At 68.9% G+C, this 57,174-nt stretch carries 54 protein-coding genes and 1 tRNA gene (1 of these 55 only partly in view); 11 read left to right on the forward strand and 44 right to left on the reverse strand.

Features of this window, described 5'->3' with window-relative positions:
• Positions 1-99 precede the first annotated feature (99 nt).
• Positions 100-2,787 (reverse strand): DNA polymerase I, encoded by a 2,688-nt coding sequence (gene polA, locus H5T77_RS01565; protein WP_292644276.1) that lies wholly within the window; start codon positions 2,785-2,787, stop codon positions 100-102.
• Between the two features lie 162 nt (positions 2,788-2,949).
• Between polA and H5T77_RS01570 the strand changes: the two genes are divergently transcribed.
• Positions 2,950-3,405 carry a hotdog fold thioesterase gene (locus H5T77_RS01570; protein WP_292644278.1) on the forward strand — a complete coding sequence of 152 codons (456 nt, stop codon included), beginning with the start codon at positions 2,950-2,952 and terminating at the stop codon, positions 3,403-3,405.
• A 67-nt stretch (positions 3,406-3,472) separates the two neighbouring features.
• Here H5T77_RS01570 and H5T77_RS01575 read toward each other — a convergent pair whose 3' ends face one another.
• Positions 3,473-4,717, reverse strand: a complete 1,245-nt coding sequence (locus H5T77_RS01575) for an ABC transporter substrate-binding protein (RefSeq protein ID WP_292644280.1) — start codon at positions 4,715-4,717, stop codon at positions 3,473-3,475.
• 321 nt (positions 4,718-5,038) lie between these two features.
• Between H5T77_RS01575 and H5T77_RS01580 the strand changes: the two genes are divergently transcribed.
• On the forward strand, positions 5,039-5,617 hold the full coding sequence (locus H5T77_RS01580) for a GNAT family N-acetyltransferase (RefSeq protein WP_292644282.1): 579 nt from the start codon (positions 5,039-5,041) through the stop codon (positions 5,615-5,617).
• 141 nt (positions 5,618-5,758) lie between these two features.
• Here the strand turns inward: H5T77_RS01580 and H5T77_RS01585 are convergent, their stop codons facing one another.
• The 5 genes from H5T77_RS01585 to H5T77_RS01605 all read right to left on the reverse strand — a co-directional run bounded on the left by H5T77_RS01585 (position 5,759) and on the right by H5T77_RS01605 (position 10,608).
• Positions 5,759-6,538, reverse strand: a complete 780-nt coding sequence (locus H5T77_RS01585) for an ABC transporter ATP-binding protein (protein ID WP_292644284.1) — start codon at positions 6,536-6,538, stop codon at positions 5,759-5,761.
• Positions 6,535-7,464: an ABC transporter ATP-binding protein gene (locus H5T77_RS01590; RefSeq protein ID WP_292644286.1), complete on the reverse strand. Its 930-nt coding sequence runs from the start codon at positions 7,462-7,464 to the stop codon at positions 6,535-6,537. The genes H5T77_RS01585 and H5T77_RS01590 overlap by 4 nt, the downstream gene beginning before the upstream one ends.
• Position 7,465: 1 nt before the next feature.
• Positions 7,466-8,458 (reverse strand): branched-chain amino acid ABC transporter permease, encoded by a 993-nt coding sequence (locus H5T77_RS01595; protein WP_292644288.1) that lies wholly within the window; start codon positions 8,456-8,458, stop codon positions 7,466-7,468.
• A 9-nt stretch (positions 8,459-8,467) separates the two neighbouring features.
• Positions 8,468-9,811: a branched-chain amino acid ABC transporter permease gene (locus H5T77_RS01600; protein WP_292644291.1), complete on the reverse strand. Its 1,344-nt coding sequence runs from the start codon at positions 9,809-9,811 to the stop codon at positions 8,468-8,470.
• A 167-nt stretch (positions 9,812-9,978) separates the two neighbouring features.
• Positions 9,979-10,608, reverse strand: a complete 630-nt coding sequence (locus H5T77_RS01605; protein WP_292644293.1) for an ANTAR domain-containing response regulator — start codon at positions 10,606-10,608, stop codon at positions 9,979-9,981.
• Positions 10,609-10,700: 92 nt separating this feature from the next.
• On the opposite strand from H5T77_RS01605, the gene H5T77_RS01610 reads away from it, so the two are divergent.
• Positions 10,701-10,776: transfer RNA gene (locus H5T77_RS01610), tRNA-Leu, on the forward strand.
• Between the two features lie 52 nt (positions 10,777-10,828).
• Positions 10,829-11,572: a helix-turn-helix domain-containing protein gene (locus H5T77_RS01615; RefSeq protein ID WP_292644295.1), complete on the forward strand. Its 744-nt coding sequence runs from the start codon at positions 10,829-10,831 to the stop codon at positions 11,570-11,572.
• Here the strand turns inward: H5T77_RS01615 and pyk are convergent.
• The 9 genes from pyk to trpC form a co-directional block, all read right to left on the reverse strand.
• Positions 11,569-13,038 carry a pyruvate kinase gene (gene pyk / locus H5T77_RS01620; RefSeq protein WP_292644297.1) on the reverse strand — a complete coding sequence of 490 codons (1,470 nt, stop codon included), beginning with the start codon at positions 13,036-13,038 and terminating at the stop codon, positions 11,569-11,571. The genes H5T77_RS01615 and pyk overlap by 4 nt on opposite strands.
• Before the next feature lie 93 nt (positions 13,039-13,131).
• The gene (locus tag H5T77_RS01625; RefSeq protein WP_292644299.1) at positions 13,132-13,587 is read right to left on the reverse strand and encodes a winged helix-turn-helix transcriptional regulator; all 456 of its coding nucleotides are present in this window, start codon (positions 13,585-13,587) and stop codon (positions 13,132-13,134) included.
• A gap of 138 nt (positions 13,588-13,725) precedes the next feature.
• Positions 13,726-15,192: a glutamate synthase subunit beta gene (locus H5T77_RS01630; protein ID WP_292644301.1), complete on the reverse strand. Its 1,467-nt coding sequence runs from the start codon at positions 15,190-15,192 to the stop codon at positions 13,726-13,728.
• Between the two features lie 68 nt (positions 15,193-15,260).
• The gene (gltB, locus tag H5T77_RS01635) at positions 15,261-19,739 is read right to left on the reverse strand and encodes a glutamate synthase large subunit (protein ID WP_472850325.1); all 4,479 of its coding nucleotides are present in this window, start codon (positions 19,737-19,739) and stop codon (positions 15,261-15,263) included.
• 355 nt (positions 19,740-20,094) lie between these two features.
• Positions 20,095-21,069 (reverse strand): prolipoprotein diacylglyceryl transferase, encoded by a 975-nt coding sequence (gene lgt, locus H5T77_RS01640; RefSeq protein ID WP_292644305.1) that lies wholly within the window; start codon positions 21,067-21,069, stop codon positions 20,095-20,097.
• An 8-nt stretch (positions 21,070-21,077) separates the two neighbouring features.
• Positions 21,078-21,695 carry an SCO family protein gene (locus tag H5T77_RS01645; RefSeq protein ID WP_292644307.1) on the reverse strand — a complete coding sequence of 206 codons (618 nt, stop codon included), beginning with the start codon at positions 21,693-21,695 and terminating at the stop codon, positions 21,078-21,080.
• Positions 21,692-22,501: a tryptophan synthase subunit alpha gene (trpA, locus tag H5T77_RS01650; RefSeq protein ID WP_292644308.1), complete on the reverse strand. Its 810-nt coding sequence runs from the start codon at positions 22,499-22,501 to the stop codon at positions 21,692-21,694. Before trpA ends, H5T77_RS01645 begins: the two co-directional genes overlap by 4 nt.
• Positions 22,498-23,757, reverse strand: coding sequence for a tryptophan synthase subunit beta (gene trpB / locus H5T77_RS01655; RefSeq protein ID WP_292644310.1), 1,260 nt, complete (start codon positions 23,755-23,757; stop codon positions 22,498-22,500). The genes trpA and trpB overlap by 4 nt, the downstream gene beginning before the upstream one ends.
• Positions 23,758-23,776: 19 nt before the next feature.
• Positions 23,777-24,559, reverse strand: a complete 783-nt coding sequence (gene trpC / locus H5T77_RS01660) for an indole-3-glycerol phosphate synthase TrpC (RefSeq protein ID WP_292644311.1) — start codon at positions 24,557-24,559, stop codon at positions 23,777-23,779.
• Positions 24,560-24,706: 147 nt separating this feature from the next.
• Between trpC and H5T77_RS01665 the strand changes: the two genes are divergently transcribed.
• Entirely contained in the window at positions 24,707-25,036 is a 330-nt protein-coding gene (locus tag H5T77_RS01665; protein WP_292644312.1) for a DUF4190 domain-containing protein, read from the forward strand.
• Positions 25,037-25,097: 61 nt separating this feature from the next.
• On the opposite strand, the gene H5T77_RS01670 is transcribed toward H5T77_RS01665, so the two are convergent.
• From H5T77_RS01670 to H5T77_RS01690, 5 genes are all read right to left on the reverse strand, one after another.
• Positions 25,098-25,298 carry an HGxxPAAW family protein gene (locus tag H5T77_RS01670; protein WP_292644314.1) on the reverse strand — a complete coding sequence of 67 codons (201 nt, stop codon included), beginning with the start codon at positions 25,296-25,298 and terminating at the stop codon, positions 25,098-25,100.
• 74 nt (positions 25,299-25,372) lie between these two features.
• Positions 25,373-25,921, reverse strand: coding sequence for a Trp biosynthesis-associated membrane protein (locus H5T77_RS01675; protein WP_292644316.1), 549 nt, complete (start codon positions 25,919-25,921; stop codon positions 25,373-25,375).
• Positions 25,918-26,286, reverse strand: a complete 369-nt coding sequence (gene hisI, locus H5T77_RS01680; RefSeq protein ID WP_292644318.1) for a phosphoribosyl-AMP cyclohydrolase — start codon at positions 26,284-26,286, stop codon at positions 25,918-25,920. Before hisI ends, H5T77_RS01675 begins: the two co-directional genes overlap by 4 nt.
• Before the next feature lie 125 nt (positions 26,287-26,411).
• Entirely contained in the window at positions 26,412-28,229 is a 1,818-nt protein-coding gene (locus H5T77_RS01685; RefSeq protein ID WP_292644320.1) for an ABC transporter ATP-binding protein, read from the reverse strand.
• A gap of 164 nt (positions 28,230-28,393) precedes the next feature.
• Positions 28,394-30,202: an ABC transporter ATP-binding protein gene (locus H5T77_RS01690; RefSeq protein ID WP_292644322.1), complete on the reverse strand. Its 1,809-nt coding sequence runs from the start codon at positions 30,200-30,202 to the stop codon at positions 28,394-28,396.
• Positions 30,203-30,288: 86 nt separating this feature from the next.
• On the opposite strand from H5T77_RS01690, the gene H5T77_RS01695 reads away from it, so the two are divergent.
• Together H5T77_RS01695 and H5T77_RS01700 are read left to right on the forward strand one after the other, a co-directional pair.
• On the forward strand, positions 30,289-30,912 hold the full coding sequence (locus tag H5T77_RS01695; protein WP_292644324.1) for a TIGR03085 family metal-binding protein: 624 nt from the start codon (positions 30,289-30,291) through the stop codon (positions 30,910-30,912).
• A gap of 115 nt (positions 30,913-31,027) precedes the next feature.
• Entirely contained in the window at positions 31,028-32,479 is a 1,452-nt protein-coding gene (locus H5T77_RS01700) for a YncE family protein (protein WP_292644326.1), read from the forward strand.
• Between the two features lie 103 nt (positions 32,480-32,582).
• Here the strand turns inward: H5T77_RS01700 and hisF are convergent, their stop codons facing one another.
• The 10 genes from hisF to hisD all read right to left on the reverse strand — a co-directional run bounded on the left by hisF (position 32,583) and on the right by hisD (position 40,200).
• On the reverse strand, positions 32,583-33,344 hold the full coding sequence (gene hisF, locus H5T77_RS01705; protein ID WP_292644328.1) for an imidazole glycerol phosphate synthase subunit HisF: 762 nt from the start codon (positions 33,342-33,344) through the stop codon (positions 32,583-32,585).
• The gene (priA, locus tag H5T77_RS01710; protein ID WP_292644330.1) at positions 33,341-34,090 is read right to left on the reverse strand and encodes a bifunctional 1-(5-phosphoribosyl)-5-((5-phosphoribosylamino)methylideneamino)imidazole-4-carboxamide isomerase/phosphoribosylanthranilate isomerase PriA; all 750 of its coding nucleotides are present in this window, start codon (positions 34,088-34,090) and stop codon (positions 33,341-33,343) included. The genes hisF and priA overlap by 4 nt, the downstream gene beginning before the upstream one ends.
• A gap of 68 nt (positions 34,091-34,158) precedes the next feature.
• Positions 34,159-34,878, reverse strand: a complete 720-nt coding sequence (locus tag H5T77_RS01715; RefSeq protein ID WP_292644332.1) for a VOC family protein — start codon at positions 34,876-34,878, stop codon at positions 34,159-34,161.
• Positions 34,879-34,961: 83 nt separating this feature from the next.
• A complete protein-coding gene (locus H5T77_RS01720; protein WP_292644334.1) occupies positions 34,962-35,645 on the reverse strand; it encodes a cysteine hydrolase family protein in 684 nt (227 codons plus the stop codon).
• Positions 35,646-36,146: a DinB family protein gene (locus H5T77_RS01725; RefSeq protein WP_292644336.1), complete on the reverse strand. Its 501-nt coding sequence runs from the start codon at positions 36,144-36,146 to the stop codon at positions 35,646-35,648.
• A gap of 28 nt (positions 36,147-36,174) precedes the next feature.
• Positions 36,175-36,507: a hypothetical protein gene (locus tag H5T77_RS01730; protein WP_292644338.1), complete on the reverse strand. Its 333-nt coding sequence runs from the start codon at positions 36,505-36,507 to the stop codon at positions 36,175-36,177.
• Positions 36,508-37,161: an imidazole glycerol phosphate synthase subunit HisH gene (hisH, locus tag H5T77_RS01735; protein ID WP_292644340.1), complete on the reverse strand. Its 654-nt coding sequence runs from the start codon at positions 37,159-37,161 to the stop codon at positions 36,508-36,510. It abuts the gene before it with no gap.
• On the reverse strand, positions 37,158-37,775 hold the full coding sequence (gene hisB / locus H5T77_RS01740) for an imidazoleglycerol-phosphate dehydratase HisB (RefSeq protein WP_292644341.1): 618 nt from the start codon (positions 37,773-37,775) through the stop codon (positions 37,158-37,160). Before hisB ends, hisH begins: the two co-directional genes overlap by 4 nt.
• The gene (locus H5T77_RS01745; protein ID WP_292644343.1) at positions 37,772-38,875 is read right to left on the reverse strand and encodes a histidinol-phosphate transaminase; all 1,104 of its coding nucleotides are present in this window, start codon (positions 38,873-38,875) and stop codon (positions 37,772-37,774) included. The genes hisB and H5T77_RS01745 overlap by 4 nt, the downstream gene beginning before the upstream one ends.
• Positions 38,872-40,200 (reverse strand): histidinol dehydrogenase, encoded by a 1,329-nt coding sequence (gene hisD / locus H5T77_RS01750; protein WP_292644345.1) that lies wholly within the window; start codon positions 40,198-40,200, stop codon positions 38,872-38,874. The genes H5T77_RS01745 and hisD overlap by 4 nt, the downstream gene beginning before the upstream one ends.
• 147 nt (positions 40,201-40,347) lie before the next feature.
• On the opposite strand from hisD, the gene H5T77_RS01755 reads away from it, so the two are divergent.
• The 3 genes from H5T77_RS01755 to ybaK all read left to right on the forward strand — a co-directional run bounded on the left by H5T77_RS01755 (position 40,348) and on the right by ybaK (position 42,531).
• Positions 40,348-41,118, forward strand: coding sequence for a hypothetical protein (locus H5T77_RS01755; protein ID WP_292644347.1), 771 nt, complete (start codon positions 40,348-40,350; stop codon positions 41,116-41,118).
• Between the two features lie 241 nt (positions 41,119-41,359).
• Positions 41,360-42,022, forward strand: coding sequence for an LON peptidase substrate-binding domain-containing protein (locus tag H5T77_RS01760; protein ID WP_292644348.1), 663 nt, complete (start codon positions 41,360-41,362; stop codon positions 42,020-42,022).
• On the forward strand, positions 42,022-42,531 hold the full coding sequence (gene ybaK / locus H5T77_RS01765) for a Cys-tRNA(Pro) deacylase (protein WP_292644350.1): 510 nt from the start codon (positions 42,022-42,024) through the stop codon (positions 42,529-42,531). The genes H5T77_RS01760 and ybaK overlap by 1 nt, the downstream gene beginning before the upstream one ends.
• Positions 42,532-42,573: 42 nt before the next feature.
• On the opposite strand, the gene H5T77_RS01770 is transcribed toward ybaK, so the two are convergent.
• Both H5T77_RS01770 and dnaE read right to left on the reverse strand, forming a co-directional pair.
• Positions 42,574-43,188 carry a hypothetical protein gene (locus H5T77_RS01770; RefSeq protein WP_292644352.1) on the reverse strand — a complete coding sequence of 205 codons (615 nt, stop codon included), beginning with the start codon at positions 43,186-43,188 and terminating at the stop codon, positions 42,574-42,576.
• Entirely contained in the window at positions 43,173-46,757 is a 3,585-nt protein-coding gene (gene dnaE / locus H5T77_RS01775) for a DNA polymerase III subunit alpha (RefSeq protein WP_292644354.1), read from the reverse strand. Before dnaE ends, H5T77_RS01770 begins: the two co-directional genes overlap by 16 nt.
• A 161-nt stretch (positions 46,758-46,918) precedes the next feature.
• On the opposite strand from dnaE, the gene mmuM reads away from it, so the two are divergent.
• Positions 46,919-47,803 carry a homocysteine S-methyltransferase gene (gene mmuM, locus H5T77_RS01780; protein ID WP_292644356.1) on the forward strand — a complete coding sequence of 295 codons (885 nt, stop codon included), beginning with the start codon at positions 46,919-46,921 and terminating at the stop codon, positions 47,801-47,803.
• 119 nt (positions 47,804-47,922) lie between these two features.
• Here mmuM and H5T77_RS01785 read toward each other — a convergent pair whose 3' ends face one another.
• From H5T77_RS01785 to murC, 11 genes are all read right to left on the reverse strand, one after another.
• Positions 47,923-48,363, reverse strand: coding sequence for a GNAT family N-acetyltransferase (locus tag H5T77_RS01785; protein WP_292644358.1), 441 nt, complete (start codon positions 48,361-48,363; stop codon positions 47,923-47,925).
• A 4-nt stretch (positions 48,364-48,367) separates the two neighbouring features.
• Positions 48,368-49,276 (reverse strand): RluA family pseudouridine synthase, encoded by a 909-nt coding sequence (locus tag H5T77_RS01790; protein WP_292644517.1) that lies wholly within the window; start codon positions 49,274-49,276, stop codon positions 48,368-48,370.
• Between the two features lie 29 nt (positions 49,277-49,305).
• A complete protein-coding gene (lspA, locus tag H5T77_RS01795) occupies positions 49,306-49,902 on the reverse strand; it encodes a signal peptidase II (RefSeq protein WP_292644360.1) in 597 nt (198 codons plus the stop codon).
• Entirely contained in the window at positions 49,875-50,303 is a 429-nt protein-coding gene (locus H5T77_RS01800; protein WP_292644362.1) for a TraR/DksA family transcriptional regulator, read from the reverse strand. The genes lspA and H5T77_RS01800 overlap by 28 nt, the downstream gene beginning before the upstream one ends.
• A gap of 459 nt (positions 50,304-50,762) precedes the next feature.
• A complete protein-coding gene (locus H5T77_RS01805; RefSeq protein WP_292644364.1) occupies positions 50,763-51,530 on the reverse strand; it encodes a DivIVA domain-containing protein in 768 nt (255 codons plus the stop codon).
• Positions 51,531-51,682: 152 nt separating this feature from the next.
• Positions 51,683-52,168, reverse strand: a complete 486-nt coding sequence (locus H5T77_RS01810) for a cell division protein SepF (protein WP_141803932.1) — start codon at positions 52,166-52,168, stop codon at positions 51,683-51,685.
• A 116-nt stretch (positions 52,169-52,284) separates the two neighbouring features.
• A complete protein-coding gene (locus H5T77_RS01815; protein WP_292644369.1) occupies positions 52,285-52,989 on the reverse strand; it encodes a YggS family pyridoxal phosphate-dependent enzyme in 705 nt (234 codons plus the stop codon).
• The gene (gene pgeF, locus H5T77_RS01820; protein ID WP_292644371.1) at positions 52,986-53,699 is read right to left on the reverse strand and encodes a peptidoglycan editing factor PgeF; all 714 of its coding nucleotides are present in this window, start codon (positions 53,697-53,699) and stop codon (positions 52,986-52,988) included. The genes H5T77_RS01815 and pgeF overlap by 4 nt, the downstream gene beginning before the upstream one ends.
• Positions 53,700-53,742: 43 nt before the next feature.
• Positions 53,743-54,990, reverse strand: a complete 1,248-nt coding sequence (ftsZ, locus tag H5T77_RS01825; RefSeq protein ID WP_292644373.1) for a cell division protein FtsZ — start codon at positions 54,988-54,990, stop codon at positions 53,743-53,745.
• A gap of 183 nt (positions 54,991-55,173) precedes the next feature.
• Positions 55,174-56,112 carry a cell division protein FtsQ/DivIB gene (locus H5T77_RS01830; protein ID WP_292644375.1) on the reverse strand — a complete coding sequence of 313 codons (939 nt, stop codon included), beginning with the start codon at positions 56,110-56,112 and terminating at the stop codon, positions 55,174-55,176.
• Positions 56,113-56,129: 17 nt separating this feature from the next.
• Positions 56,130-57,174 carry the 3' portion of a UDP-N-acetylmuramate--L-alanine ligase gene (murC, locus tag H5T77_RS01835; protein ID WP_292644378.1) on the reverse strand. The gene runs 374 nt beyond the window's last position, so the window shows 1,045 of its 1,419 coding nt (coding positions 375-1,419); the start codon falls outside the window, past its right edge; the stop codon is at positions 56,130-56,132.

Genomic DNA, 57,174 nt, shown 5'->3' on the forward strand with positions numbered 1-57,174 from the left:
GCCGAGACGTCTCTTAGGTCGGCCGAGTTGGCACCCGGATGCCAACTCGGCCGACCGCGGTGACGTCTCGGCCGACGCGGGTGACGTCTCGGCGAGGGGTCAGTGGGCGGCTTCGTGCCAGGAGAGACCGGTGCCCACCGATACGTCGAGGGGGACGTTGAGGTCGGCGGCGGAGCCCATCTGCTGGCGCACCAGGGTCTCCAGGGCCTTGCGCTCCCCCGCGGCGACCTCGAAGACGAGCTCGTCGTGGACCTGGAGAAGCATCCGGGAGGTGAGGCCGGCCTCGTCGATGGCGGCCTGGACCCGCAGCATGGCGACCTTGATCAGGTCGGCGGCCGAGCCCTGGATGGGAGCGTTGAGCGCCATCCGCTCGGCGGTCTCACGGCGCTGCCGGTTGTCCGAGAGCAGGTCGGGCAGGTAGCGGCGGCGGCCCATGATGGTCTCGGTGTAGCCCGTGCGGCGGGCCTCCTCGACCAGGCTGCGCAGGTAGTCGCGGATGCCGCCGAAGGTCTCGAAGTACTCCTCCATCAACCCACGCGCCTCGCTCGGCTCGATCCCGAGCTGCTGGGAGAGGCCGAAGGCGGACAGGCCGTAGGCCAGGCCGTAGTTCATCGCCTTGATCTTGGCCCGCTGCTCCGAGGAGACCGCGTCCGGGTCGACGCTGAAGACCCGCGCGGCGGTGATCGAGTGGAAGTCGCGCCCGGAGCGGAACGCCTCGATGAGCAGCTCGTCCTCGGACAGGTGGGCCATGATCCGCATCTCGATCTGGCTGTAGTCGGCCGTCATCAGCGACTCGTAGCCGTCTCCGACCACGAAGCCCTTCCGGATCCCGCGACCCTCCTCGGTGCGGACCGGGATGTTCTGCAGATTGGGCTCGGTCGAGGAGAGCCGCCCGGTGGCCGCGATGGTCTGGTTGAAGGTGGTGTGGATGCGGCCGTCGTCCTGCACCGTCTTCAGCAGACCCTCGATGGTGACCCGCAGCCGGGTGACGTCGCGGTGACGCAGCAGGGCGATCAGGAACGGGTGCTCGGTCTTCACGTAGAGCTGCTGGAGGGCGTCGGCGTCCGTGGTCCAGCCGGTCTTGGTGCGCTTCGTCTTCGGCATGTCGAGCTCGTCGAAGAGCACCACCTGCAGCTGCTTGGGCGAGCCGAGGTTGATCTCCTTGCCGATCACGCCGTAGGCCTCGTCGGCCGCCTGCTTCATCTGACCGGCGAAGTGCCGCTCCAGCGCGTCGAGATGCTCGGTGTCGACCGCGATCCCGGTCTTCTCCATCCGCGCCAGCAGATGCAGCAGCGGAAGCTCCACCTCGGCCAGCAGCCGGTGTCCGCCGGCAGCCTCGACCGCCGAGTCGAGCTCGGTGGCCAGGTCGAGCACCGCCCGGGCGTAGAGCATCGAGGTCTTCGAGACGCCGTCGCCGCCGACCTCGTCGTCGCCGAAGAGCGACTCCTGGCCGCCGTCGTCCTCCTGCTTGAGCTCACGCTTCAGATAGCGCAGCGTCAGGTCGGCGAGGTCGTAGGAGCGCTGGTCGGGAGCCACGATGTAGGCCGACAGCGCGGTGTCGGTGGTCAGCCCGCGCAGGGACCAGCCGTGGGCGTCGATCGCCAGCTCGGCGCCCTTGGCGTCGTGCATGATCTTCGGCTTCGAGTCATCCGCGAGCCAGTCGGCCAGCGCCTTCTCGTCCTCGGGCGTGAGCCCGTCCACCCCGACGTACGCCGCCCGCTCCGGCGTCGCGAAACCGAACCCGCCCACGCGGCCGGTGCCGGAACCCCAGGACCCGCGCACATGCACGCCCACGGGCGTGGCCCCGAGCCCGTCGAGGTAGGCCGCGACGGCGCCGGGAGCCAGGGACTCTCCCTCCAACGCGAACCCGCTCTCGTCGATCGGGACGTCGTCCTCCGGGGCGAGCACGTCGGTGATCCGGGTGCGGATCTCCCCGCGGAACTCGAGCTCGTCGAGAAGCTCCAGCGCGGCCGCACGGTCCCACTCGACCCGCCCGAAGTCGGCCGGGCCGACGTCCAGGGACAGGTCTCGCACCAAGGCGTTGAGCCGCCGGTTGCGCATCACGTCAGCGAGGTGGGCGCGCAGGTTGTCGCCGGCCTTGCCCTTGATCTGGTCGGCGTGGGTGATCACGTTGTCGAGACCGTCGTAGGTGTTGATCCACTTCGCGGCGGTCTTCGGGCCGACACCGGGGATGCCGGGCAGGTTGTCGGAGTCCTCCCCCACCAACGCGGCGATCTCGGGATAGCGGTGCGGCGGCACGCCGTACTTCGCCTCCACGGACTCGGGTGTCATTCGCGCCAGGTCGGAGACGCCACGCATCGGATAGAGCACGGTCGAGGAGTCGGTTACCAGCTGCAGCGAGTCGCGGTCGCCGGTCAGGATCAGCACCTCCATCCCGGCCTCCAGCCCTTGGGTCACCAAGGTGGCGATGATGTCGTCGGCCTCGTAGCCGGCCAGCGAGAGGTGGCGGATGTTGAGCACGTCGAGCAGCCGCTGGATCAGCGGCAGCTGGGACTTGAACTCGTCGGGGGTCTTGTTGCGCTTGGCCTTGTACTCGGAGTATTCCTCCAGCCGGAACGTCTGCCGCGACAGGTCGAAGGCGACCGCGACATGGGTCGGGGTCTCGTCGCGCAGCACGTTGACCAGCATCGAGGTGAAGCCGTAGACGGCGTTGGTGTGCTGCCCCGTGACGGTCGAGAAGTTCTCCACCGGCAGAGCGAAGAAGGCCCGGTAGGCCAGCGAGTGCCCATCGAGAAGGAGCAGTCGGTCACGCGTCACGTCAGCCACGGTCCGACTCTATCCACGACCACCGACATTCGAGCCTGCGGCCCGGCGACGAAGGAGCCGGGGCACAACGCGAGAAGGTCGAGCGAGCGCAGCGGGTGAGCTTGCGAAACCGCGAAGCGGGTCGAGACCAAGTGGTGGACAGCCGCGTGCGAACATGCATCCATGACCGATGGACTCCACACCACCGACCCCACCGAGATCGCGAAGTTCGTGGGGTCGCTCCCCCAGGGAGCGGGCGCGCTCAACGAGAAGATGGGCGTCGAGATCCTCGAGATCTCGGCTGAGAAGGTCGTCGGCACCATGCCGGTCGAGGGCAACACCCAGCCGTACGGCCTGCTCCACGGCGGCGCCTCGGTCGTCCTCGCCGAGACCCTCGGGTCGATCGGCTCCGGCCTCCACGGCCACTCGCTCGGCAAGGTCGCGGTCGGCGTCGACATCAACGCCACCCACCACCGCGCGGCGACCTCCGGCATCGTGACCGGCACCGCGACGGCCATCCACCTCGGACGCAGCTCGGCGGCCTACGAGATCGTGATCACCGACGAGCGCGGCAGGCGGGTCTGCACCTCGCGGATCACCTGCTCGCTGATCGAGGCCGCGCGCGTCCCCAAGGCGTAGCCGACAGACAGAGCACGAGTGCCCCGAGGCTTTCGCCTCGGGGCACTCCCCGTTGGTCTCAGGCAGATCAGATCTGGCCGGAGATGTACTTGACCGGAGCGATCTGGCTCTTGTCGTCGTACTGGTAGATGCCGATCGACGCAGCGGTCGGGCTACCGGTCTCACCGAGCTCGATCGGGCCGGAGACACCGTCGTAGTCGATGTCCTCACCCTTCTTGAGAAGCTCGACGCCCTCGGCGAAGGTCTTGACCTTGGTGCCACCGGTGGTGACATCGATGATCTGCTCGGCGACCGCCTCACCGGAGTCGTTCTCGGCCGCAACCGCCGCGAGTGCTGCGACGATCGTGGCGTCGTAGCACTCGGCCGCGTACGCGTAGTCCTTCAGGCTCGGGTCGACCGTGGCGAGACGCGCCTTGAAGTCGTCGCTGGTCTCGGCGCCAGGAATGGTGCCCTTGACGCCCTTGAGCTCGCCCTTCTTGAAGGTGTCGGAGTAGTCCGCGGTGTTGCCGTCGACGAAGTAGGTCGGCAGCTTGGCCGGGCCGGCACCCGCAGCGATGAGCTGAGGCATGATCTTCTTGACCTCCTCGAAGGAGACCACGACGACGGCGTCGGCACCAGAGCCGGCGATCTCGTTGACCTGGGCTTCGAACGAGGTGGCGTCCTGGCTGTAGAACGACGTGGTCGCGACCTTGGCGCCCGAGTCCTCGAGGTTGACCTTGATCTGCTCGGCGAGGGTCTCACCGTAGGCGTCCTGACGAGCCAGGATGGCGACGTTGGAGCGACCGTCCTCGATCAGCAGGTTCGACAGCACCGCACCCTGGAGGATGTCGGAGGGAGAGGTACGGAAGTACAGGTCAGGCTTGGAGAAGTCGCCCTCGTCGAAGTCGGTCGAGGTGTTGGCACCCGAGAAGAGCACGGTGCCCGCGCTCATGATCTTGTCGACGACCGTCTTCGCCATACCCGAGGATGCCGTGCCGATGATGACGTCGGACTTCTTCGACAGCAGGCCGTCGGCCTCAGCCGGCGCGATGCCCGAGTCGGAGTCGCCCTCGTCGGCCTTGTGCGAGGCGACCGGCTTGTCGAGCACGCCGCCAGCCTCGTTGATCTCCTTGACGGCGAGGTCGACACCGGCGAACTCGGGCGGGCCGAGGAACGCGAGGCTGCCGGTCTGTGGGAGGAGCTGCCCGACGGTGAAAGTGCCGTCACCCTTGGGGGCGGCCTTCTTCTCCGGCTCCTCGGAAGCGGTCTCGCCGCCACAGGCGGCGAGGGTGAAGCTGAGCGCCAAGGCGCCGGCGCCTGCGGTCAGCTTCATCCAGGTAGAGGATGATGAGTTCACTGCTTGGTCCCTCTTTCGTATGGGCTGGCCCGGCTCACGTCGGACCTTGCGGAGACACATTAGAGACGCCCGGAGGGTGAATCACCCGAGGGACTTGTCTTTTCACCAATCCGTTACATCTCCCCCATGGCATCATTGCCTGGGTTGCCGCCATGATCGGCTCCGTATTATCGGCGCCGTGGTGACATGATCACCCGGGAAACCCGATTCCGCCCGGGAACAGCCACGATCGTGGAGGAATTGTGATGATCTGTATGCACGGCACCCGTGTAGGACGAGCTCGATGAGCAGGTTCCGGTGACGCTGCGAGAGGCTCGAGTCGATGACGCGCTCTTCCTTCTCGGCATCTGGCAGGACTCGCTGCGGATGGCGGACGCCCAGGACCAGCTAGGCGACCTGGAGACGATCATCCGTGACGCCGGCGCCTCCCCCGACCAGCGCCTCCTGGTCGCCGAGTGCGGCGGCGAGGCCGTCGGGGCGGTCTACCTGCGCGCCACCACCTTCGGTCCGCTCAACCTGGAACCGACGGTGCAGATCTTCGCGCCCCACGTCGTTCCCAGCTTCCGCCGCCGGGGCGTGGGCCGGAAGCTGATGGAGGCGGCCGTCGTCTTCGCCGAGGAGCGCGGGGTCAGGGTGATCGCGGCCGCGGGCTCCGCCGCCGGCCGTGACGGCAACCGGTTTCTGGCCCGGCTCGGTCTCGGAGCGCAGGCCGTCATGCGCGTGGCCCCGACCGCCGTCGTACGTTCTCGGCTCAACGTCCTCGGCCGAGCCCTTCCTCACCACGCCCGGATGTCTCGCAGCCCGAAGCAGTCCAGCGCCGTCGGCGAGCTGCTCGCCGCGCGGCGCTCCCAGCGGCGTTCGAACACCGTCGCCTGAACACCGCGCCGGGCCCCGGAGCAGCTGCTCCGGGGCCTGGTGCGTTCGAGACGTACGCGCTCTCAGTCCGGCCGCCTTCGGCGGCGGAACTTCCTCGCTCGGCGCGAACCGACGAGCAAGCTCGCCGTTCGGCCTCGCTCGTCAGTCCTCCTTGGCACCCAGGGTGCCGAGGTAGAGCTCGATCACCTTCGGGTCGTCGGCGAGCTCGCGCCCAGGCCCGGTATAGGCGTTGCGGCCCTGATCGAGCACGTAGCCACGGTCGCAGATCTGCAGACAGCGGCGGGCGTTCTGCTCGACCATCACGACTGAGACGCCGGCCTGGTTGATCTTGCGCGTCTGGACGAAGACCTCATCCTGCATGACCGGCGAGAGCCCCGCGGACGGCTCGTCGAGGAGCAGGACCGACGGCTCCATCATCAGCGCCCGGCCCATCGCGACCATCTGACGTTCGCCGCCGGAGAGACCACCAGCGCGCTGCTTGCGGCGCTCGCCGAGGGCAGGGAAGATCCCGGAGACGAACTCGAACCGCTCTGCAAACTTCTTCGGCGCCTGGTAGCAGCCCATCTCGAGGTTCTCCTCGATGGTCAGGCTCGGGAAGACGTTGTTGTTCTGCGGGACGAACCCGATCCCTCGCGAGACGAGCTCGTCGGCACGCTTGCCGGTGATGTCCTCACCCTCGAGCTTGACGGTGCCCTCGTGGATCTTCACCAGGCCGAACAACGCCTTGAGCAGCGTCGACTTGCCGGCGCCGTTGGGGCCGATGATGCCGACCAGCTCGCCGCGCTGGCAGTAGAGATCGCTGCCGTTGAGGATGTTGACCCCCGGGAGGTAGCCCGCGATCAGGCCGTCGGCACGGAGCACCGCGCCCTCGGCCTCACGCAGGTGGGTCTCCCGGAACTTGTCCGTGTCGGTGGAAGTCACTTCGAACCCTCCTCTTGGGCGATCTCGGCCTCGACCTCGGCCTCGAGCTTCTCCTCGTCGAGCTCGCTCAGGTCGGTGTCGTGATGGGCGCCGAGATAGGCGTCGATCACGCGCTGGTCGGCCATCACCGATCCGGGCGTACCCTCCGCGACGATCTTCCCCTGGGCCATCACGATGACCCAGTCGGAGATGTCGCGGACCATGTCCATGTCGTGCTCGACGAAGAGGACCGTGCGGCCCTCGTCGCGAAGCGACTTCACGTGGCCCAGCAGCGACTGCTTGAGGGCAGGGTTCACCCCGGCCATCGGCTCGTCGAGCATGACCAGCTCGGGGTCGACCATGAGCGAGCGCGCCATCTCGAGGAGCTTGCGCTGACCACCCGAGAGCGAGCCGGCGAAGTCCTCACGCTTCGCGTCGAGCAGGAAGCGGGCGAGCAGGTCGTCGGCCTTCGCGGTGATCTCGGCTTCCTGCTTGCCCCACAGGCCCTTGAACGGCGCGGCCCAGAACCGCTCACCGCGCTGCCCGGTGGCACCCAGACGCATGTTCTCGAGCACCGAGAGCTTCGCGAGCACCTTGGTGAGCTGGAACGTACGCACCATGCCGAGGCGGGCGACCTTGAACGGCGCCATCCCCTTCAGAGATCTGCCGTCCAGGCTCCAGGTGCCGCTGCTGGGCTGGTCGAAACCGGTCAGCAGGTTGAAGAACGTGGTCTTGCCTGCACCGTTGGGCCCGATCAGCGCGGTGATCGCACCCCGCTGGATCTCGAAGTGGTCCACGTCGACGGCGGTCAGGCCGCCGAACGTACGCACGATGTTGTCGGCGACCAGGATCGGGTCGGGTTTCTTGGCACCCGGCTCGGTGCTCACGCCGACGAGGCCCGCGGGCCCCGTGTCCGTCTTGTCAGTCTTGTCGGTCTTGTCAGTCATGTCAGCGCTCATCGATCGCGATCTCCCTACGGTCTCCGAAGATCCCCTGTGGGCGGAAGATCATCAGCAGGATGATGGCCAGACCCAGCACGATGTAACGGATCAGGCTGGCCTGGGTGTCGGTCATGATCACCGTCGGGATCCAGCCGTCGGCGCCGGCCGACTGCCTGAAGAACGAGCCGAGCCCGGCGATGAGGAACCAGAACAGGATCGCTCCGATGACGGGGCCCAGCACCCGGGCCGCACCACCGAGAAGCAGCGCAGCGAAGGCGTAGAAGGTCATCAGCGTGGCGTAGTTGGTGGGCACCACCGAGGCCTGCTTGAGCGCCAGGAACAGCCCGCCCAGGCCACCGAGGAGGCCACCGAGAGCGAGGGCCTGCATCTTGTACGCGAAGACGTTCTTGCCCAGCGAGCGCACGGCATCCTCGTCCTCACGGATCGAGCGCAGAACGCGGCCCCACGGGCTACGCATGAGCGCCCAGACCAGTACGCAGCAGACAGCCACCAGCGCCCACCCGACCGTCAACGACCACAGGTCGTCGCGCCGGAAGGCCACGATTCCGAGATCCACGCCCTTGGAGTACGGGTTGGCGGCCTGGAACGGTCCGGCGAAGCCGCTCAGTCCGTTGGAGCCACCGAAGACGTCCTTGGTCTCGACCGCGCCGGCGACGAACCGCAGGATCTCAGCGGCGGCGATCGTCACGATCGCCAGATAGTCGGCGCGCAGCCGCAGGGTCGGCAGACCGAGGATCACGGCCAGCACCAGGGGCGCGATCATCGCCACGATCAGGCCGAGCCAGAACGGCGCCCCGAAGGTGACCACCGTGACGGCCAGACCGTACGCGCTGACCAGGGCGAACCCTGCCTGGCCGAAGTTCAGAAGGCCGGTGTAGCCGAAGTGGACGTTGAGACCGATGGCCAGGAGGGCGAAGACGATCGCCTGGGGACCGAGAGCCTGCTGCAACGCGGTGCGGAGAATCTCTAGAATATCCATTGTCGTCTCCTACCCGAGCCGGTCTTTGCGACCGAGGATGCCTTGCGGGCGCACCAGCAGGATCACGATCATGATCACCAGCGGTCCGACTTCCTTGATCGACGGAGGAATGTTGAACAGCAGCGGGCCGAGCTCGTTGATCAAGCCGATCACCAGGGCGCCGAGCAGAGCACCCCAGATGGTGCCGAGGCCGCCGAGGGTGACCGCCGCGAAGATGACCAGCAGGATCTTCATTCCCATGAAGCTGTTGACCTGGTTCTGCAACGCGTAGAGGACACCGGCCAACGCGGTCATCGCGCCACCGAGCACCCAGGCGCTGGTGATGACACTGTCGACGCGCAGGCCCGAGGACGCGGCCAGGGCCGGGTTGTCGGAGACCGCTCGCATCGCCTTGCCCATTCGGCTCTTGGCGAGCCACAGGCACACGCCCACGATCACGACGAGGGCGACGACGACGATCACCGCCTCGCGGTCGGCCATGGCGAACCCGAGGTAGTACCAGTGCGCCTCGCGGCCCTGGTTCGAGTACTGCGAGTACTGCAGCGTGGAGGAGGTGTAGAAGTACTGGAAGATGTAGCGCAGGAAGATCGCCAGACCGATCGAGATGATCATCATCGCGATCAGGCCGGCGCCGCGCCGTCGGACCGGCCCCCACAGCACCTTGTCCTGGACGTACCCGCCGAGGCCCCCGGCCATGGTCGCCATGATGGCGGCGATGATCACCGCGACACCGGCAAGCGCCCCTGAGTCGAGCAGCGAGTCGAAGGTCCAGGCGATCACCGCACCGAAGGTGAGCATCTCCCCGTGGGCGAAGTTGGAGAGGCCGGTCGGCCCGAAGATCAGGGCGAACCCGAGCGCGGCCACCGCGAGGATGAGAGCGAAGACCAGGCCGCCACGGAGGTTGGTCGCCAGGTCCTTGCCGAAGTTCGCCTGGTCGCCGGCGGTGACCCCGATGGGGAAGATGGCCCGGTTGTTGGGGCCCTGGAAGCGTACCTGCACGGTGGCTTCGTCCTTGGTGTTCTCGTCGAGGGCGGTTCCCGACGGCAGCGTGTCCTCGTCGAGGGACACGACGTACTCGCCGAGCTCCTCGACCTCGATGATCGCCACACCCTTGGCGTCAGTGACGCCTTCACCGACCTTCTCACCGTCCTTGGTGACCTCGAGGGTCACGTCCGGGATCGGCTTGGGATTGCCTTGGGCATCCTTGTTCGCCTTGTCCTGAAGCGTCACCTGGATCGCGGTGGCGTCCGGCGGTGGGGTCTCGGTTGCCTGTGCGGCCCCCGGGGTCCCTACCAACAGCACCATCAGCGCACCGATGAGCGCGACGAGGACTCTGTAGAGCCGCTTGCGCACGTGGGTACTCCTGCCTCTGTGTCCTAAAGACGGATCCTGACACCAGCTGAACTCGCTGGTCGGCCGGATCCGCGCGGGCAGTCTAAGCCGACTTCACCCACGAACAAGCCACAGGTTGACCCTCATTCCAGACCGCAACCGATCTGTGACGTGCCGTTTACACGGATTCAGGTACGTGGCCCGCTGACGCCGTGCTCGATGACGCCCTCGGCGACCTGGCGCATCGACAGCCGCAGGTCCATCGCGGTCTTCTGGATCCACCGGAACGCTTCGGGCTCGCTGAGCGTGAGCCCCTCCTGCAGGATCCCCTTGGCCCGGTCCACAGCCTTGCGGGTCTCGAGCCGGTCGGTCAGACCGGCGACCTCTTTCTCGAGCTGGGCGAGCTCTTGGAAGCGGCTCACCGCGAGCTCGATCGCGGGCACCAGGTCAGTGATGTTGAACGGCTTGACGAGGTAGGCCATCGCACCCGCGTCGCGGGCACGCTCCACCAGCTCACGCTGGGAGAACGCGGTCAGCATGACGACCGGGGCGATCCGGTCGCGCGCGATCGCCTCCGCCGCCGCGATCCCGTCGAGCACCGGCATCTTCACATCGAGAATCACCAGGTCGGGCCGGTGCTCGGTGGCGAGCTCGATCGCGGCCTTGCCGTCCCCCGCCTCACCGACGACGTGGTAGCCCTCCTCGGTGAGCATCTCCTTGAGGTCCATCCGGATCAGGACCTCGTCCTCCGCGATGACGACCGTTCGCCGCGTGTGGGTCTCCGGGGTGCTGCTGGGGTTGCTCTCCGTCACGAGCACAGACTAGGGCATCTGGGGCGGGTCCCGGTTCAGTGATCCCGCCCACGGTCCGGTAAGTTTGACCAATGCCGGGCCCGTTCGCGGGCCGAGTAGCCCCGGTACTCCAACGGCAGAGAGGGCGGTCTCAAACACCGTATAGTGTCGGTTCGAATCCGACTCGGGGCACCAGATCGTTCCTACGCCTCGCCGAGATGTCGGTGCTCGAGCGCAGACTACGTGCATGTACGCAGCCCGTGTCCGCGCCGAGGCGCTCGCGCTCCTCCAACGAGGTGAGTCGCTCTCCACGGTCTCACGGGCGACGGGCGTCGCGCGATCAACGATCCGGGAGTGGCGAGACCGCGAGCCTGGGAGCCGACCTGGCGCCTGCCCGCGGTGCGATGACCTGCAGATCGACGAGGAGGCGTACGCCGCACTTCTCGGTTTCTACCTCGGAGACGGCTACATCGCGAGGGCTCCTCGCTACTACTTCCTCCGCATCTCCTGCGACCTCGTCTATCCGCAGATCATCGAGGACGTGGTAGGTCTGCTCGATCGGATCAGGCCGGGTGGCCGGGTCTTTCGCGTGCCACGCACCGGGTGCCTGGATGTCCATTCGAACTGGATGCACTGGCCGTGCCTATTTCCCCAGCACGGAGCGGGCCGCAAGCACACCCGGCCGATCGTCCTCCAACCGTGGCAGCGCAAGATCGTCGAGAGCTGCCCGGCCGACTTCCTCCGAGGCCTCTTCCACAGCGACGGCTCCCGCAGCATCAACACCGTCACCCGTCGTTTCCCGAGCGGTCCTCGGACCTACGTCTATCCGCGCTGGCAGTTCGTCAACGTCTCCGACGACATCCGCGACCTGTGCGCATGGGCCCTCGACCTCGTCGAGATCCCGTGGCGTCAGTCCAGCTGGAAGACGATCAGCGTCTCGCGCCGCGACGCGGTCGCGGCGCTCGACGCCCTGATCGGTCTGAAGAGCTAGCTCTTGCGCTCGTAAGCGGGCGCGACTGCGTTGATCGCGTCGCCGATGCGGTGGATGCGCAGGGCGTTGGTGGAGCCGGGGATCCCGGGAGGCGAGCCGGCGATGATCACCACGAACTCGCCCTCCTCCACGCGGCCGAGCTTGAGCAGGTTCTCGTCGACCTGGCGGACCATCTCGTCGGTGTGCTCGACCTCGTCGGTGCGGAAGGTCTCGGTGCCCCAGCTGAGCGCGAGCTGGCTGCGTACGGCGTCGGAGGGGGTGAAGGCGAGCAGCGGGATCACACCGCGCAGCCGGGAGAGGCGGCGGGCGGAGTCACCGGAGGTGGTGAAGGCAACCAGGTACTTCGCGCCGACCCGGTCGGCGACCTCGGCGGCAGCCTTGGCGATGACCCCGGAGCGGGTGTGCGGGTCCCAGTCGATGGGGCTCAGCTCGGCGGCGCGGCTGCCCTCCGAGGAGAACGCGTGGCGCTCGGTGGCAGCGATGATGCGCGCCATCGTCTCGACCGTGTGGATCGGATAGTCCCCCACGCTCGTCTCCGCGGAGAGCATCACCGCGTCGGCGCCGTCGAGGACGGCGTTGGCGACGTCGTTGGCCTCGGCGCGGGTGGGCGCCGGGCTGGAGATCATCGAGTCGAGCATCTGGGTGGCGACGATGACCGGCTTGGCGTTGAGGCGAGCCAGCTCGATGATCCGCTTCTGCAGGAACGGCACCTCCTCGAGCGGGCACTCCACGCCGAGGTCACCACGGGCGACCATGAACATGTCGAAGGCCGCGATGACCTCGTCGAGGTTGTCGATCGCCTGCGGCTTCTCGATCTTGGCGATGACCGGGACGACGCGCCCCTCCTCGTCCATGATCTTGCGGACGTCCTCGTAGTCCTTCGCGTTGCGCACGAAGCTGAGCGCGATCATGTCGACGCCGAGCTTGAGCGCGAACCGGAGGTCCTCCTCGTCCTTCTCGGAGAGGGCAGGTACGGAGACGGCGACGCCGGGCAGGTTGATGCCCTTGTTGTTGGACACCTTCCCGCCGACCAGCACCTCGGTGTGAACCTCGGTGTCGTCGACCGCGGTGACCCGCAGCCGCAGCTTGCCGTCGTCGATCAGGATCGGGTCGCCGACCTTCACGTCACCAGGAAGGCCCTTGTAGGTCGTCCCGCAGATCTTGTCGGTGCCGGGCACGTCCCGGGTGGTGATCGTCCAGGCCTGACCGCGGTGAAGAGTGGTCGCCCCCTCCTCGAAGCGCTCCAGGCGGATCTTGGGGCCCTGCAGGTCGGCGAAGATGCCGACGCTGTGCCCGCTCGCCGCAGCGGCGTCCCGCACCAGCGCGTAGTTGCTGGAGTGGTCGTCGTGGGAGCCGTGGCTCATGTTCATCCGGGCGACGTCCATGCCTGCGTAGACGAGCTCGCGGATGCGACGCTCCGTCCCGACGGCGGGTCCCAGGGTGCAGACGATCTTGGCTCTTCTCACGGGAGCCCAGACTACCCCTCTGGAACGTTCAAACCAGCACCCGGGAGGCGGCCCGATCTGGTCATTCACCGAGCATTCACGCCAGGGCCCGAGTCAGACGTCGCCTGCCAGCGGCACGCCCAGCGTGAGGTCGCCGGCGGCTAGCCCCTCCCCACAGGCGCGACAATGCACGTGAGCGACAAACTCCTCGCCGCAAGTGTGTATGAGCGGTGCCGGATCGGCGCCGGGGCGGGCATGCTCGGTCCCCCACTTCTTGAGCGTGAGCAGCACCGGGGAGAGCGCGCGGCCGGCCGGCGTGAGTCGATACTCGTAGCGGACGGGACGCTCGCTGTACTGCTCCCTCGCGATCACGCCGTGCTCGACCAGCTTGCGCAGCCGCACGGTGAGCACGTCGCGGGGCGCGCCGGTGTTGCGCGCGACCTGGGAGAACCGGAGCTGGTCGTAGAAGAGCTCTCGTACGACGAGCAGGCTCCAGCGGTCGCCGACGATCTCGAGCGCATCGGCGATCGTGCACTCCCTGGGATTCGCGACGGCGGGTACGTCCGGCATGGCGCCAGTCTCGCGCCCCCTTGGCCGCCCCTCAAACCGAGTGACGGAAACCGACTGGCCCGGCACCTCCGTGTGGAGGTGCCGGGCCAGTCATCGGCACGCCGTTGTGCCTCGGTGTTCAGCCTCTGTGAGTCAGCCTCAGACCATCAGCTGTCGGTCCGTCGGACGGATCGGCGCCGGCAGGTTGGTCGAGCCGGTGAGGAAGGTGTCGACCGCGGCCGCTGCTGCGCGGCCCTCGGCGATCGCCCACACGATCAGCGACTGTCCGCGACCGGCGTCGCCGGCGACGTACACGCCGGGGACGGAGGTGGCGTAGGAGTCGTCGCGAGCGACGTTGCCGCGCGGGTCGTACTCCACACCCAGCTGGGTGAGGAGGCCGTCCTTCTCCGGGCCGGTGAAGCCCATCGCCAGCAGGACGAGGTCGGCGGGGATCTCCTTCTCCGTCCCCTCCTTCTCGATCAGCTTGCCGTCGATGAACTCGACCTCGACCAGCTTCAGGGCGCGTACGCGGCCGTCCTCGGTGCCGAGGAACTCCTTGGTGGAGACCGCGTAGACCCGCTCGCCACCCTCCTCGTGCGCGGAGGCGACCCGGTAGGTCATCGGGTACGTCGGCCACGGCTGAGCGTCGGGGCGCTCCTCCGGCGGGCGGGGCATGATCTCCAGCTGCGTGATCGACTCAGCACCCTGGCGGATCGCGGTGCCGAGGCAGTCGGCGCCGGTGTCACCGCCGCCGATGATGACCACGTGCTTGCCCTCGGCCAGGATCTGGTCGGGGACCGCCTCGCCGAGCGAGGCGCGGTTGGACTGCGGCAGGTACTCCATCGCCTGGTGGATCCCGTCGAGCTCACGCCCGGGGACCGGCAGGTCGCGGCCGACGGTCGAGCCGTTGGCCAGCACGATCGCGTCGTAGCGGTCCTGGAGCTGCGCACCGGTGATGTCGGTGCCGACGTCGATGCCCGGACGGAAGACCGTGCCCTCACGGCGCATCTGCGCCAGGCGCTGGTCGACCTGGGACTTCTCCATCTTGAACTCGGGGATGCCGTAGCGCAGCAGCCCGCCGATCTTGTCCGCCCGCTCGTAGACGGCCACGGTGTGGCCCGACCGGGTGAGCTGCTGGGCGGCGGCCAGGCCCGCAGGCCCGGAGCCGATGACCGCGACCGCCTTGCCGGAGAGCCACTCGGGCGGCTGCGGCTTGACGTAGCCCGCGTCCCAGGCCTTGTCGATGATCGAGACCTCGATGTTCTTGATCGTCACCGCGGGCTGGTTGATGCCCAGCACGCAGGCGGTCTCGCACGGCGCCGGGCAGAGGCGACCGGTGAACTCGGGGAAGTTGTTGGTCGCGTGCAGACGCTCCGAGGCGCCCTCCCAGTCGTTGCGCCAGACCAGGTCGTTCCACTCGGGGATGATGTTGCCGAGCGGGCAGCCCTGGTGGCAGAACGGGATGCCGCAGTCCATGCAGCGCGAGGCCTGGGTGTTGATGATCGGCAGCAGGGTCTTCCCGACCTTGCCCGGGTAGACCTCGTGCCAGTCCTTGACGCGCTCCTCGACGGGACGCCGGGTCGCGACCTCGCGCCCGTTCTTCAAAAAGCCCTTGGGGTCAGCCACAGAAGGCCTCCTTCTTCGACTCAGCAGGGTCAGCCATGCTGTGTTGGATGTTCATGGACTTCGCAAGCTCATCCATGAAGTACCTCCATAATCCGCGCGGCTGCCTCGTCCTCGTCGAGGCCCTCCTCGAGGGCCTCCTCCTGAGCTTCGAGCACGCGCTTGTAGTCACTGGGCATGACCTGCGTGAAGCGGGTCAGGGAATTGGGCCAGTCGGCCAGGAGCGCCTCGGCGACAGCCGAGCCGGTCTCCTCGAGGTGGTCGCGGACGAGCTGCTCGAGCTCGGCGGCGTACTTCTCCTCGACGGCGGTTGCCGCGACCAGCTCGCCGTTGAGCCGCTGCTGCGCGAAGTCGAGGACCCACGCGATGCCACCGGACATGCCGGCGGCGAAGTTGCGCCCGGTCGGGCCGAGCACGACGACACGACCACCGGTCATGTACTCGCAGCCGTGGTCGCCGACACCCTCGGTGACGATGCTGGCACCCGAGTTGCGGACCGCGGCCCGCTCCCCCACGCCTCCGCGGATGTGGATCCGTCCGCTGGTGGCGCCGTAGGCCAGCGTGTTGCCGGCGATGATGTGGTCCTCGGCCCTGAACCCGGCCGTACGCTCCGGGCGGATGACCAACCGGCCACCGGAGATGCCCTTGCCGACGTAGTCGTTGGCGTCTCCTTCCAGACGCAGCGTCAGCCCGCTGGGGATGAACGCGCCGAACGACTGGCCGGCGGAGCCGGTGAAGGTGATGTCGATCGTCCCCTCGGGCAGGCCGGCGCCGCGGTAGCGCTTGGTGATCTCGTGACCGAGGAGCGTGCCGACGGTGCGGTTGACGTTGCGGATCGGCAGCTGGGCGCGCACCGGCTCGCCGCGCTCGAGCGCCGGCGCCGCGAGCGGAAGGAGCTCGTTGACGTCGAGGGACTTCTCCAGCCCGTGGTCCTGGGTCTTGGTGTTGTGGAGGGCCTGGTCGGAGAACTGCTGGGGCGACTCCACACGGGTGAAGATCGGCGCCAAATCGAGCCCGGAGGCCTTCCAGTGGTCGATGGCGTCGCGCGCGTCGAGCGCCTCGGCGTGGCCGACGGCCTCGTCGATGGTCCGGAAGCCGAGCTCGGCGAGGAGCTCGCGGACCTCCTCGGCGATGTAGCGCATGAAGTTGACGACGTGCTCGGCCTTCCCGGTGAACCGCTCCCGCAGGACCGGGTTCTGGGTGGCGACGCCGACCGGGCAGGTGTCGAGGTGACAGACCCGCATCATCACGCAGCCGGAGACGACCAGCGGCGCGGTGGCGAAGCCGAACTCCTCGGCGCCGAGCAGCGCGGCGATGACGACGTCGCGACCGGTCTTGAGCTGACCGTCGGTCTGCACCACGATCCGGTCGCGCAGTCCGTTGAGGAGCAGCGTCTGCTGCGCCTCGGCGAGACCGAGCTCCCACGGGCCGCCGGCATGCTTCAGCGACGTCAGCGGGGACGCGCCGGTGCCGCCGTCGTGGCCGGAGATCAGCACCACGTCGGCGTGCGCCTTGGAGACACCCGCTGCGACCGTGCCGACGCCGACCTCGGCCACGAGCTTCACGTGGACGCGAGCGGCCGGGTTGGCGTTCTTGAGGTCGTGGATCAGCTGAGCCAGGTCCTCGATCGAGTAGATGTCGTGGTGCGGCGGCGGGGAGATGAGCCCGACGCCCGGCGTCGAGTGACGCGTCTTGGCCACCCACGGGTAGACCTTGTGGCCGGGCAGCTGGCCGCCCTCGCCGGGCTTGGCGCCCTGGGCCATCTTGATCTGGATGTCGTCGGCGTTGGTCAGGTACTCGCTGGTGACGCCGAAGCGGCCCGAGGCGACCTGCTTGATGGACGAGCGACGCTTCGGGTCGTAGAGACGATCCGGGTCCTCGCCGCCCTCGCCGGTGTTGGACTTGCCGCCGAGGATGTTCATCGCGACGGCGAGCGTCTCGTGAGCCTCCTGGGAGATCGAGCCGTAGGACATCGCACCGGTCGAGAAGCGCTTGACGATCGCCTCGACGGGCTCGACCTCGTCGATCGAGATCGGCTCGCGACCCAGCTCCTCGGCGCTCTTGAGCTTGAAGAGCCCGCGCAGCGTCATCAGTCGCTCGGACTGCTCGTTGACGCGGTCGGTGTACTGCTTGAAGACGTCGTAGCGGCCGGTGCGGGTGGCGTGCTGGAGCCGGAAGATCGTCTCCGGGTCGAACAGGTGCGGCTCGCCCTCGCGACGCCACTGGTACTCGCCGCCGATCGGCAGCGCGCGGTGGGCGTTGGCGACTCCGTCGCGCGGGTACGCGGTGGCGTGCCGCTTCGCGACCTCCTCGGCGATCACGTCGAGGCCGATGCCGCCCAGCTTGGACGTGGTCCCGGTGAAGTAGCGGTCCACGACGTCCCTGGACAGGCCGACGGCCTCGAAGATCTGGGCGCCGGTGTAGGAGGCGACCGTGGAGACGCCGATCTTCGACATCACCTTGAGGACACCCTTGCCGAGCGCCTTGATCGTGTTGGCCATCGCCGCTTCGGCGTCGGCCTTCACGAAGTAGCCCTCGTAGGCGAGGTCCTCGACGGACTCGATCGCGAGATAGGGGTTGACCGCGGCGGCGCCGTAGCCGATCAGCAGGGCGACGTGGTGGACCTCGCGGACGTCCCCGGCCTCGATCAGGAGGCCGACCTGCGAGCGGGTGCGCTCGCGGACCAGGTGGTGGTGGACGGCGCCGGTGAGCAGCAGCGACGGGATCGGCGCCATCTCCTGGGTGGAGTGGCGGTCGGAGAGGACGATGATGCGGGCACCGTCCTCGATCGCCTGGGAGACCTCGGCGGCGATCTCGTCCAGACGCGCCTGCAGCGCGTCGGCACCGCCGTCGACCTCGTAGAGGCCGCGGACGATGTGGACCTGGAAGCCCGGCATGTCGCCGTCACGGTTGATGTGACGGATCTTGGCCAGGTCGTCGTTGGAGATGACCGGGAACGGCAGCACGATCTGGCGGCACGAGGCCGGGCCGGGGCTCAGCAGGTTGGACTCGGCGCCGATGGTGCCGGCCAGGCTGGTGACGAGCTCCTCGCGGATCGCGTCCAGCGGCGGGTTGGTGACCTGCGCGAAGAGCTGGGCGAAGTAGTCGAACAGCATCCGGGGCTTGTCGCTCAGCGCCGCGATCGGGCTGTCGGTGCCCATCGAGCCGATCGGCTCGGCACCGGTGTTGGCCATCGGGGCGAGCAGGACGCGCAGCTCCTCCTCGGTGTAGCCGAAGACCTGCTGGCGACGGGTCACGCTCGCGTGGGTGTGGACGATGTGCTCGCGCTCGGGGATGTCCTCGAGGCGTACGAGGCCGGCGTGGAGCCACTCGTCGTAGGGGTGCTCGGTGGCGAGCTCGGACTTGATCTCGTCGTCCTCGATGATCCGGTGCTCCGCGGTGTCGACCAGGAACATCTTGCCCGGCTGCACCCGGCCCTTGCGGACCACGGTGGCGGGGTCGATGTCGGCCAGCACACCGGCCTCGGAGCCGAGCACGACCAGGCCGTCCTCGGTGACCCAGTAGCGGGAGGGACGCAGGCCGTTGCGGTCGAGGACCGCGCCGATCTGGGTGCCGTCGGTGAACACGACCGAAGCGGGTCCGTCCCAGGGCTCCATCAGCGAGGAGTGGAACTCGTAGAACGCCTTGCGGGCGGAGTCCATCTCCTCGTGCTTCTCCCACGCCTCCGGGATCATCATCAGCATGGCGTGCGGCAGGCTGCGGCCGGCCAGGTGGAGCAGCTCGAGGACCTCGTCGAAGGAGGCGGAGTCGGAGACACCCTCGGTGCAGATCGGGAAGAGCCGCTCCAGGTCGCCGGGGATCAGCTCGGACTCGAGCAGCGACTCGCGCGCCTTCATCCAGTTGCGGTTGCCCATCACGGTGTTGATCTCACCGTTGTGGGCGATGAACCGGAACGGGTGGCTCAGCGGCCAGCTCGGGAAGGTGTTGGTCGAGAACCGGCTGTGGACGACGGCGATCGCGGAGGCGACCCGCTCGTCGACCAGGTCGGGGAAGACCTCGGCCAGCTGGGGCGTGGTGAGCATGCCCTTGTAGACGATGGTGCGGCTGGAGAGCGAGGGGAAGTAGACGTCGGTCTCCCGCTCCGCGCGCTTGCGCAGGCAGAAGGCGAGCCGCTCCAGGGCGAGGCCCGTCACGCGCTGCTTGGCACCGGCGACGAAGAGCTGCCGGAAGGTCGGCATGACCGCCTTGGCGGTGGCACCGAGGGAGTCCGGGTTGACCGGCACGTCACGCCACCCGAGGACCTCCAGGCCCTCCTCGGTCGCGATCTCCTCGACCAGCTTCACGGTGCGCTCGACCTGGTCGGCGTCGCCGGGGACGAAGGCGGTGCCGACGGCGTAGGCGCGCTCGGCCGGAAGGTCGAAGTCGACGACCTCACGCAGGAAGGCGTCGGGGACCTGCAGCAGGATCCCGGCGCCGTCGCCAGAGTTGGTCTCGGCGCCGGCGGCGCCGCGGTGGTCGAGATTCACCAGGGCACGGATGCCCTGCTTCACGATGTCGTGACTGGCCTCACCGGTCAGCGTCGCAACCATGGCGACGCCGCAGGCGTCCTTCTCGAACCGAGGGTCATAGAGGCCCTGGGGGGATGGATACGAGTGCTCGTACGGCACCGGGATCTCCCGTCTGTCCGGGCTCGGGCACGCACCGACCGACGCAGCCCAATAGCCCCGGATTTTCGGCTCTGCTTCGAGCCGGGTCCGGAGCGGGGGATGTCTGCGACAGGTGCGCGCGCCCTTGCGGGGATGAAACTGGCAATCTGCAGGGGACAGCGTTGGCCCGCGCGAGTGCGGCTAGGTTACCACTGTGTCACGCGTAGGTTGCGCACGAGGGTCGAACGGTGGACACCCTCCAGCAGGGCGCTTCTTTGCGCCCGTTTTCTGCGCCTGATCAGGCCTTTGTCGAGGATTCCTCGTCGTCGGTCCCGTTGTCGTTCACGTCGCCGGTGGTGTCTACGTCGGCGTCGTTCTCAGCGTCGGTCTCGGTGTCGTCCGCAGGGTCGTTCGTCGTGTCGTTCGCCGGGGCCTTGGCAGGATCGCTGTAGACCTCCTCCTCGACCATACCCCGTCCGGTGAGAGTGGCATACGCCCACCATGCGGCCGCGAGCACGAACAGGATGATCGACATCCACTCGCTCCAGCGCAGGCCGGCCACGTCGACCAGCTGCACGTTGTCGATGCGCAGGGTCTCGATCATGCCGCGGCCCAGGCAGTAGGCCATCACGTAGAGCGCGACCACCCGGCCGCCGCCCAGACGCAGCTTCTTCTGCAGGTAGACGATCACGAAGAAGGCGAGGATGTCCCAGCAGAACTCGTAGAGGAACGTCGGGTGGAACGTGGTGCCGACCGGGAACTGGCCCGGGCCCTCGGGGAAGAACGACGGGTCGATCTCCAGGCCCCAGGGAAGGTCGGTGGGCCTGCCGTAGAGCTCCTGGTTGAACCAGTTGCCCCAGCGGCCGATGCCCATCGCGAGCAGACAGGTCGGGGCGATGGTGTCCAGCAGCGGGATGATCTTGATGCCCTTGGTCTTGGCGCCGATGATCGCGCCCACCGCGCCCAGCGCGATCGCACCCCACACACCGAGACCGCCGCGCCAGATGTAGAGCGCCTCGATCGGGTTGGCGCCGTCACCGAAGTAGAGCTGCCAGTCGGTCATGACGTGGTAGATCCGGCCGCCGATGAGCCCGAACGGGACCGCCCACAGCGCGATGTCCTGGATGTCGCCTACCCGGCCGCCGCGAGCCTTCCAGCGGCGCTCGGAGACCCAGACCGCGACGATGATGCCGAGGATGATCGCGAAGGCGTAGCCGCGCAACGGGACCGGCCCGAGCCAGAGCACGCCTTCGGCCGGGCTGGGGATGGACATCGGGAGCATCATGCGGCGTTTACTTCCTCGAGGAGGTGGTGGATGTCGTCGGCAAACTGCTTGGGCGAGGTGTTCATCGACCACACCACGGTGGCCTGTCCCTGGGAGACGGCGGAGACGTGAGTGTCGTGGACCCCGAGATCGTAGCCCCCACTGGGTAGCCGGGCGGCCTCCCCTATGTAGAGCCGCATCGACTCGGCCAGCGTGACGATGTCCTTCATGTCGCCGGTGAGGCCGATGAAGTCCTCGTCGTAGCGGTCCAGGTACTTCTCGAGCACCTCCGTCGTGTCGCGTGCCGGGTCGGTCGTCACGAAGGCGACGTCGACCTGCTTGCGCTCGGCGGGGTCGAGACGGGTCAGCGCCGCGGTCAGGCTCGACATCACCAGCGGGCACTCGTCGGGGCACTGGGTGTAGCCGTAGAACACCAGCGTCAGCGGCCTGGCCGCGTCGGTGGCGATCGAGTACGGCTCACCGGCGGTGTCGGTCAGCGCGGTGTCGGAGAGCTGGTAGGGCGTGTGCTCCTGACCGGTCATCTCCGAAGCAGGCTTCTGGCCGGTGGCGGGTGCGCCGCAGCCGGCGAGAAGTCCGACGAGGATCAGCAGAACAGGCAGTACGAGGAGTCTCAACGCGCGCGGACTCCCGCTGCCAGGTCCTCGGTCAGGCTCGCCAGCGCCTTGAGCGCCGCCTGCTCGTCGGAACGGTTGTCCAGCAGCGTACGCACGAAGGCGGAGCCGACGATCACGCCGTCCGCGTACGCGGCCATCTCGGCCGCCTGGGCGCCGTTGCTGACCCCGAGGCCGACGCCGACGGGCAGGTCGGTCCCGGCAGGGCTGAGCCGCTTGGTGCGGGCGACCAAGGGAGCGGCCAGGTCGGAGGTCTTCGCACGGGCGCCGGTGACACCCATGACCGCGGTGGCGTAGACGAAGCCGCGGCACTGGGCCGTGGTCATCGTGATCCGCTCGTCGGTGCTGCTGGGGGCGACCAGGAAGACCTTGTCGAGATCGCGGGCGTCGGCGGCCTCGATCCACTCCGGCGCGAAGTCGGGGGTGATGTCCGGCGTGATCAGGCCCGAGCCACCCGCGTCCTGCAGCTGCTGGGCGAAACGGTCCACGCCGCGGCGATCGATCGGGTTCCAGCTGGTCATCACCAAGGTCGGCACCCCGGTCGCGGCCACGGCCTCGACGACGCGGAACACGTCGTCGACCCGTACGCCGCCGTCGAGCGCCTGCTGCACGGCATCCTGGATCGTGGGGCCGTCCATCACCGGGTCGGAGTAGGGCAGGCCGATCTCGATGATGTCGCAGCCGGCCTCGACCATCGTGGTCAGCGCGTCGATCGACCCCTCCACCGTCGGGAAGCCCGCCGGGAGGTAGCCGACCAGGGCGGCGCGGTTCTCGGCCTTCGCCTTCGCGTATGCAACCGACGTACTCACTGTGCTTCTCCCTGCTTGCTGTCGCCGAGCCCGAAGTACTCGATGGCTGTGCCCATGTCCTTGTCGCCGCGGCCGGACAGGTTGATCAGGATCGTTGCGCCCTCGCCGTGACGCTCCTTGACCTCGGGCGCGATCTTGATGGCGCCGGCGATCGCGTGGGCGGACTCGATCGCGGGGATGATGCCCTCCGCGCGCGAGAGCAGCGCGAAGGCGTCCATCGCCTCCTTGTCGGTGATCGACGTGTAGGAGACCCGGCCGGACTTGGCCAGCCAGGCGTGCTGCGGGCCGACACCAGGGTAGTCGAGGCCGGCAGAGATGGAGTGGGACTCGATGGTCTGACCGTCCTCGTCCTGGAGCACGTAGGTGCGGGCGCCGTGCAGCACGCCGGGGTCGTTGGCCTGGATGGTGGCGGCGTGACGGCCGGTCTCGAAGCCGTCTCCCCCGGCCTCGAAGCCGTGGATCTCGACGTCCTCGTCGTCCAGGAACGCGGTGAAGAGCCCGATCGCGTTGGAGCCACCGCCGACCGCGGCGACGACGGCGTTCGGGAGCCCACCGAACTGCTCGATGGCCTGCACCCGGGCCTCGTCGCCGATGCCGCGCACGATGTCTCTGACCAGCGTCGGGAACGGGTGGGGCCCGGCGGCGGTGCCGAACAGGTAGGCGGTGTGGTCGACGCTCGCGACCCAGTCACGCAGGGCCTCGTTGATCGCGTCCTTGAGGGTGCCGCTGCCGGAGGGCACCGGGACGACCTCGGCGCCGAGCAGCCGCATCCGGGCCACGTTGAGCGCCTGGCGGTCGGTGTCGACCTTGCCCATGTAGACGGTGCAGTCCAGACCGAAGTACGCAGCCGCGGTCGCGGAGGCGACGCCGTGCTGTCCCGCCCCGGTCTCGGCGATCACCCGGGTCTTGCCCATCCGCTTGGTGAGCAGCGCCTGGCCGAGCACGTTGCGGATCTTGTGGGCGCCGGTGTGGTTGAGGTCCTCGCGCTTGAGGAGGACCCGCACGCCGAGCTGGTCGGAGAGCCGGGTGGCGTGGTAGAGCGGGCTCGGCAGGTTGGCGTAGTCACGCAGGATCGCATCGAACTCGGCCACGAACGCGGGGTCTGCCTTGGCGCCCTGCCAGGCCTCGTCGAGCTCGATGAGCGCCTTCATCAGCGCCTCGGGCATGAAGCGGCCGCCGAAGCCCTCGGCCTCGCCGCCGAACCAGCCGAACTCGTCGGCGTCGTAGCTCGTCGTTTCGTGGATGTGAGTTGTCATGGCTGCATCTGCTCTCGGCCTAGCCTTGGATTCCGGTGAACTCGGCGACCGTGCCTTGCGGGTCGCCATGCTTGACCAGCGCCTCGCCGACGAGGACCGCACGGGCCCCTTCGGTGACGTGGCGCTTGACATCGGTGGCGGTGAAGATGCCGGACTCGGCGACCTTCACCCGGTCCTCGGGGATGAGCGGCGCCAGCCGGCCGAAGACGTCCTGGTCGATCTCGAGGGTCTTCAGGTTGCGGGCGTTGACGCCGATCAGCTCGGCGCCGAGATCGACCGCGCGGGCGACCTCGGCCTCGTCGTGGGTCTCGACCAGCACGGTCAGCCCCAGCTCGCGCGCGTATTCGTAGAGGCTGCGCAGCGTGTCGTCGTCCAGCGCGGCGACGATCAGCAGCGCCAGGTCAGCACCCGCGGCCCTGGCCTCGAGCAGCTGGTACGGCTCGACGATGAAGTCCTTGCGCAGGATCGGCGTCTCGACAGCCGCCCGGACCGCGCGCAGATCGGCGAGGGAGCCGCCGAAACGGCGCTCCTCGGTGAGCACCGAGATCGCGGCGGCACCGCCGGCGGCGTACTTCGCGGCCAGCGCGGCCGGGTCGGGGATGTCGGCGAGAGCACCCTTGGAGGGGCTCTTCCGCTTCACCTCGGCGATCACGCTGCTGCCGGCCGCACGCAGGTGCGGCATCGGGTCGCGGGGCGCGTCGACGTCGGCCAGCCGGGCCCGCAGGTCCGCCTCCGACACCGTCGCCTGGCGCTGCGCCAGATCCAGACGTACGCCGTCGATGATCTTTTCGAGCACCGACATGTTTAAACCTCTCGTTTCCGGGTATGACCCACGTGCAAAGCCTCTCACCCGAACCGTGACACGCCCGATTTGGCGCCACAGTGCGGGCGGGAAACGTTAAGTTCTTTCCATCTCAACCCAACTCGCCTGACTTTGGAGGTCAGACACATGAGCTACGGAACTCCGCCGCCGCCACCGCAGTACGGGTCGCCGGCACCCGGGCAGCCTGGGCAGCCCGCAGGCAACAGCAAGAAGGCGATCTGGGCACTTGTCCTCGGCATTCTCGGCCTCGTCTGCTGCGGCATCTTCACGGGAATCCCCGCGCTGATCCTCGGCAAGCAGGCACAGGGAGAGATCGACGCCTCCGGCGGAGCGATCAGCGGGCGCGGAATGGCGACCGCTGGTTTCATCCTCGGGATCATCTCGATCATCTGGACCGTGCTGGCGATCATCCTGTACGCCACCGGCGCCCTGAGCGTCGACACCAGCACCTACTGAGTCCGGCTGACATCAGCGAGGCCCCCGGCGAATCCGCCGGGGGCCTCGCTGTCTCACAGGCTCAGTGTGACTCGACGTTGAAGCCGAGCTTGGCGAGCACGATGAAGAGCAGGCCACCGACGACCGTGACGGCGACACCGACCCAGAAGATGAACCAGCTGATCGGGTCGAGCATCATGGCGACGCTGCCGATCAGGAACCCGAGGAGGCCGACCGCAACTGCGATCCAGGCTGCCGGGGTGTTGCCGTGGCTGGCGGACATGCGATGACTCCTCTGCGAGTTCTTTTGCTGAAGCGAAGCCCGAAGCGATCCAGGTGGGCTTGGCTGCAGTGTATTCATTGATCCCCAGTCGTCGGGTCCCGACCCTCGTCCAACGACTTCCAGACGTCGATCGTGGACTGCTCCTCCAACGGCTTCTGCTCGGCCTTCGCGGTCGCGGGGGCGTCGTACCTCCGGCCCATCTCGGGCCACGAGGACGCCAGACGTAGGGCCGCGACGGCCGCCGCCACGGTCAGGACCGAGCCGAGGAGCGCGAGGTAGGGCCAGGGGGTGGTGGTGTGCTCGGTCTCGCCCCACACGACCTCGGATTCGATCGCCCGGCCGAGCGCGTCGATCCCGGGATGGCCGAAGAAGCTGACGATCACCCCGATCCCGGCCAGGCCGGCGAGGCCGGCCACCAGGCGGCGTACGAGGCCTCGGGTGACCAGGACCACGCCCCAGGCCGCGAGGGCGACCAGGGCCAGACCGGTGGTGGCCGGAGAGTCGTTGAGGTCGGCGGGCACCTGGGCCGGCGCGGTCACCTTGACCCACTCGTTGGACCCGGCCCACGCGGCCAGCGCCGCGCCGACGAGACCGGCCGTGACCGTCGGGCCGAAGGACCTCACGAGCCAGCACCCTGCGAGAGCAGGCCGGCGTCGAAGCAGGTGTGGTCGCCGGTGTGGCAGGCCGGGCCCACCTGGTCGACCTTGAGCAGGATCGTGTCGCCGTCGCAGTCCAGGCGCACCTCCTTGACGTACTGGTGGTGGCCGGAGGTCTCTCCCTTGACCCAGTACTCCTGTCGGCTGCGGGACCAGTACGTCGCCCGGCCGGTGGCGAGCGTGCGCGCCAGCGCCTCGTCGTCCATGTAGCCGAGCATCAGCACCTCGCCGGTGTCATGCTGCTGCGCCACCGCGGGCACCAGCCCGTCGGGGTCGCGCTTGAGGCGGTCGGCGATGGCGGGGTCCAGTCCCTCGCTCGTGGGTCTAGTCACGGCTCCAGTATCCCGCCGGGCAACAGTACGGACACAACCGGCATGTCGCCGCCGCGATCCATCGAACCGGAGGCCCTGGCCGCCTAGCCCCTAGCTGTCACTTACTGACGTTTCGGCGGGACGGGTCAGCTGCCCTGCTGAGCGACCCAGGAGGAGTGCAGGCGTGCGTACGTCGAGCCCGCCTGCGCCACCAGGTCGGCGTGCGGGCCACGCTGAGCGAGGCGACCGGCGTCGATGACGAGCACCTCGTCAGCAGCCTCGGCGGTGGAGAGGCGATGGGCGATGGTGACCGAGGTGCGTCCGCTCATCAGCCGCTCCAGCGCGCGGTTGATCCGCATCTCCAGGCGCGGGTCGACGGCGGAGGTGGCCTCGTCGAGGACCAGCAGGTCGGGGTCGGCGAGCTGGGCGCGCAGCAGGGCCACGAGCTGCCGCTCGCCGGCGGAGAGCGACTCACCGCGCTGACCGACGTTGGTGCGGACGCCGTCGGGGAGGCCGGCGAGCCAGTCGCCGAGGCCGAGCACCCGAGCCGCTTCCACGATCTCCTCGTCGGTCGCGGACAGCCGGCCGTAACGTACGTTCTCGGCGAGGGTGGAGTCGAAGAGGAAGCCCTCCTGCGGGACGAGCACGACGCTGGTGCGCAATGAGACGTTTCCGACCTCGCGTACGTCCACGCCGTCGAGGCGGACCTGCCCATGGGTGATGTCCATGACCCTGGTGAGCAGCTTGGCGATGGTCGACTTTCCCGAGCCGGTCTCGCCGACGACGGCGACCCTGCGCCCGGGCGCGATCTCGAAGGAGATGTCGTGGAGGACCGGACGGCCGCCGGGGTAGGCGAAGGTGACCGCGTCGAACTCGATCGAGAGCGGGCCGCGCGGCAGGACCACGCCGGACGGGCCCGGGTCGACGAGGTCGGCGGGCGTGTCCAGGATCCCGATCGTTCGCCGCCAGGAGGCGATCGCGTTCTGCGCGTCGGTGAGGATCTGGGTGCCCATCTGGACGGGGCCGACGAACAGCGTCACCAGGAACGCGAACGCCAGGATCTCACCGACGCTCAGCTCGCCGCCGGTGCCGCGGTAGGCCAGCGCCAGCGAGACGCCGCCGACGATCACGCCGGCGTTGGCGAGGCCCCCGGAGAGGCCGCCGAGGCTGAAGAAGACGGAGGTGTAGGCCTGCGCCTTGATCTGCGCGGCGCTGGTGGCATGGATCTCGCGGTCGATGCGCTCCTGGGTGCGGTCCTCGACGGCGTACGCCTTCACCACGGCGGCGCCGACGACCGGCTCGGAGACCGCGGAGAGCATCTTCGCGACCTGGCGACGGGAGAGGGTGTAGGCCGCGGACAGCTTGCGCTGGAAGAACCGCAGGCTCAGGAAGAGCGGGCCGAAGCAGAGCCACACCAGGATCGCGAGCTGCCAGGAGTAGACCACCATCACGACGGTGGCGATCAGCATCTGCCCGATGCTGACGATGAAGAGCAGACCACCGAAGACGATGAACTGGCTGACCTGGTCGACGTCGCTGGTCACCCGCGAGACCAGGGCGCCGCGGTGCTCGGTCGACTGGGTGAGCATCGGCAGGTCGTGGACGTGTCGGAAGGCCTTCGTACGCAGCGTGGACAGGCCCCGCTCGGCGGCGGTGAAGAGCCGGCTGGTCATCATGAACGAGGCCCAGCCCGTGACGGCGATGGCGACCAGCGCGATGAGCCCGGCACGCAGGACGTAGCCGAGGTCGGGGCCGCCGGTGCCGCTCAGCCCGTTGTCGAGGGTCTGCTGGACCACGACAGGCACGACGACCTGGCCGACGCTGGCGAGCACGGCCAGGGCCATGGTGCCGCGGATGCCCTCGACCAGCTCCGGGGAGTGCTTGATGCCTCGGCGGATGGTCTCGATCGCGCCGAGGTCCTCGCCGCTTCCGACCCGCGTCTCGGGCTCGAGAATCGCGGTCATAGGTCGTGTCCTTCAATCCGGCGTCGAGTCGAGCGTTGTCCAGCGCGTGGCTTGGCAAGGCGGAGGAGGGAGGCGGCCCGGTGTTGGCCGTCGACCGACGACAACACCGCCAGGGCGCGTGATGGGCGGCGCTCGGCCGACGCTTCCGGGTTGATGGACACGGCCTAAACCACCTCCGGGGTCTCGTAGGCGTTCACCAGGCGGGCGTAGGACTCGTCGCGGGCGAGCAGCTCGGTGTGGGTGCCGCGGTCGAGGACACGGCCGCCCTCGAGGTGCACGACCTCGTCGGCGAGCGCGATCGTGGCCTTGCGGTAGGCGACCACGACGAGGCTGGTGTCGTTGGCGCCGTCACGCAGCTCTCCGCTGCTTGCGCTGCTCCGCAGTGCGGCGAGGATGCGCTGCTCGACCTCGGGGTCGACCGCGGACGTGGCGTCGTCGAGGATCAGCAGGCGGGGGCGGCGTACGAGGGCTCGGGCCAGCGCCAGGCGCTGCCGTTGCCCTCCGGAGAGGCTCGCGCCGCGCTCGCCGAGGGTGGTGTCGAGGCCGTTCGGCAGCGCCGTGACGAAGCCGTCGGCCTGGGCCGCCTTGAGCGCGGACCAGACCTCGTCGTCGGTGACGTCGGCTCCGAGGGTGACGTTGCCGCGCACGGAGTCGTCGAAGACGAAGGCGGTCTGCGGAACCAGGGCCGCCACCCGGGCCCACTCCCCCGCGTCCAGGTCGCGCAGGTCGGTGCCGTCGAGGGTGATCCGGCCCTTCTCTGGGTCGACCAGACGGGCCAGCAGCATCGTCAGGGTGCTCTTGCCGGAGGCCGTCTCGCCGACGATCGCGACGGTGCGGCCGGGCTCGACCTCGAAGTCGACACCGTCGAGGAGGGTCGGTCCGTCGGCGTAGGCGTAGGAGATGCCGTCGACCCGCAGGCGCGCGCCGGTGGTCTCGCGGCTGGTCCTCGCCTTGCCGTAGGTCAGGCGGCCGGTCGCGTTCAGCACCCGCTGCACCCGCCGATAGCCGACCACGCTGCGCGGGAACTCTCCCAGCAGCCAGCCGAAGGAACGGATCGGGAAGGCGACGATGGTGAGCAGGAAAGCGATCTGGACGACGTCGCCGGGGGCGGCGGCACCACTGGAGACCCGGCCGACACCGACCGCCAGGACGGCGAGGACCCCGACGTTCGGCAGGGAGGCCAGGATCGGGTCGAACGCGGCGCGGATCCGGCCTGCGCGGATGTTGACGTCCCGCAGCTCCTGGGCCTTGTCCCGGAAGCGGGTGGTCTCCTCCGGCTCACGTCCCAGCGTCTTGACGACGAGGGCGCCGTCGAAGGACTCGTGGGCGATCCCGGAGAGCTCCGCGCGCAACTGCTGGGCACGGGTCATCAGCGGGGAGGAGAAGTGCTGGAAGACCAGGTTGGCGACCACGACCGCGGGGAAGACGAGGATCGCGACCGACGCCAGGACCACGTCGGTCCAGAACATCTGCCCGATCGCGATGACCATCATGGCGAGGGTCCCGACCGCCATCGGCAGCGGCGCGATCGGCGCCCAGGACGCCTCGACGTCGGAGTTGGCGTTGGAGAGCAGCTGACCGGTCGGGTGCCGGTGGTGCCAGGCGAGCGGGAGCGCCAGATACTGCCGGGTGACCGCGCGGCGCGAGTGCGCCTGCATGCGGTACTGCATCACTCCGGCGCCCAGGCGCCGTGCCACCACCCCGACCGCTCGCAGGATCGCGACGCCGACGAAGAGCCCGACCACCGCCCACAGCCAGCCGGCGCCGATCTCGCCGTCGCGCAGGGCCGGGACCAGCACATGGTCGGTGGACCAGCCCAGCACCCAGGCATCGGCGACGGTCAGCGCGCCGAAGAGCGCGGATCCGAGGGCCGAGAGCGTGAAGACCGCCCATTCGCGCCGGATGGCGACCCCGAGGACCTTGAACCCGTCGGTCGTGGTGGCCCGCTGGGGTGTTGGATCCTCGTCGCTCATCTCGAGGTAAAGCCTAGGCCAGCACCGTGAATGCGACGAATCTTTTAGAGGCCGCCCGTCACCGGACGGCTCGATAGGGTGCGACCGTGGCTTCCTTCGCGCGCTCCGAGCGCCTCGCCCTGTGTGACACCGCAGTCTCTCTCGGGCCAGCGGCACCGACCCTCTGCGAGGGTTGGGACGTCAAGGACCTGCTCGTGCACCTGCTGGTGCGCGAGCGTCGCCCGTGGGCCGCGCCGGGCATCTTCCTGTCTCCGCTCGCACCCGCGCTGAGGAAGGCTGAGGCGGCGTACGCCACACAGCCGCTCGAGGATCTCGCCGATCGTCTGCGCGACCCGAAGGGCACCCTCTACTCGATCGCGCCGATCGACAGGGTGGTCAACACGGTGGAGTTCTTCGTCCACCACGAGGATCTCCGCCGCGCCCAGAGCGGCTGGGAGCCGCGTACGCTCCCCGCCGTTGCCGAGCGTGACCTCTGGAGCACCCTGAAGCTGCTCGGCAAGGGCCTGGTCCGACCCGCCGACATCCCGGTGATGGTCAGCAACGGCACCGACACCGCCACCCTGCGAGCCGGCGAGGAACCGGTCACCATCACCGGCCCGGTCGGCGAGCTCATCCTCTTCTGCTTCGGGCGGCACGCCGTGCGCGGGCTGTCGTTCGACGGGCCCGCGGAGAAGATCACTCAGCTGGAGAACGCCAGCCTCGGCTTCTGAGCCCGCTGCTGAATGGCGTTCCGCTCAGCGGGCCGCTCCGGGCGTGACGCCCGTAACCTCAGTCCGGCCCGCGGGGTTGTCCTCGGGATAACCGAATCCCCCAGGAGGTCCCGCGATGCGTCGTGCGGCAGCAGTCACCGTCGCCATGCTCTTCGTCTTCTCGCTCACCGCAGCCGCCCCCGCTCTGAGCGCTCCCGCGCCATCGACGCTGCGGGACGTGATGATCGTGGGCAACAACTGGGACGGGACGGCCTCGATCGTCGATGCTCGCAGTCTCGAGGTGGTCCGCAAGGGCATCGATCTGGTGCCGGACAAGAAAGAGGAGATCGCCGCGATCCACAGGGATCCCGAGCGGCTGGCGATGTACTACCTCGTCCGCTACGGGCCCGGTGAGGGCAACGACCAGCTCGTGGACGACATGTTCACCACGCGGGACGGCAAGCTGCTGGCGGTCTCGCGTCCCAGCCTCGCCGACGTGGTCTGGATCGACATCGAGAAGGCGCTCGCGGGCTCGCCCGACTCCGTCGTGGTCGAGCAGCAGATGGACGGTCACCGCACCGACCACATGGGCCTCTCCCCCGACGGCACCAAGCTGCTCGTCTCCGACTCGACCTCACGGTCGGTGCACGAGTACTGGATGGGCGGCGCGGGCGACCCGCGGACGGGTGAGCGGCTGCGTACGTTCGAGTCCGGCGAGACACCCCACGAGAACAACTACTCGAAGGACGGCTCGCGCATCTTCCACGCCTCCATCGGGCGCGTCTACCTCCCCGGCGACCATAAGGAGCTCTCCCTCGACTCGCTGCCGCTGGTCAACCCTTCGACAGGCTCAGGACACCGCCTCGACCAGCTCGGTCTCGGCAACATCCCCGGCACCGACCTGATCCCGCCGATCAAGATCGGCCCGATCCACGATGCGATCAAGGGTGACCGCTGGTTCGAGATCGTCGACGAGTCCACCTTCGAGATCTCGCAGCGCTGGGAGATGGGCAAGGAACTGGAGGAGGCCGGCTACCCCTCGATCTCCTCGGCCGTACGTCCCATGGCGGTCGCGCCCGGGGAGCGGTTCATCTACTTCCAGATGTCGTTCCTGCACGGCCTGGTGGAGTTCGACACCCAGGCGGCCGACATCGACGGGAAGGTCGGCTACTCCACCGGTTCCATCGAGGAGCCGCGCACCGGCGCCGTCACGCGAGTCATCCCGCTCCCCAAGCGCACCAAGCTGCCGCGCGAGCTCTATGTCAACGACTCCGCCCACCACGGGCTCTCGATCGACTCCAAGGGCAAGACGCTGTGCGCCGCGGGCACGATGGACGACTACGTCGCGATGGTCGACCGCACGACCGGCGAGTACAAGACGCTCGACGAGCAGACCACCGGCAACTACTACGGCAAGCCCTACTGGACCACCGAGGGCCTCGGCAACACCTGCTGGGCATCGTTGTCGGACGCCGACGCGGTCGCGGTGATCGACTTCCGCACCGGCGAGGAGCTCGCCTACCTGGACGTCGGCAACCACCCCCAGCGGGTACGCCACGGGCAGATCCCGAGCTCACTGCTGAGCTAGTGGCGCGTCCCAGAAGTTCCTAGCGCTTCGCGCCGCCATGGCACGCACCCTTCGACAAGCTCAGGACATCGCCTCGCGGCGTTGGCGCCGCTCTGCCCGCCCGTCAGCGAACCGGGGCGCCGGCGCCGGAGAGCGCCTGCTTGACCTCGCCGATCCGCACCTTGCCGAAGTGGAAGATGGTGGCTGCCAGGACGGCGTCCGCGCCGGCCTCCACCGCGGGCGGGAAGTGCTCAGCTCTCCCTGCGCCGCCGGAGGCGATGACGGGGACGGTCACCTCGCTGCGTACGGCCTTGATCAGGTCGATGTCGAAGCCGTCCTCGGTGCCGTCGGCGTCCATCGCGTTGAGCAGGATCTCGCCGGCGCCGAGCTGAGCCGCCTTCACCGCCCACTCGATTGCGTCGATCCCGGCCGACTTGCGGCCACCGTGGGTCGTGACCTCGAAACCGGAGTCGGTCCCCGGCGCCCGACGAGCGTCGACCGACAGCACGAGCACCTGGTTGCCGAACCGGTCGGCGATCTCGGCGATCAGCTCGGGACGGTCGATCGCCGCGGTGTTCACCGCGATCTTGTCCGCACCGGCACGAAGCATCCGGTCCACGTCATCGACGCTGCGGATCCCACCGCCGACGGTGAGCGGGATGAAGACCTGCTCAGCGGTGCGGGTGACGATCTCCAGCGTCGTCGCGCGCCCCTCGTGAGAGGCGGAGATGTCGAGGAAGGTGAGCTCGTCGGCGCCTTCCTGGTCGTACGTCGCGGCCAGCTCCACCGGATCACCGGCGTCACGCAGCTCCTTGAAGTTGATCCCCTTGACGACCCGACCGGCGTCGACGTCGAGGCAGGGGATGACACGGACAGCGAGAGTCATGACTGGTCCCCGCGCGGCCGCCCGAGCGTGAGGTCGAGCGCGTCGGCGAGGTCGAGGGACCCGGTGTAGAGCGCGGTGCCGGCGATCGCGCCCTCCACGCCGATCTCGACGAGCCCCATCAGCGCCTCGATGTCGTCGATCGTGGTGACTCCGCCGCTCGCCACGACCGGCCGGTCGGTGGCTTCGCAGACCGCACGCAGCAGGTCGAGATTGGGGCCCTGGAGCATGCCGTCCTTGTTGACGTCGGTGACGACGTAGCGCGCGCAACCCTCCTGGTCCAGGCGAGCAAGCGTCTCGTAGAGGTCGCCGCCCTCCTTGGTCCAGCCGCGCGCAGCAAGGGTCCGGCCACGTACGTCCAGGCCCACCGCGACCCGGTCGCCGTAGGTGGCGATCGCCTGCCGGGTCCACTCGGGGTTCTCCAGCGCGGCGGTGCCGATGTTGACTCGTCGGCAGCCGGTCGCCATCGCGGCCTCGAGGGACTCGTCGTCGCGGATCCCGCCGCTCATCTCGACCTTGATGTCGAGCTTGCCGACGATCCCGGCGAGGATCTCGCGGTTGTTGCCGTGGCCGAACGCGGCGTCGAGGTCGACCAGATGGATCCACTCGGCCCCGGCCTCCTGCCACCTCAGCGCCGCCTCGTACGGATCGCCGAACCGCTTCTCCGACCCGTCCACACCCTGAACGAGCTGGACGGCCTGCCCGCCCTTCACATCGACGGCCGGCAGGAGCTCGAGGTAATCACCCATGGGCACGATCCTATGTTCCCTACGCCGCCGCCCCTGCCTCGCCATCCGGCTGCGAGACGGATCCTTGGTCAACGCGGCTCCACCAAGGTGAACTCGTAGGCATCCGGATCCCGCATCGTTGCCCACCGCCCGCCTTCGTACGTCTCGGCAACCAGCGTCGCGCCAAGACCGACGAGGCGGCGGATCTCGTCGACGGGACCGGTGTCCTCGGGCGCGACCAGGTCGAAGCGGAATCGGTCCCGGGGCCCGCGCGGCACCGGCGGCGGACCGCCCCAGGCGACCTTGGCACTGCCCGACGGGGTGGCGACCGCGGTCTCGCCGTCCTGGTCCCAGACCAGCGGCCAGCCGAGGGCTGCGCTCCAGAACATCCCGGTCTCCCGCGACCCGTCCGCCGCGACCTCGCCCAGGAACCCGGTCCCCGCCAGCCAGCTGTTCCCGGCCGGGATCACGCACAGCTCGTTGCCCTCCGGGTCGCCGAGCACGATGTGCTCCTCGTCCGGCCGTTGGCCCACGTCGCGGTGGGTGGCGCCGAGCCCGAGCAGCCGGTCGACGGTCCGCTGCTGGTCCTCCGGCAGCCTGCTGGTGAGATGAAGGTGGTGCGGGTTCTCCAGCACCTTCGGCGCATCGGTGGGGACGAACCGGATCCGGAAGTCGTCCTCCGCCTGCGGCAGCAGCCTGATCTCCTCGCCCTGCGTCTCGGCCTCCCTCCCGAGCACCGCCGCCCAGAACTCCGCGACCCGCTCCGGGTCGTTGGCGTCGATGCAGATCCCGAACCGCCGAGGTGTCATGTCCGGCAACCTAGGTCGCGCCGGGTTCGGGGCGCAATCGGTTTCGGTGCCGCGCCGACCGGGTCAGTTCGTGTCGTAGTCGGTCAGGTGACGACAGTACGTCCGGCGGCGACGAGCCCGAGGACCTCGTCGGCGCCGCGTACGTCCCCGAAGGTCCGATAGATGGTCGTCAGCGTCGCGTTGTGGGACTCGTCGTCGCGACCTGCCGTGGCGTCGGCGACCAGGATCGTGCGATATCCCAGCGTCGCCGCATCACGCGCCGTGCCGGCGACGCAGACCTCGGTGAGCGTGCCGGTGACGACAACGGTCTCGACGCCACGCTTCCGAAGCTGGCCGTCAAGCGTCGACCTCCCCGGAAACAGGGCGCTGGTCGCCGTCTTCTCGACAAGCACGTCGCCCTCGTGTGCCTCGAGACCCGGTCCGAGGCGACCCGGGACCGGCCCGGCCCCGCCGCTGCGTCGAAACATCTCCGCCACCTGGTCACCGAGAAACTCCCGCGCCCATGACCTCGGTCCCGGGTCGCCTGGCACTATCCACGCGACGACGCCGCCGGCCTCGCGGAGAGCATCAGCGAGCAGACGTACGTTCGGTGTGATCGCGTAGCAGGTCGGATTCGACTCGTAGAAGAACGGGACGAGATCGACGACGAGCAGCGCGGTCCTCGCCGGGTCGAGGGTCGGGTACGCATGTCGTCTGCCCCGCCGAGTCTCCTGTCGCGCGTACTCCCGCTCAGGGATCGCCCACCTGTGCACGCTCGGCGCCGCCACTCAGGCGCTCTCGCGATTGACGCCGACGGACCCGTCGATCGTCTCGCGGAGGATGTCGGCGTGGCCGGCGTGACGGGTGGCGTCGCAGAGGCGGGCGGCCATGATGTTGAACAGCATGATGTCCTCGTCCCACCACGGCACGTAGCCGGGAGCGTCGATCGGGAGCTCCTCGATGGTCGCGTCCACGTGGGACCAGACGCGGTCGGCGAGACCGAGGACATCGCTCCGGCTCTCGTGCTCGGTCGCCCAATGGGTGGCACCCCACCACCCGGCGTTGTCCCACGGCGGAAGATCGACGGGCGGCGTACGGTCGAAGACCTCGCCGAAGTAGCGGGCGTCCGAGAGGGCATTGTGCTTGACCAGTCCGAGCAGATTGGTGCCCGTCGGCGTCATCGGGCGGCGGATGTCCTGCTCGGACAGCCCCTCGAGCTTCCAGACGAGGGCCTCGCGCACAGCGCGGAGCTTGTCGTGCAGGTGGGTCTTGGCGAAGTCGTCGTCCACGACGACCATCCTGCCGCGCCGAGCTCGGTCAGCGGCGGAAAAGCAGCGTGTAGACCACCGGCGCGACCAGCACCGAAGCGATGGCGGCAAAGACCACCGTGCCGACGTCCTCGGTGATGAGATAGATCAGCGCGTTGAGGAGGAGAAGGACGACGACCAGGATCCGTACGTTGCGCCGCCGGCGCTCCGCGAGCGGGCTGTCCGGCCGGGACCGATGCGCGGGGATCCACCCCGTCAGCCGCTCCTTCCGGGCGTGGCGTCGAGCGGACCTGGCCTGCTGGGCAGCCCGCTCCTCAGCGGCAGCCGCGGCCAGCCGCTCCCGCTCGGCGCGAGCCTTCGCGCGGGCTCCTGTCTGGGCCACCTAGGCCGCCTTCAAGGAGAGAACCCAGTTGCGCAGGACAGCGGCGCCGGCGTCGCCTGACTTCTCCGGGTGGAACTGGGTGGCGGTCAGCGGACCGTTCTCGACAGCGGCCACGAACCGGTCGCCACCGTGCTCGGCCCAGGTGACCAGCGGCGCGACGGTGCGGTCGTTGGTGACCAGCGTCCAGTCGCGCACGCCGTAGGAGTGGACGAAGTAGAACCGCTCCTTCTCGACACCGGCGAACAACGACGTCCCCGACGGCACGTCGAGCGTGTTCCAGCCCATGTGCGGCACGATCGGCGCCTGCAGACGCTCCACGACGCCCGGCCACTCACCGCAGCCCTCGGTCTCGACACCGTGCTCGATGCCGGTCTCGAAGAGGATCTGCATGCCGACGCAGATCCCCATCACGGGACGCCCGCCGGCGAGCCGCCGTGCGATGATCCGCTCGCCGCGGATCGCCCGCAGCCCCTTCATACAGGACTCGAACGCCCCCACGCCGGGCACCAGCAGCCCGTCGGCCGCCATCGCGGCGTCGAGGTCACCGGTCAGCTCGACCGAGGCGCCGGCACGCTCGACGGCACGGACGGCGGAGCGTACGTTCCCGGAGCCGTAGTCGAGGACGACCACCGACGGAGCACGACGCTCGCTCACAGTGCGCCCTTCGTCGACGGGACCCCGGTCTCACGCGGGTCGTAGGCGATCGCGTCGCGGAACGCCCGCGCGAACGCCTTGAACTGCGTCTCCACGATGTGGTGCGGCTCGCGCCCGGCGAGCACGTTGACGTGCAGCGTCAGGTGGGCGTGGTGGGCGATGGAGTCGAAGACGTGCTGGGTCAGGGAGCCGAGGTAGGGCACCCCCGAGCCGCCGAGCAGCACGTACTGCTGCCCCTCCGGCTCGCCGGTGTGGACCGAGTAGGGCCGCCCGGAGACGTCCACGACGCAGCGTACGAGCGCCTCGTCGAGCGGCAGGGTCGCGTCGCCGAAGCGGCGGATGCCCTTCTTGTCCCCCAGCGCCTCGCGAAGGCACTGACCGAGCACGATCGCGGTGTCCTCGACGGTGTGGTGGGCGTCGATGTGCACGTCGCCCACGGAGTGCACGGTGAGGTCGACCAGCGAGTGGCGCCCGAAGGCGGTCAGCATGTGGTCGTAGAAACCGACACCGGTCGAGACGTCCACCCGCCCCGTGCCGTCGAGGTTCACCTCGACGACGACCTTCGACTCCGAGGTCTCCCGTTCGATCCGGGCGGTCCGGTCGGTCCTGCTCATGCTCGTGCTCCGTTCACATCGGTCAAAGCCTGTTTGAAGGCGATCATCTCGTCGGCGGTCCCGACCGAGACCCGCAGCCATCCCTCGGGTCCGGTCTCGCGGATCAGCACGCCGCGGTCGAGCAGACCCTGCCACACCGCGTGCCGGTCGGCGTAGCGCCCGAAGAGGACGAAGTTGGCATCCGAGTCGGCGACCTCGAGCCCCTCCCCACGCAACCACGCCACGAGCGCGTCCCGCTCCTCGCGGAGGGAGGCCACATAGCCCAGCAGCTCCGGCGCGTGCCGCAGCGCGGCGCTCGCTGCCGCCTGGGTCACCGCGGAGAGGTGGTAGGGCAGCCGTACGACGCGGATCGCGTCGCAGATCGCCGGGTCGGCCGCCAGGTAGCCGAGCCGCAGCCCCGCCCCGGCGAACGCCTTCGACATCGTGCGGGTGACCACGAGGTTGCGGTGCTCGGCGAGCAGCTCCAGCGCCGAGGGCACCCCGGTCCGGCGGAACTCCCCGTAGGCCTCGTCGACCACGACGATGCCAGCCTCCCCGACGGCCTCGCACAGCGCCGTGACCGCCTCCGGGGGCAGCGCGGTGCCGGTGGGGTTGTTGGGGCTCGGCAGCAGCACGACGTGGGGCCGGGTCTCCTCGACCAGCGCCCGCGCCTTCTCCAGATCGATCGCGAAGTCGCTCTCCCGGTGGCCGACGACCCACTCGGTGTTGGTGTCGCGGGCGTACTCCGGATACATCGAGTACGTCGGCGCGAAGCTGATCGCGGTGCGTCCCGGGCCGCCGAAGGCCTGAAGCAGCTGCAGCATCACCTCGTTGGACCCGTTGGCCGCCCATACCTGCTCCGGGTTGATCTGCGCCTCCACATCCGAGGAGAGGTACGCCGCCAGCCCCTCCCGCAGCGCGACGAACTCGCGATCCGGGTAGCGGTTGAGCGTGCGCGCCGCCTCGCCGACGCTCGCGGCGATGTCGGCGACCGTCTCCGCGGAGGGCTGGTAGGGGTTCTCGTTGACGTTGAGCTGGACCGGGACGTCCAGCTGCGGAGCGCCGTAGGGCTCGATCCCGGCGAGCTCGGCACGGATCGGCGGCCAGGAGGTGGTTGTCACGACGAGAACCTCACCGACACCGCCGCGCCGTGACCCGGCAGGTCCTCGGCCTCGGCGAGGGTGACCACGTGGTCCTTGACCGCCGCCAGCCCCTCGCGGGAGTAGTCGACGACGTGGATCGACTTGGTGAAGGCCCGCACCGAGAGACCCGAGGAGTGACAGGCGCAGCCGCCGGTGGGAAGGACGTGGTTGGACCCGGCGCAGTAGTCGCCCAGCGAGACCGGGGCGAAGGACCCGACGAAGATGGCACCCGCGTTGCGGATCCGGCCGGCGACGCGCGCGGCGTCGGCGGTGTGGATCTCGAGGTGCTCGGCGGCGTACGCGTTCACAACGTCGACGCCCTGGTCGACGTCGTCGACGAGCACGATGCCCGACTGCGCGCCGGTCAGCGACGTACGGATCCGCTCGACGTGCTTCGTGGCGGCGACCTGCTTGTCGAGCTCGGCCTCGACGTCGGCGGCCAGCGTCTCGGAGTCGGTGACCAGGACAGAGGCGGCCAGCGGGTCGTGCTCGGCCTGGGAGATCAGGTCGGCGGCGACATAGGCGGCCTCAGCCGTCTCGTCGGCGAGGATCGCGATCTCGGTCGGACCGGCCTCGGAGTCGATGCCGACCTGCCCCTTGAGCAGGCGCTTCGCGGTGACGACGTAGATGTTGCCCGGACCGGTGACCATGTCGACGCGCTCGCACCCGCCGGAGGTCGAGCCTGCCGAGACCCCGTAGGCGAACATCGCGATCGCCTGGGCACCGCCGACGGCATAGACCTCATCGACGCCCAGCAGCGCGCACGCGGCCAGGATGGTGGGCTGCGGAAGCCCCCCGAACTCTTTCTGAGGGGGCGACGCGAGCGCGATCGAGGGCGCGCCGGCGACCTGCGCCGGCACGACGTTCATCAGCACCGAGGAGACCAGCGGAGCAAGGCCACCGGGCACATAGAGCCCCACGCGCCCCACCGGCACCTTGCGGTGCGTGACCCGGGCGCCAGGCGCCAGGTCGGTGACGGCGTCGGTCTCGAGCTCGGCCTCGCAGGTGGCCCGCAGCCGGGTGATCGACTCCTCGAGCCCGGCACGGATGTCCGGGTCGAGCTCCTCGAGCGCCTTGGTCAGAGCGGCCGCCGGCACCCGGATGTCGTCGACGCGTACGCCGTCGAACTTCTCGGAGAACTCGACGATCGCGTCGTAACCGCGGTCGCGGACAGCGTCGATGATCGGCTGCACCGCATGGGTGGCCGCCTCGATGTCGAACTCGGCGCGCGGCACGGCGGCGCGGTAGTCGATGGTCGAAGCGGAGCCTCTGTCGGCACCCCTCAGGTCGATGCGGCGGATCATGCCTCAAGTCTACGAGTGAGGCACCTGGGAGCCGATCTGCGGACGCCACGTGGACGTCGCGCCGCGCACCGCGGAGCGGCCGACACGACGCATACGGCGCCCAGGACCGGGTACCCGGAGGGCTGACCCACTACAGGAGGGATCGTCATGGCACTGAGCGGACTTTTCCACAGAGATCACAAGCATGCCGACGAGAGCCACCCGGGGACCCACGAGAACCACGCGGAGACCCGCGACCCTGGCGGCCCTGCGGTCGTCGGCCACGACAACAGCGTCGACCCCCGGCACAGCACCGCCGGCTCGACCGGCCCGGTCGGCCACCCCCGTGAGGGAGAGGCCGTCGAGCACCACCGTCACGCACAGGAGGGCCGGCGTGCTGCTCTCCACGACACCTACGGGGGCTTCAACTGGGGCGCCTGCTTCTTCGGCTGGCTCGTCGCAGTCGGCCTGACCGTCCTGCTCGGAGGGATCATCTCCGCGGTCGCCTCCGCGGTCGGCGCCGAGCAGAACTGGACCCGGACCGATCTGCAGTCGATGGCGGACTCGGCCGGCATCGCGGCCGCGATCACGTTCGCCGTGGTCCTCTTCATCGGCTACTACGCCGGAGGGTACGTCGCGGCGCGGATGTCCCGCTTCGACGCCCGCCGACAGGGCCTGGGCGTGTGGATCGTGGCCATCGCGGTGATGATCATCGCGGCCGTCGCGGGCGCACTGTTCGGTTCGAGCTACAACGTCATGCAGCAGATCATGCAGCAGGTCGACCTGCCGAGCGTGGGCCTGAGCACCGACCAGATCGGCTGGGGCGCGGCGATCGCCGGCCTCGTACTGCTGGCCGTGATGCTCGTCGGGGCGCTCCTCGGTTCTGCCACCGGCCAGCACTACCACACCAAGATCGACCGGGCGACCTACGACGCCTGACCGATCGGACGGCTACTGAGAAACACCGGCGGGGTCGCGGGCGCACATGCCCGCGGCCCCCATAGGTTGGTGCCCGTGAATGAGCGCCAGCGAGTGAACCAAGCAGACACCACGCCGCCGCCTTCGTATCCTGGCGCTTGCGCAACGGAGGTGGCCGCGTGAACGAGCGGCAGCGAGTGAACCAAGCAGACATCACGCCGCCGCCTCCGTATCCTGGCGCTTGCGCAACGGAGGTGGCGGCGTGAACGAGCGCCTGCCGATGTTCCCGATCGGCGCGGTCCTGTTTCCCGGCGTGACGCTGCCGCTGCGGGTCTTCGAGGACCGCTACCGCGCGATGGTGCACCATCTGCTCCGCCAGGAAGAGGAGGAGCGCCACTTCGGCACGGTCGCGATCCGCGAGGGCTACGAGGTCGGCGAGACCGGGGCCCAGTCGCTCTACCGCGTCGGGGTGAAGCTGCTGATCACCGAGGTCGAGCAGCACCACGACGGCTCCTTCGATCTCGAGGTGCTCGCCGTCGATCGGATCCGGATGGACGGCCTGGTCAGCAGCGGTGACTTCCCCGTCGCCGACATCGAGGAGATCCCCGAGGAGCAGGTCGCCGTCCCGCACGCCATCGTCGACACCGCCCGGGCCACCTTCACCGCCTACCGCGCTGCGCTGCTCGAGTTCCGCGAGGACCCGTTCTCCGGATCGCTCCCCAAGGACCCGGAGTTCCTCTCCTGGACCATCTCGGCCACCACTCCCCTGCCGATGCCCGACCGGCAGGCTCTCCTGGAGGCACCCGACGCCGGAATCCGGCTCGGCATGGTCACCGACCTGCTCCGAGCAGAGCTCAGGGCGATGAACGTCATCCCCTCGCTCCCCGCCACCGAGGTCGCCCGCACGAAGTGGTCCCCCAACTGATGCCGAAGAAGCAGGCCGGGAAGCAGGCCGGGAAGCGAGCCGGCGGGACTCCGGCGACCGTCGCCCTCACCCGGGCCGGCATCGACTACACGCTCCACCCCTACGAGCACGATCCGCGGGCCGAGTCCTACGGCCTGGAGGCCGCCGAGGCCCTCGGCGTCGAGCCGGAGCGGGTCTTCAAGACCTTGATGGCCTCGCTCGACGGCAGGCTCGTGGTCGGCATCGTCCCGGTCACCGGCCAGCTGGACCTCAAGTCGCTCGCTCGCGCCCTCGGGGGCGCGAAGGCACACATGGCTGACGTCGCCGCCGCCGAGCGAGCCACGGGGTACGTCGCGGGCGGCATCTCCCCCGTCGGCCAGAAGCGCTCCCACCCCACCGTCCTCGACGAGTCGGCGACGGCGTACGAGACCGTCTACGTCTCCGGCGGGCGACGGGGACTCGACCTCGAGCTCGCCCCGGCGGACCTGGTCGGGATCACGGACGCGACCACCGCACCGATCGCCAGATAGAGCCCGTCCCGGCGCGGCTGCCCGGGCGCGAGCACACCGACCTCAGGAGCCGGGCTGGGCCTCCCGGTCGTCGACCTGGTGCGGCGCCCACATCAGGAAGATGACCATCAGCGCCAGCATCGCCGATCCCGGGACCAGCAGAACCAGCCACGGCGAGGCGAGCTGGAAGCTGTCCTCTAGCACGGTGCCGTCAGCGGCGCCCTTCGCGAGACCGTTCGGGTCCTCGGGTGAGAGCAGCGAGGTGACCAGCAGCATCAGGGCGCCACCGATCGCTCCGCCGACCGTCACCGTGGCGAGGGTGACGAGCTCGGAGCGGTTGAGCCAGACGGCGGCCGTTATGCCGACCAGCAGGCCGAGCACGATCGCGCAGACCGAGAACCATGCGGTCGCCGCGAAGACGCCCTGGTCGATGTTCTGTCCGATCGCGGGTGGGTCGATCGAGATGAGGCCCCGATACCACTTGTCCTCGAGCACCATCCCGGTCGGTGGGGTCCACAGGGTGGCCGCGGCGAGACCCGCCGCGAGACCGCCGACCACGAACCCGGCCACGATGATGGCCACCTGGACCAGCACCGGGCGGGACAGGTCGGGGCGCGCGGGGCGGCGAACGGGCGCGTGGAGACTGGGCGGCGGCGGCACGATCAGATTGTCAGGCATCCTGGTCCGAGGAGTTGTTTGAGGTCGGCGAACAGCTCGGGAGTCGGTGCCACCCTCAGCCGGTCATCGAGCTTCATGACCCGGGTCGCGTCCCGTGTCATCAACCGTAGCCTGACCTCGGCTACTCCGGGATAGGTGGTCAGTACGTCCCGCAGCGATGCGATCACCTGCGGCGTGCACCGCGTCGACGGCAGCGAGATCACCACCGGTCCGCCCGCGGCGCCCGGACCGCCGGTCAGGTCAGGGACGGTGACCTCCTGGCCGCGCAGCTCGGGCTGGTCCTTGTCGCGGGAGAGCTGGCCCTTGACCCGGATGACCGAGTCCTCGACCAGGTGCGGCGCGGCCAGCTGGTAGGACGAGGGGAAGAGCAGCACCTCCACCGAACCCTCCAGGTCCTCCAAGGTCACCGTCGCCCAGGCGTCACCCTTCTTGGTGATCCGCCGGTTGACGTTCGTGACCAGCCCGGAGACCGTGACGGTGGAGTTGTGCGGCCGGGACTCGTCGGTCATCAGCTGGCCGATGGTGCAGTCGGTGCCGTTGGCGAGGACGTGCTCGAGGCCCATCAGCGGATGGTCGGAGACGTAGAGGCCGAGCATCTCGCGCTCGTGTCCGAGCAGGGTCATCTTGTCCCACTCGTCCATCTCGGGGATGGCCACCGAGACGCCGAAGCCGTCGCCGCCGTCCTCGTCGAGGCCGCCGAAGAGCGAGTCCTGGCCGATCGCCTCGTTGCGCTTGATGTCGATGTACTGGTCCACCGCGGTCTCGTGGATCGCCACCAGCGCGCGGCGGCGGTGCTTCATGTCGTCGAAGGCCCCGGCCTTGATCAGCGACTCGATCACTCGCTTGTTGCAGGCCCGCTCGGGCACCTTGGAGAGATAGTCGTTGAAGTCCGCGAAGCGACCCTTCGTGGTGCGCGCCTCGATCATCCCGTCGACCACCTGAGCGCCCACGTTCCGCACGGCGGTCAGACCGAAGCGGATGTCGGAGCCGACCGCGGTGAAGTCGTGGGCGGACTCGTTGACGTCCGGTGGCAGCACCGCGATCTTCATCCGGCGACACTCGTTGAGGTAGATCGCCATCTTGTCCTTGTCGTTCTTGACCGAGGTCAAGAGCGCGGCCATGTACTCCGTCGGGTAGTTGGCCTTCAGGTAGGCGGTCCAGTAGGTGACCACGCCGTAGGCCGCCGAGTGCGACTTGTTGAAGGCGTAGTCGGAGAACGGCAGCAGGATCTCCCAGATCGTGTCGATCGCCTTCTGGGAGTACCCGCGCTCGAGCATGCCTGCCTGGAACCCGGCGTACTGCTTGTCGAGCTCGGCCTTCTTCTTCTTGCCCATCGCACGGCGGAGGTTGTCCGCCTGTCCGAGCGTGAACCCCGCCAGGACCTGGGCGATCGACATCACCTGCTCCTGATAGACGATCAGGCCGTACGTCTCCCCCAGCACCTCCTCGAGCGGCTTCTCGAGCTCGGGGTGGATCGGCACGATCGGCTCACGGCCGTTCTTGCGGTGGGCGTACTTGTTGTGGGAGTCGGCGCCCATCGGGCCCGGACGGTAGAGCGCGGAGACCGCGGTGATGTCGGCGAACCGGTCGGGAAGCATCGAGCGCAGCAGGGCACGCATGCCGCCACCATCGAGCTGGAAGACGCCGAGCGTGTCGCCGCGCTGCATCAGCTCGTAGGTCGCCTTGTCATCGAAGGGGACCTCCTCGAGCACCAGGTCGATGTCGCGGTTGGCGCGGATGTTGTCCAGCGCGTCCTCGAGGGTGTGGAGGTTGGAGAGGCCCAGGAAGTCCATCTTGACCAGGCCGAGCGCCTCACAGGTCGGATACTCGAACTGGGTGACGACCTGGCCGTCCTGCTTCGGCTCCATCAGCGGGACGATGTCGATGATCGGCTCGGAGGCCATGATCACGCCGGCGGCGTGGATACCGGTCTGCCGGATCTGGCCCTCGAGACCGATCGCGGTCTCGTAGATCTTCTTCACGTCCGGGTCGGTGTCGTGCAGTGCACGGAAGTCGCCGCCCTCGCCGTAGCGCTTGTGGTCGGGGTTGAACAGCTCCTTGAGCGGCACCCCCTTGCCCATCACGTCGGGCGGCAGCGCCTTGGTGATCCGGTCGCCGATCGCGAAGCCGTGGTCGAGGATGCGGGCGGCGTCCTTGATCGCCTGCTTGGCCTTGATCCGCCCGAACGTGGCGATCTGGGCGACCTTCTCCGCGCCGTACTTGTCCATGACGTACTTGATCGTCTCGCCGCGGCGGTGGTCGTCGAAGTCGATGTCGAAGTCGGGCATCGAGGGACGCTCGGGGTTGAGGAACCGCTCGAAGAAGAGTCCGTGCTCGAGCGGGTCGAGATCGGTGATCCGCAGGGCGTAGGCCACGATCGAACCCGCACCCGAGCCACGCCCCGGGCCGATCCTGATCCCGTTGTCCTTCGACCACTGGATGAAGTCGGCGACCACCAGGAAGTAGCCCGGGTAGCCCTTCTGCAGGATCACGTCGATCTCGAACTCGACGCGGTCTCGGACCTCCTGGGTCGTCTTCTCGCCCGGGTAGCGCAGCTCGATGCCGCGCCAGGTCTCCTTGCGCAGCCACGACTCCTCGGTCTCGCCCTCGGGGATATCGGCGAGCGCCATGTAGCCACCGGTCGACTCGGTGAACTGGACGTCGCAGCGCTCGGCGATCAGAAGAGTGTTGTCGCAGGCCTCGATCAGGTCCTGTCGCCCCCACAGCTCACGCATCTCGGCGGCGGTCTTGATGTAGTAGCCGCTGCCCTCGAACGCGAACCGCTTGCCGCCCTTGGAGTAGGGCGGCTCGGTCATCCGGCTGCCCGACTGGACACACAGCAGTGCCTCGTGGGCGCCCGCGTCCTCCGGGTTGGTGTAGTGGGAGTCGTTGGTGGCCACGGGCGCGATGTTCATCGCCTTGCCGAGCTTGAGCAGGTCGTCGCGGACCCGCTTCTCGATGGAGATGCCGTGGTCCATCAACTCCAGGAAGACGTTGTCCTTGCCGAAGATGTCCTGGAGCTCACCGGCCTCCTTGAGCGCCTCGTCCCACTGACCCAGCCGCAACCGGGTCTGGATGGCACCGGAGGGGCATCCTGTGGAGACGATGATCCCCTTGGAGTGCTCGGCGAGGATCTCCTTGTCCATCCGCGGCTTGAAGTAGTAGCCCTCCAGGCTGGAGCGGGAGGAGAGCCGGAAGAGGTTGTGCATCCCCTCGGTCGACTCCGCCCACATCGTCATGTGGGTGTAGGCACCACCGCCCGAGACGTCGTCGCCGCCCTCCTGCGCCTGATCGCCGCGGCCCCACCGCACCCGCTTGCGCTCGCCTCGCGGGGTGTTGGGGGTGATGTACGCCTCGATGCCGATGATCGGCTTGACGTCGTGGGCCTTCGCCTTCTTCCAGAAGTCGTAGGCCCCGTGCATGTTGCCGTGGTCGGTCATCGCGATCGCCGGCATCTCCAGTTCGGCGGTGCGGCTGAAGAGCCCGTCGAGGAGCGAGGCACCATCCAGCATCGAGTATTCGGTGTGGACGTGCAGGTGGACGAAAGAGTCCTTGGAGCCGGCCGCCATTGGCGTAGAGCCCTCCTCGAGGTCGAACGGATGGAGCGGGCGCAGGAGCCCGTGCACAAACGGACGACCTGGGGGAAGGACTACAGACTATCTGGCGGCGCCGACAGTTTCGTCGACGCCCCAGGGCGTTTCTCGGGCGCCCCGACGTACAGTCTCCAGTTGTGGTGACGATCCTCGACGGCGGCCTGTCCAACGCACTGGAAGCACGCGGCCATGACGTGTCCGGCTCCCTGTGGACCGCTCGGCTGCTCGACGAGTCGCCCGAGGAGATCGCGGCTGTCCACCGCGCCTACTTCTCCGCCGGCGCCGACGTCGCCACGACCTCCAGCTATCAGGCGAGCGTGCCCGGGTTCGTGGAGGCCGGGATGACCGAGACGTACGCCACCGAGCTGCTGCGCCGCAGCGTCCGCATCGCGCGCGAGGTGGCCGAGGAGGCCCCCGGACGCCTGGTCGCCGCCTCGATCGGGCCCTACGGCGCCTACCTCGCCGACGGCTCGGAGTACCGCGGCCGCTACGGGGTCACCGCGGCCACGCTGCGCGACTTCCACGCGCCCCGGCTGGCGCTGCTCGAGACCGAGGACCCCGACCTCATCGCGGTCGAGACCATCCCCGACACCGAGGAGGCCGAGGTGCTCGTCGACCTTCTCGACGACATCGGGCTCCCGGTCTGGTTCTCCTACTCCTGCGCCGGCACCCGCACCCGCGCCGGCCAGCCCCTGGCCGACGCCCTGGCGCTGGCCGCCGGCATCCGCTCGGTGGTCGCCGTCGGCGTCAACTGCTGCGACCCGGCCGATGTCCCCGCCGCCGTCCAGCTCGCCGCCGCCACCGGCGAGCCCGCCGTCGTCTACCCCAACACCGGTGAGACCTACGTCGACGGCGCCTGGTCCGGAGCTCCCCACTTCCGCCCCGGCGAGGCCCTCTCCTGGGTGCGCTCCGGGGCCGCGTACGTCGGCGGCTGCTGCCGCGTCGGCCCCGCCGAGATCGCCCTCATCGCAGCCGAGACGTCACTACCGCAGGCCGAGGCGTCAGGTACGTCGGCCGAGTAGGCATCGCGCTGCCATCTCGGCCGACCGGAGTGACGCCTCCGCGCTTCGCGCGGTCACTCCCTCGCTCGGCGCGAGCGGACGAGCAAGCTCGCCGCTCGACCTCGCTCCGGTCGTCTCGGCTAGGGCCAGGACATCCGTACGTCGGGGGTCTTCTCCTGGTTGGCAGAGCCGTCGGTGCGCTCGACCTCGCGCAGGCCGTGGCGGGCGTAGAAGGCTCGCGCGGGCGTGTTCATCTCGAAGACCCAGAGGCCGAAGCCGTCGGGGGCCAGCGACTTCACCAGATCGAGCAGCATCGCGCCCAGACCGGCGCCCTGCACGCGGGGATGCACGAAGAGGTCGTCGAGCCAGGTCGGGGTGAAGGCGACGAAAGCAGAGACCACGCCGGCGACCTCCGCGACCCAGACCTGCGCCCCCTTCTGGGGTGCCAGGACCTTGACCGCCAACCACTCCCGGATGTCCGACTCCGGGTAGATCGGAGCGGGCATCGGCGCGGCGGCGCGGGCCTCGATGTAGGTGCTGACGATCTCGGCGATGTCCTCGGGCTCCGCAGGGCGGAGCACCGCCTCAGTCGGAGTCGCGAATGACATCGAGCGCGTGCTGGAGGTCGTCGGGGTAGGTCGACTCGAAGGCGACGTACTCACCGGTCTCCGGGTGCTCGAAGCCGAGCCGCATCGCGTGCAGCCACTGCCGCTCGACCCCGACGCGCCGCGCGAGAGCGGGGTCGGCGCCGTAGGTGAGGTCGCCGACGCACGGGTGCTTCAGCGCCGACATGTGGACGCGGATCTGGTGGGTGCGCCCGGTCTCGAGGTGGATCTTCAGCAGGGAGGCGAACCGATGCGCCTCCAGCGTCTCGTAGTGGGTCACCGAGTGACGTCCGTCGGCCCGGACCGCGAACTTGTAGTCGTACTTCGGGTTGCGCCCGATCGGTGCGTCGATCGTCCCCTCGAGCGGGTCGGGGTGGCCCTGGACCAGCGCATGGTAGGTCTTGTCGACCGTCCGGTTGCGGAACGCGTTCTTGAGGACGGAGTAGGCGTGCTCGGACTTGGCGATCACCATCACGCCCGAGGTGCCGACGTCGAGACGCTGGACGATGCCCTCGCGCTCCTTGGCACCCGACGTGGAGATCCGGAAGCCCGCGGCCACGAGGTGACCGACGACCGTCTTGCCCTGCCAGCCCGGCGAAGGGTGCACGGCCACGCCGACGGGCTTGTCGATCACCACGAAGGCATCGTCGTCGTAGACGATCTTGATGCCCTCGACGATCTCGGGCTTGATCTCCAAGGGGTCGGCCAGCGACGGGATCGTGGCGTCGAGCATCGACCCGCCGCCGACCCGGTCGCTCTTGGCCACCGGCGAGCCGTCCACGGTCACCAGCCCCTCGGCGATCAGCTCCGCGGCGCGGGTGCGGGAGAGACCGAACAGCCGCGCCATGACGGCGTCGACCCGTTCTCCCTCCAGGCCGTCGGGCACCATCAGCGTGCGCTGGTCGGCGTGACCGAAACTCACTTCGCCTCGCCCTCGGAGCTGGTCGCAGAGCCGGTCTCGGCCTCGTCGGAGGCGCCGTCGATCGACCCGTCGAGCCCGATCCCCTTGAACGTGAGGACCACGATCATCACCGCGGCCACGTTGATGCACATGTCGGCGACGTTGAAGATCGGCCAGTTGGGCAGCTGCAGGAAGTCCACCACGTGCCCGAGGTAGAACCCGGGCTCACGCGCCAGCCGGTCGATCAGGTTGCCGCTGATGCCGGCGACCAGGATGCCGAGCGCGAAGGCCCAGCCGCGGTGACGCACCCGGCGGGCGAACCAGAGCACACCGATCGTGGCGACGATCGAGAGCGTCGTGAAGATCCAGGTGTAGCCGGTCCCCGCCGAGAAGGCAGCTCCCGGGTTGCGGATGATGTTGAGCTGGAGCACCGAGCCGACCAGCTCCTGCGGCTGCCCGGGAACGAGTGTCGCGACCGCCCAGAGCTTCGTTAGCTGGTCGATGACCAGCAGAGGCACTGCGACGGCCGCGAACTCCGCCCATCGAACAGGACGCACGTCGGACTCAGGACCGGTATGCGCGTCGCTCAGCGACGCTCCTCGCGCTGCTTGCATGTCATGCACAGTGTGGCACGCGGGAACGCCATGAGCCGCATCTTGCCGATCGGCTCCCCACAGGACTCACAGATGCCGTACGTCCCATCCTCGAGGTGTCCCAGGACACGCTCGATCTGGGCCAGCTTGTCCTTCTCGCTGTTGACCACGGTCAGCTCGTGGTCACGCTCGAAGCTCGTCGCTCCCATGTCGGCCTGATCCTGGCCGGCACCGTCGCCGGAGTCCTTCATCAGGCCGGAGAGCTCGGTCTCGAGGGCGACGAGCACCTCGTTGCTGTGAGCCCTCATCTCATGGAGCTCGTCGACGACCTCGTTGAGCTCATCCGCGGTCCACGGGTCGTCGCCGTCCTTGACCTTCAGCTGGTCAGGAGAGACGACGGTCTTGGTTGCTTTCTTAGGCACGGCACTCGCTTTCTGGTGTGAGACACGGCCCCCCGGGCCGCGCAAGTGGTCAGGTTGGCTACGCGCTCGCCGTGGCCACCGACGTGGAAGCCATGATCGAGAGGCTGGTATTCCCAGAAAGCTCGGACGGCACCACCCAGATGCGTCCAGCGGTCGTGCTGGCACGACCGCTGATGGATACGGACATGGAGTCCCCTTTCTCCTGTCATCACTTCGCGCCGCCGAGTCGGCGCGGAGTGCGTGCCCGGAATGTAGCCCGGGATCGGGCGCCACTCAACAAACACACCGAAACTGCACGGATATTGGTCCGCAGCGCGGAAAAATCGCCGATTCCACATACAGAACCGGCCTCACCTGCTAGAACTCGTGCCCCCTGAAGGGCACCGAGACAGCAGCGGACGTACGCGTCGGCCGGCCCCGCGATGCAGGACCGGCCGACGAAGCCTGACTACGAAGGCCTCAGCCTTCGTCCTCCCCCAGGATGGAGCGCAGACGCTTGGGCGCCGGGCCCGACTCGTTGACGGCGGCCGCCATGACGGGCGCCTGTGACTCAGCCGAGTTGTTGAGCGCGTCGAGCTGCTGCGTGAAGTAGCTCTTCAGACGCGAACGGTACTCACGCTCGAAGTTGCGCAGCGTGTCGACCTCGGTGGTCAGGTTGTCCTTCTCCCGCTCCAGTTCGCCGAAGAGCTGCTGGCGACGCTCGGCCGTCTCGCTGTCGAGCATCTGCGCACGGGTGCGCGCGTCGGCCTCCATGCGGTCCGCCTTCGCCTTCGACTCGGCCTCGAGACGATCGGCCTTGGTGCGGGCCTCGCCGACGATCTTGTCGGCGTCGTTCTTCGCGGTGTCGATGAGCGCGTCGTGGTTGCGCGTGGCCAGCTCGAGCAGGCGCGCGGCGGCGTTGGACGCCTCCGGCACGGTCTCGACCCGGATCGTCTCGATTCCGCCGGTCTGCGGTGCCTCCTGATACATCGGCATCTGGTGCGATACCGGCTCAGGAGCCGGCATGGGCTCAGGAGCAGGCGGCTCGGGAGCCATCGGGAAGGACGGACCCCCACCCGACTGCGCAGATGCCAACTTCCCGCGAAGGTCGTCGTTCTCCCGGGTGAGACGTGCCAGTTCGGCCTCGACCTCGTCGAGGAACTGGTCCACCTCGCCCATGTCGTAGCCCTCGCGGAGCCGGACGGGAGTAAAGCGCTTGTTGCTCACGTCCTCTGGCGTCAGCGGCATGACCTCACCCATTCATTACTCGGTTGACTCAGACGTACGGACTGCACCGCCGGGGGGCGGCATCAGGTAATGCTGTCGAAACTCTAGCGCCTGTCCATAGACATGCCAGATGCGGACCGCATCCAGACGCTCACAGGCAGGTGCCGAAGGCTTCAGCTCTGGTTGAAGAAGCCGCCCTCAACGATCCGCTGCTTGGCCTCAGCCGTGACCGAGACATTCGCAGGTGAGATGAGAAACACCTTGTTGGTGACCCTCTCGATGTTCCCATAGGTAGCAAAGATCAGGCCGGCCGCAAAGTCGACGAGCCGTTTTGCGTCCGGATCGTTCATCTCGGTGAGGTTCATGATCACCGGCGTGCCGTCGCGATAGTTCTCGCCGATTTGACGCGCTTCGTTGTAGGACGTCGGGGTCAGCGTGATGATCTTGGAAAGTTCTGCCACTGCGGGCACCACCGTTGCTCGTCGCCGCTCGGAAAGGTCAGCCACCGGAGCCGGGCGCGACTGCTTGGACCGCACCGGCGCCTTGACGGCCTGGTGGGAGCGGGTCTCGTCGTCGTCACCCTCGTAGACATCGTCGTCGTAGCCGGTGTCCTCGAGCAGGCCGAGGTATTCACCGAACCTGCGCATCGCGCCGCTCATGCCGCCGCCTCCGTAGCGCAAGCGCAAGAATACGGACGCAACGGCCTGAGGTTCATTGCCGTTCGCTGACGCTCACTCATGCCGCCACCTTCCCCAAAGTATTGCTGACCGAGACATTACTTGACAGTTGGCCTCTCTCCGAGGACCGCGGACCCGACACGTACGTGTGTCGCGCCATGGGCAATCGCCTGCTCCAGGTCTCCGCTCATCCCCGCCGACAGCACCGTCGCCTCGGGATGCTCGACCAGGAAGTCCTCCCGGATCCGCGCCAGGCGGACGAAGGCGGGCTCCGGTTCCTCACCCAGAGGAGCGACCGCCATCAGGCCCCGTAGGCGGAGACCGTCGGTCGCCACGACCTCAGTGGCGAGGTCGCGTACGTCACCGGGATTCGCCCCGGCCCGACCCGCGCGCCCGGGCGGGTCGAGGGAGACTTGAAGGAGTACGTCGATGATCTGGCCGCGCTCGCCGGCGCCGCGGCTGAGCCGGGGCAGCAGCGAGGAGCGGTCGACGGACTCGACCACGTCGGCATAGCCGGCCACGGCCGCCGCCTTGTTGGACTGGAGCCCACCGATGTAGTGCCAGCGCAGGTCGAGATCAGCGCACTCGGCCGCCTTGGCCGCAGCCTCCTGGTGACGATTCTCACCTACGTCGGTGACGCCGAGACCGGCCAGGATGCGTACGTCGGAGGCCGGGAAGAACTTGGTGACCACGACCAGGTGGACGTCCTCGGCGAGGCGTCCGGCGGCCGTGGCAGCCGTAGCGATCCGCTCGCGGGTCTCGGCGAGCCCGGCGGCGATCTCCTCGGTGCGACTGGTCGTCATCGGGCACCACGCAGCCGGATCAGTGCGCCCAGCGACATGCCGACACCGTCGCGGCGGTAGGAGTAGAGGTCCTCGGACTCGCGGGTGCAGCGGCTGGCGTCGACCGTCTCGACACCCTCGCGGGCGAGCTGGGCGAGCACTCCGGCGCCCACGTCGAGGCTGGGGGTGCCCCAGCTCGTGGTGGCGCGCGCGGCCGGCTCGACCGCGGCGATCTCCTCCTGCATCTCGGCAGGCACCTCGTAGCACTTGCCGCACACGTGCGGTCCGACCCAGGCCTTGATCCGGGTCGCGCCGAGCGCGCGCATCCGGGCGATGGTCGCGGGCACGACCCCGACCGCCATCCCCTTGCGGCCTGCATGGGCCGCGCCGATCACACCGGCCGCCTCGTCGGCGAACAGCACGGGTACGCAGTCGGCGGTCCGGACCAGCAGCACCAGGTCACGTTCGGCGGTGACGATCCCGTCCGCCTCGGGACGGGTGCCGCACTCCGCGTCGACGACCACGTCGCCGTGGACCTGGTAGAGGTCGGCGTACGGGGCGCCGTCGGCGAAGTCGGCCAGCAGCAGACGATGGTTCTCGGCCTTCGCCTCCGGCGAGTCCGAGCCGTTGACCGCCAGGTTGAGCTCGGCGTACGGAGCACGGCTGACCCCGCCGTACCTGTCGGTGAACGCCAGGTCGACGTGGCCTGCGGAGGCTCGAAAGGAATACAAGCGGGACCTACTTCAGACTGACTGTGCTTACTTGAGGCTGTGGCTATTTGAGGAAGTCGGGAACGTCGAGCTCGTCGTCGCTGTACTGCTGGACGCTCGGGGCGGGCTTCTTGGCGACCGGAGCGGGCTCGGCCGGCGGGGCCGCGGGCGGAGGCGTCGCCGGGGCGGCGGGGGCCGGCTTGGCCGGTGCCGGCGCCGGGTCCGGGGTCTCCTCGGGCTCGTCGGCTCGCCGGGTGGCGACCGCGGTCGCAACGGCGGCGTTCTCACCGTTGTTGGCGGGCTGCGGGGCGCTGGCACGGCCCTGCACGGTGCCGAGCGCCGACTGGCCCTCGCGGCGCTTGGGCATGCCACCGTCGAACCCGGCCGCGATCACGGTGACCCGGACCTCGTCGCCGAGCGCGTCGTCGATGGTCGCACCGAAGATGATGTTGGCCTCTTGGTGGACCGCGTCGGCGACCAGCGCGGCGGCCTCGTTGATCTCGAAGAGACCCAGGTCGGAGCCGCCCGCGATCGAGAGCAGGACACCGTGGGCGCCGTCGATCGACGCCTCCAGCAGCGGCGAGGAGACGGCCATCTCGGCGGCCTCGACGCTGCGGTTGTCGCCGCGGGCCGAGCCGATGCCCATCAGCGCCGAGCCGGCGTTGGACATGACCGACTTCACGTCGGCGAAGTCGAGGTTGATCAGGCCGGGCGTGGTGATCAGGTCGGTGATGCCGGAGACGCCCTGGAGCAGCACCTGGTCGGCCTGGCGGAACGCGTCCATCACCGACACGTTGCGGTCCGAGATCGACAGCAGCCGGTCGTTGGGGATGACGATGAGGGTGTCGACCTCCTCACGGAGCTTGGCGATGCCCTCCTCGGCGGAGTTGGCGCGACGGCGGCCCTCGAAGGCGAACGGGCGGGTCACCACACCGATGGTCAGGGCGCCGAGGCTGCGGGCGATCCGAGCCACGACCGGAGCGCCACCCGTGCCGGTGCCGCCACCCTCGCCGGCGGTCACGAAGACCATGTCGGCGCCCCTCATGACCTCTTCGATCTCGTCGGCGTGGTCCTCGGCGGCGCTCTCCCCCACGCCCGGGTTGGCGCCGGCACCGAGACCGCGGGTGAGCTCACGACCGATGTCGAGCTTGACGTCGGCGTCGCTCATCAGCAGCGCCTGCGCGTCGGTGTTGATGGCGATGAACTCGACCCCCTTGAGGCCGACCTCGATCATCCGGTTGACAGCATTGACGCCGCCGCCACCGATGCCGACGACCTTGATGATCGCCAGATAGTTCTGTGCAGCTCCCACGGTGGTCGCCCCTTAATCGCTGGTTGGTCCTTACGGCCGGTTCAACCCTTACCCTCAGCCTGAGGGTTATAGTTATGTCAACCTCGCCGTTCTCAGAACAGTAGGCAGACGTACGTCCTCAAACTGGCGCGACACGCGGATGCGGATCAGTTGTGCGGATCCGTTGCCGTCCGGTAGAGAAGATCAGCCGACGCTCTTGCTGGTGACGGGCTGGCCCGGCACGGTCACGTCGTAGCGTGCCACGTCGGGCTCCGCCTTCATCAGCGCGACCAGCACGTCGGCCTTGGTGTCGGACTGGGCGCTGCTCCCCCAGACCACACGCTTGTCGTTGCGCAGCTCGAGCGAGATCGAGTCGACGGTGGTGACCTCGACGTAGTCGACCTTCTTGGCCAGGTCGGCAGGAAGGGCCGACGCCACTGCGGCCGCCTCGCGGAGCGCGTCGGAGTTGGTGCCGGTCACGGTGCTCACCATCGGCAGGCCGGCTGGTGCCTTCTTGTAGCTCCAGAAGACGGTGCCGGTCTCGTCGAGCGCGCGCAGCCGCCCGCCGATCGAGACGACCGCCACCGGCGTACGTTCGGTGACGTCGACCCGGATCCTGTCGGGCCACTCCCGCGAGACGTTGACCGAGCGCACCATCGGCAGGCCGTTGAGCACCCGCACCTGCACGGCCTCCAGGTCGGCGGTGGCCAGGGGCTCCCCGATCGGGGCCGCGGCGAACTCGACGACCTCCTTGGCGCTGGTCATCTTCATCGTGCCGTGCACCGAGGTGCCCTTGACCTGCAGCCAGGTGGAGAAGTAGACCGCCCAGATCCCGCCGAGCAGGAGGGCGATGACCAAGGTGCCGACGATGAGGTAGCGCCACGCCAGCCAGCGCCGCCGCCACTGGCGGCGGGCGAACGCCTTGCGACTCTTGAGGGTCGCCGCGTCGACCACCGGGCCGTCCGGCTCCGCGCTCGCCTCGTTGCGCGACTCGGAGCCCGACCTCGCCTCTTCCGATGCGAGGTCGATCTCGCGCTCCCCGGACGCCGACTGGGCGATCTCCAGGGCCTCGGCGATCTCGGAGTCCGTGCTTCCCGCGGCCACCGCCTCGCTCGTGTCGACGCCCGGCCCCTTCTCCCCCATGCTCGCCTCCCCCAGCGTTACTGCTCGGCCGTACGCAGCGCGGCGAGCACCATCGGGCCCACCTCGGTCACGGTACCTGCCCCGAGCGTCAGAACCAGGTCACCCGGACGCGCGCGGCGGGCCAGCTCGGCAGCGGCCTCCTCGAGCCCGGAGACGCTCGCTACCCGGTCGGGCGGCAGCGGGACCGCGTCGGCGACGAGCTTGCCGGTGACCTCGGGGTCGTAGTCCTCGCGGGCCAGGTAGACGTCGAGGACGACGACCTCGTCGGCGGCGCCGAGCACACGGCCCATCTCCTCGCCGAAGATCCGGGTGCGGGAGACCATGTGTGGCTGGAAGGCGACGACGAGCCGCCCCTCCCCAGCCACGGACCGGCCGGAGACGAGGTCGCCGGCGATCTCGGAGGGGTGGTGGGCGTAGGAGTCGTAGACGCGTACGCCTGCGGCCTCTCCCTTGCGCTCCATCCGGCGCCGGGTGCCGGTGAAGGACTCCAGCCCCGCCTTGAGCAGGTCGAAGGAGTGGCCCAGGCGCAGGCCCACGGTGAGGGCTGCCAGCGCATCGGCGACGTAGTGGCGCCCGGGGATCTGCAGCGTGATCCTGCCCAGCTCGTCGAGCCCGTCGACGACGGTGAACGAGGAGGTGGTGCCCTCCAGGACGATGTCGACGGCGCGTACGTCGGCCAGCTCCGACTCACCGACGCCGACGAAGCGGCGGCCGAGCGAGTGGGCGACGTGGCGCAGGTCGGCGGCACCGGGGTCGTCGATGATGGCGACCAGGAAACCGTCGGGAGCCAGCCGCCCCACGAACTGGGCGAAACCCTCGCGGTAGGCCTCCTCGGTGCCCCACTGGTCGAGGTGATCGGCCTCGACGTTGGTGACCACGGCGGCGTACGGCTTGTAGACCAGGAAGGCGCCGTCGGACTCGTCGGCCTCGGCGACGAACAGGTCGCTCGTGCCCTCGGCGGCGTTGGTGCCCGACGCGGCCAGCTCGCCGCCGACCGTGTAGGTCGGCGCGGCACCCGCGGCCTGCAGGGCGACGGTGAGCAGCGAGGTGGTCGTGGTCTTG

The organism is Nocardioides sp. (genome assembly GCF_014360585.1).
GTDB lineage: Bacteria > Actinomycetota > Actinomycetes > Propionibacteriales > Nocardioidaceae > Nocardioides.

What these genes read in the sequence shown, in the direction of transcription:
- dnaE (WP_292644354.1), bottom strand. Translation starts at nt 46,757, where the DNA reads ATGGCGGCCGGCTCCAAGGACTCTTTCGTCCACCTGCACGTCCACACC.
- H5T77_RS01685 (WP_292644320.1), bottom strand. Translation starts at nt 28,229, where the DNA reads ATGACCGCGATTCTCGAGCCCGAGACGCGGGTCGGAAGCGGCGAGGAC.
- hisD (WP_292644345.1), bottom strand. Translation starts at nt 40,200, where the DNA reads ATGATCCGCCGCATCGACCTGAGGGGTGCCGACAGAGGCTCCGCTTCG.
- hisF (WP_292644328.1), bottom strand. Translation starts at nt 33,344, where the DNA reads ATGACTCTCGCTGTCCGTGTCATCCCCTGCCTCGACGTCGACGCCGGT.
- H5T77_RS01770 (WP_292644352.1), bottom strand. Translation starts at nt 43,188, where the DNA reads ATGCCTGACAATCTGATCGTGCCGCCGCCGCCCAGTCTCCACGCGCCC.
- H5T77_RS01615 (WP_292644295.1), top strand. Translation starts at nt 10,829, where the DNA reads ATGTACGCAGCCCGTGTCCGCGCCGAGGCGCTCGCGCTCCTCCAACGA.
- H5T77_RS01700 (WP_292644326.1), top strand. Translation starts at nt 31,028, where the DNA reads ATGCGTCGTGCGGCAGCAGTCACCGTCGCCATGCTCTTCGTCTTCTCG.
- ybaK (WP_292644350.1), top strand. Translation starts at nt 42,022, where the DNA reads ATGCCGAAGAAGCAGGCCGGGAAGCAGGCCGGGAAGCGAGCCGGCGGG.
- H5T77_RS01570 (WP_292644278.1), top strand. Translation starts at nt 2,950, where the DNA reads ATGACCGATGGACTCCACACCACCGACCCCACCGAGATCGCGAAGTTC.
- trpB (WP_292644310.1), bottom strand. Translation starts at nt 23,757, where the DNA reads ATGACAACTCACATCCACGAAACGACGAGCTACGACGCCGACGAGTTC.
- H5T77_RS01590 (WP_292644286.1), bottom strand. Translation starts at nt 7,464, where the DNA reads ATGACTGACAAGACCGACAAGACTGACAAGACGGACACGGGGCCCGCG.
- H5T77_RS01755 (WP_292644347.1), top strand. Translation starts at nt 40,348, where the DNA reads ATGGCACTGAGCGGACTTTTCCACAGAGATCACAAGCATGCCGACGAG.
- priA (WP_292644330.1), bottom strand. Translation starts at nt 34,090, where the DNA reads ATGGGTGATTACCTCGAGCTCCTGCCGGCCGTCGATGTGAAGGGCGGG.
- hisB (WP_292644341.1), bottom strand. Translation starts at nt 37,775, where the DNA reads ATGAGCAGGACCGACCGGACCGCCCGGATCGAACGGGAGACCTCGGAG.
- H5T77_RS01805 (WP_292644364.1), bottom strand. Translation starts at nt 51,530, where the DNA reads ATGCCGCTGACGCCAGAGGACGTGAGCAACAAGCGCTTTACTCCCGTC.
- gltB (WP_472850325.1), bottom strand. Translation starts at nt 19,739, where the DNA reads ATGGTTGCGACGCTGACCGGTGAGGCCAGTCACGACATCGTGAAGCAG.
- H5T77_RS01815 (WP_292644369.1), bottom strand. Translation starts at nt 52,989, where the DNA reads ATGACGACCAGTCGCACCGAGGAGATCGCCGCCGGGCTCGCCGAGACC.
- H5T77_RS01810 (WP_141803932.1), bottom strand. Translation starts at nt 52,168, where the DNA reads ATGAGCGGCGCGATGCGCAGGTTCGGTGAATACCTCGGCCTGCTCGAG.
- lspA (WP_292644360.1), bottom strand. Translation starts at nt 49,902, where the DNA reads ATGCAAGCAGCGCGAGGAGCGTCGCTGAGCGACGCGCATACCGGTCCT.
- lgt (WP_292644305.1), bottom strand. Translation starts at nt 21,069, where the DNA reads ATGTCCATCCCCAGCCCGGCCGAAGGCGTGCTCTGGCTCGGGCCGGTC.
- H5T77_RS01625 (WP_292644299.1), bottom strand. Translation starts at nt 13,587, where the DNA reads ATGCCGGACGTACCCGCCGTCGCGAATCCCAGGGAGTGCACGATCGCC.
- H5T77_RS01830 (WP_292644375.1), bottom strand. Translation starts at nt 56,112, where the DNA reads ATGGGGGAGAAGGGGCCGGGCGTCGACACGAGCGAGGCGGTGGCCGCG.
- H5T77_RS01665 (WP_292644312.1), top strand. Translation starts at nt 24,707, where the DNA reads ATGAGCTACGGAACTCCGCCGCCGCCACCGCAGTACGGGTCGCCGGCA.
- H5T77_RS01790 (WP_292644517.1), bottom strand. Translation starts at nt 49,276, where the DNA reads ATGGTGCCCGACGGCCTGGAGGGAGAACGGGTCGACGCCGTCATGGCG.
- H5T77_RS01575 (WP_292644280.1), bottom strand. Translation starts at nt 4,717, where the DNA reads ATGAAGCTGACCGCAGGCGCCGGCGCCTTGGCGCTCAGCTTCACCCTC.
- trpC (WP_292644311.1), bottom strand. Translation starts at nt 24,559, where the DNA reads ATGTCGGTGCTCGAAAAGATCATCGACGGCGTACGTCTGGATCTGGCG.
- H5T77_RS01595 (WP_292644288.1), bottom strand. Translation starts at nt 8,458, where the DNA reads ATGGATATTCTAGAGATTCTCCGCACCGCGTTGCAGCAGGCTCTCGGT.
- H5T77_RS01715 (WP_292644332.1), bottom strand. Translation starts at nt 34,878, where the DNA reads ATGACACCTCGGCGGTTCGGGATCTGCATCGACGCCAACGACCCGGAG.
- H5T77_RS01670 (WP_292644314.1), bottom strand. Translation starts at nt 25,298, where the DNA reads ATGTCCGCCAGCCACGGCAACACCCCGGCAGCCTGGATCGCAGTTGCG.
- H5T77_RS01690 (WP_292644322.1), bottom strand. Translation starts at nt 30,202, where the DNA reads ATGAGCGACGAGGATCCAACACCCCAGCGGGCCACCACGACCGACGGG.